Origin of the sequence: Arenibacter aquaticus, assembly GCF_003957295.1 — a bacterium.
Taxonomy (GTDB): domain Bacteria; phylum Bacteroidota; class Bacteroidia; order Flavobacteriales; family Flavobacteriaceae; genus Arenibacter; species Arenibacter aquaticus.
Genome location: NZ_RQPJ01000002.1, coordinates 288,358 through 346,028 on the forward strand (window position 1 = coordinate 288,358; position 57,671 = coordinate 346,028).

The window sequence follows — 57,671 nt, forward strand, 5'->3', positions numbered from 1 at the left end:
GCGGCAGGTGATTTCTTGGCGGGTTTCTTATCCAGATTTGCCACCGAAAAATTGGCGCCAATATTTTGTTTTAAAAAATCCTCAGCCTCTTTCTGACTGGCATAGGTCTTATTAAGTTTCGCCGTAAAAACACTCCCTTCATTGGTTTTAAATTCGGCCGAAATCCTAAATGCAGCCTCCGGGGTGAAAGCTTTTATATCCCGCTCCCGCTCTACAATTAATCGCACTGCTACAGATTGAACCCTACCTGCAGACAATCCTGGTTTAATTTTTTTCCACAATACGGGAGACAATTCATAGCCCACCAATCTATCTAACACCCGTCTAGCCTGCTGGGCATTGACAAGATCATAGTTAATTTCCCTAGGATTTTCTATAGCATTCTGAATGGCCGATTTAGTAATGGAGTTAAATACAATCCGCTTGGTCTTGTTTTTATCAAGTTTTAACTCCTCTGCCAAGTGCCAGGATATAGCCTCCCCCTCGCGGTCCTCATCACTGGCCAGCCATATGGTCTCTGCCTTTTTGGCCAAATCCCTGAGCTTCTTCACCAGCGCCTTCTTGTCTTTATCCACAATATATTTAGGGGCAAAATCATTGTCTACATCCACCCCCAATTCTTTGGAGGGCAAATCGGCAATATGCCCAAAACTGGACTCCACCTTAAATTCCTTCCCTAAAAATTTTTCTATTGTTTTTGCTTTAGCAGGGGACTCTACGATTACTAAATTCTTCGCCATTAACTAGTTTTTGGTGACACAAAAGTATATCAATTTTTTTTATTTAGGGGATTATCCTTGATATCACCATAAAAAAACACCCCTGATCAAGGGGGTGTTTTACGCTATTCCATAACTTTTACTTTAATTTAAAAGTACTTATAAGCTTTATTTTATTCTCTAAGTATTCATATTGGTAGATTACCCCTGCTCCTATCATCAGTAAATTTTCTTCCATAGGAATCACATCAAATGTATCAATGTCCTTAAAATGATTCAATGGCACCAATTCCTCTACATTGGTCTTATCGTACACTTTTAAGCCAGAGGCACCATCACAGACAAAGAGTTTCTCATCCTTGACCCCAAGACCGTATGGCCCTTCCATAGGGTAGGTCTTTACTAGAAAGGGATTGGACATATCGGAAATATTCACTATAAAGAGTCCGCTTTCCGTTGCCCCGCACATATTTCCTCCTCTCAATGTCACAAAGGCATAGTCACCATCTACCACTACAGGATCACAGGCCGTACCGTGTTCAAACTCACCAATCAAACTGGGGACGGCCGGCGAAGAAATATCATAAATATACATGCCGCGCATACTCCCCAAAAACAAATGCTCTCCCCTATTAAATATGGTTTCTATATCAAAACCGGCATAGACATCCTCCAAATCCTTGGGGTTCTCCAGGTCCTCTATATTAAAGACATTAATATTATGACTGTCCACAGCATACAGATAATCATTTACGATCATAAATCGCGCCAAGGACCCACCTTTACCGGTAGGGGCCGAATTATCAATAGCATTGACAACCATCATATCAAACTCCCTGGAAAACTGCACTTCCACCTCTTCTATCTCCCTTCTTTCCATTACAGTTTCCCATCCCAGAACAACTTCGTTTCCATAATCTATGTCCTGCCACTCATAGATTTCGGCCTCAAATGGAAAGACCACATTATCCCTAAGGACATTCTCCAAACGGTTCACCTGTTTTATATTGTTCATATCGGAAATATCCAAAACAACCAAATCGGTAATGCTATCGGCATAGAGATAGTCGCCCTTTACGGATATATCCACATTGCCCGGAATTTTTATAAAGGCTATTTTCTTGGGAGCCTTCGGATCTTTATTGTCCAAAACGTGCACCCCCCTATACTTGTCGTTTACAAAAATGTAATCGGCATAAACGTATATTTTGCCCGACTCCCCCATAGGTACGGGGGCAACAATATCAATACTGTCCTTAAATTCGGCCATGCTCATTGTAATAGGCCTAGCTACCAAATATTCGGCATATTTACCGTTATCTTCATCGTCACAGGAAACCAACACAAAGGCCCCCAACAACATAATAAGAATAAGTGTAGTTCTCATATATAGCAATGGTTATGTTTAATTATGAGATACTTAACAAGCCTTAAAGTTGCGTATATATTTGAGAAATATTTAACTGTCAATATGTCATATTTTCTGAGATAATGCTATCTTTGCAAACTCACTAAAGATGACAATGAATGCAGAATAAAATGGAGAAGACTATAGATGAATCCGTTCAAGGAACCGCCATTACCATTGCCGAAAAAGAAAACAGCAACAGAAAATTATACATTGAGAGTTATGGCTGCGCCATGAATTTTTCCGACAGTGAAATTGTTGCCTCCATTTTATCCAATGAAGGCTTTAATACTACCAAGGAGCTAGAGGATGCCGATTTGGTATTGGTGAACACCTGCTCTATAAGGGAAAAGGCGGAACTGACCATAAGAAAGCGATTGGAAAAATTCAACGCCGTAAAGAAGCAAAGGCCCCACATGAAGGTTGGTGTGCTTGGCTGTATGGCAGAAAGGCTAAAAACAAAATTACTTGAAGAGGAAAAAATAGTGGATATGGTAGTAGGCCCTGACGCCTACAAAGACCTCCCCAACCTTATACAGGAGGTTGATGACGGCCGAAACGCCGTAAATGTCATCCTATCCAAGGAAGAAACCTATGGGGATATAGCACCTGTGCGCCTTAACTCAAACAAAGTTACTGCCTTTGTATCCATTACCCGTGGCTGCGACAACATGTGCACCTTCTGCGTAGTTCCCTTTACCCGGGGACGTGAACGAAGCAGGGACCCACAATCTATAGTAGAGGAAGTGAACCAACTTGCCGAAAAGGGATATAAAGAAATTACCCTTTTAGGACAAAATGTAGACAGCTATCTGTGGTATGGCGGGGGGCTAAAGAAAGACTTTATCAAGGCCACCGATATGCAGAAGGCAACGGCGGTAGATTTCGCCCAACTTTTGGAAATGGTAGCTCTGGCACAACCAAAAATGCGCATTAGGTTTTCCACCTCCAACCCTCAGGACATGACATTGGACGTAGTTAGGGCCGTAGCAAAACACAGGAATATCTGTAATTACATCCACCTGCCCATACAAAGTGGCAGCAATAGGGTCTTAAAGGAAATGAACAGATTGCACACTAGGGAAGAATACCTGGAGCTGGTTAAGAATATAAAGGAGATTATCCCCGACTGTTCCATCTCCCAGGATATGATATGTGGTTTCCCCACCGAAACAGAGGAGGACCACCAAGACACTCTGTCTTTAATGCAGGAGATAAAGTACGATTACGGATACATGTATGCCTATTCCGAAAGGCCCGGTACGGCTGCAGCCAGGAACCTAAAAGACGATGTTCCACAAGAGGTTAAAAACAGAAGGCTTACCGAGGTCATTGCGCTTCAAAGAAAACACAGTCTTCTTAGAAGTCAGGAACAATTAGGAAAGACAGTGGAAGTATTAATAGAAGGCACCTCCAAAAAATCCGAATCGGATTGGATGGGAAGAAACTCCCAAAGCTTTGTGGTAGTATTCCCAAAAGAGGGTTACAAAATAGGTGATTTTGTAAATGTAAAAATAACGGATTGCACATCGGGAACACTTATAGGACAACCGTTGGGGCTCTCCGACAACAACTAATAAAATGGAATCGATTCAATCTATAAAACAACGTTTTGAAATCATTGGCAACGATGTAAAACTCAATCGGGCCATTGAAAAAGCCATACAAGTGGCCCCAACGGACATTTCCGTTTTGGTCACCGGGGAAAGCGGAGTAGGAAAAGAAGCCTTTCCCAAAATAATCCACTCACTTTCGCATAGAAAACACGCCAAATATATAGCCGTTAACTGCGGTGCAATCCCCGAAGGCACTATAGACAGTGAACTTTTTGGACATGAAAAAGGCGCTTTTACGGGGGCTACCACTACAAGAAGCGGGTATTTTGAAGTAGCAGACGGCGGTACTATTTTTCTGGACGAGGTAGGGGAACTGCCCCTTACCACCCAGGTACGTCTATTACGGGTACTGGAAAATGGGGAATTTTTAAAGGTAGGATCTTCCCAGGTTCAAAAAACAGATGTACGTATCGTTGCGGCCACCAATGTTAATATGTTCGAGGCCATAAAAAAAGAAAAATTTAGAGAAGACCTCTATTACCGTTTAAGTACCGTAGAAATTAATATCCCACCGCTTAGGGACCGCAAAGACGACATTCACCTGTTGTTTAGGAAATTCGCCTCCGATTTTGGCCAGAAATACAAAATGCCCACCATCCGACTGGAAGATGACGCCATTCAATTATTGTTAAAATACAGATGGCCCGGCAACGTACGTCAGCTTAGAAACATAGCGGAACAGGTCTCTGTACTGGAAGAAAGCAGGCTAATATCATTAAATACCCTAAACAGCTATCTTCCCAACTCTGGCAATACCAATTTACCGGCTATTGTAGGCAGCGAAAAAAAGGAAAGCGACTTCAGCAATGAAAGGGAAATATTGTACAAGGTGCTTTTTGACATGAAAGGCGATTTGAACGATTTAAAAAAATTAACCCTAGAACTGCTCAAAAACAACGATACCGAAAAAGTACAGGAAGAAAATGAGAATCTAATTCGCAAAATTTACGGGGACGAAGAGGAGGAATACTCCGAGCCCCAAGAAAGTCAGGCCAAAATTTTACAGCTCCCAGAGCCCTATATAGAAAAACCCATAAGCAAACCTGCACAGGGAGACAAGTATCATTTTGCCGAAGAAATACAAGAAGAAGAAACTCTATCTTTACAGGACAAGGAAATAGAACTCATAAAAAAATCACTGGAAAGAAATAAAGGAAAAAGAAAAGCAGCCTCGGCAGAATTGGGGATTTCTGAACGCACCCTTTACCGCAAAATAAAACAATACGACCTGTAATCGGTATTAAAAATTAAAATTAATGATAAAGCGTAAATATCTTTTAATAATGCTTGTGATAACGACAAGCATTTCCGGTTGTGGCATATACAACTTTACTGGTGGTGACGTAGGTACCGCCAAGACCTTTCAGGTCAATTATTTTCAAAACTATGCTGCCCAAAACCCGGGATCTACCTTTGAACCTGGAATGGACCGGGATTTTACCTTGGCCTTGCAAGATTTAATAATGAACCAGACCAGTCTGGATCTTGTAAAATCTAACGGGGATTTATTGTACGAGGGCGAAATTGTAGAATACAGAATATCCCCCATGTCGGCCACCGCCCAACAAACTGCTGCGCAGAACAGGCTGAGCATTGGGGTAAACGTAAGGTTTTACAACAACACCAAGGAAGACGTAGACTTTGAACAGCGCTTCTCCTTCTTTTATGATTACCCGGCCACATCCCTTTTATCCAGCGTAAAGGACGAGGCACATCAGGTAATCTTTGAACGGATCACCCAAGACATATTTAATAAATCATTGGCAGACTGGTAACATATGAACGTAGAGGACTTTACATATCTCTTGCAGAACCCGGACAAGGTGGTATCTCCTGTACAGACCAACCAATTGGAGGATGTACTGGCAGAATACCCATATTTCCAGGCCGCAAGGGCCATGCACCTAAAAGGGCTAAAAAACCTCAATAGCTTTAAATACAACAATGCCCTAAAAGTAGCGGCCGCCTATACTACGGACAGGGACATCCTTTTTGATTTTATTACCTCCAAGGACTTTTTACAAAATACCATAGCCGACTCCATTTTAGGCAAAACAGTCTCCTTGCACGACACCCCCATTATTTCGGAAGAGGTGGTCTCTGAATTTAAAAAGGAAAGCGCACTTATAGAAGATTCTACAGATGAACCCTTGCCCAGGACAGCAAAAGATGCCGACGATATCTTGGACCCCTCACTGTTTTCATCCAAAGATCCGGAAATAGACAAATCGATTACCGAGGATAAAAAAAAAGCAGAAGAAGAACTTGAAATAGGGAAGCCGCTTACCTTTACTAAAAAGGAAAAATATTCCTTCGCCGAATGGCTACAGCTGACTTCACAAAAACCACCTGAGCCACAACCCAAGATAAAACCTGACAAAACCACTAAGAATAAAAAGAACACTCCTACAACCGGGGAAGACAAGGAAAAGAAGAAAAAATTTGAGCTCATTGACAAGTTCATAGAATCCAATCCAAAGATCGTACCCAAGGAGAGCACAACCAAAGTAGCCATAAAGGAGTCTTTAACCTTTGACAAAAAAGAATTAATGACGGTTACCTTGGCCAAAGTTTATTTAGAGCAAAAGAAATACAAAAAGGCCATTCAGGCTTACAAAATTTTAAGTTTGAAATATCCAGAAAAAAGTAGTTTCTTTGCAGACCGAATTAAAGCGGTAGAAAAGATTCAACAGGAAAATAAATAAATAATGAATACAACATTTACAATATTCTTGGTACTGATCATCTTAGTTTGCATCTTATTAATGCTAGTGATCATGGTTCAAAACCCAAAAGGTGGCGGATTATCCTCTTCCTTTGGAGGAGGCGGCAACCAAGTGGTGGGAGGCGTTAAAAAAACGGGGGACTTTTTAGACAAAAGTACCTGGACCTTGGCAACCTTATTGGTTGTTTTAATCCTACTTTCCAACGTGGCATTAAAAGGAAGCTTTAGTGATGCCGATTCAAAATTGCTCAACGGGGAGCCAATAGAGACAACGACACCTGATGCCTTGCCAGAAACACCAATTACCACTCCTGCCACCAACGAAGGCAGCAACACGGACAGTGTTCAATAGCACAAGAAAAACATATTTTACATAGCAAAAATGCCAGCTTAAGTGACAAGCTGGCATTTTTGTTTTACAATGTGTCAGTTTTACGGTAATGGCATAATTTCTGCCTAGGATAATGAAACTTAAAAACATAAAATCTAAATAATATGGCTAAAGTTAGCATTAAACCATTAGCGGATAGAGTTCTTATAGAACCTATGGCTGCCGAAACAAAGACTGCTTCAGGTCTTTACATTCCAGATACCGCAAAAGAAAAACCACAAAAAGGTAAGGTAGTTGCCGTTGGTCCCGGAACCAAGGACGAACAGGTTACTGTTAAAGTAGGTGACACGGTTCTTTATGGCAAATATGCCGGAACCGAGTTAAAACTTGAAGGCACTGAATACCTTATGATGCGCGAAAGCGACATCCTAGCAATTATATAACATTGCACCCATTCCCGACCCTTCGGGAAAAACCAAAAAAACAAACTAAAAAGTATAACTAATTTCATTCCCTAATTTTTTGAATAGGAATGATTAATGAAATTAAATCATGGCAAAAGATATAAAATTTGATATCGATGCAAGAGACGGCCTCAAGAGAGGTGTTGACGCATTGGCAAATGCAGTAAAAGTAACCTTGGGCCCCAAGGGTAGAAATGTTATTATCAGCAAATCCTTTGGCGCACCAAACATCACAAAAGATGGTGTTACCGTAGCCAAGGAAATAGAATTGGCAGACGCTCTTGAAAACATGGGAGCACAAATGGTAAAAGAGGTAGCCTCCAAAACCAACGATTTGGCAGGTGACGGTACCACTACCGCTACCGTTCTTGCCCAAGCCATTGTTAAAGAAGGCCTTAAGAACGTTGCTGCCGGCGCCAATCCTATGGACCTTAAGAGAGGTATAGACAAGGCGGTTGAAGCACTTGTAGAAGACTTGGCCAAGCAGACTAAAAAAGTTGGTGATTCTTCTGAAAAAATAAAACAAGTTGCAGCTATTTCCTCCAACAATGACGAAACTATTGGTGAGTTAATCGCCCAGGCTTTTGGTAAAGTTGGAAAAGAGGGAGTAATAACCGTTGAGGAAGCCAAAGGAACCGATACCTATGTTGACGTTGTTGAAGGTATGCAATTTGACAGAGGATATCTATCCCCTTACTTTGTTACCGATTCAGAAAAAATGACTGCTGACCTAGAGAACCCTTACATATTATTATATGATAAGAAAATCTCTGCCATGAAGGATTTACTACCTGTATTGGAGCCAGTTGCACAATCTGGAAAGCCACTTTTGATCATTGCCGAAGATGTTGATGGAGAGGCATTGGCTACATTGGTAGTGAACAAACTTAGAGGTTCCCTAAAAATTGCAGCTGTAAAGGCACCAGGTTTTGGTGACAGAAGAAAAGCAATGCTAGAGGATATCGCCATCCTAACTGGAGGTACAGTAATTGCCGAGGAGAGAGGATTTACAATGGAAAATGCCACCTTGGACATGCTTGGTACTTGTGAAAAGATTTCCATAGACAAGGACAATACTACCATAGTTAACGGCTCAGGCGATGCCAAAACCATTAAGACTAGGGTAAACCAGATTAAATCCCAAATAGAATCTACTACTTCTGACTACGATAAGGAAAAACTACAGGAGCGCTTGGCCAAATTAGCTGGTGGTGTTGCCGTACTTTATGTAGGAGCTGCCTCTGAGGTAGAAATGAAGGAAAAGAAAGACAGGGTAGAAGATGCTCTTCACGCTACCAGAGCAGCTGTTGAAGAAGGTATTGTTGCCGGTGGAGGTGTAGCCTTGGTTAGAGCCAAATCAGTATTGGCAAAGATAAAGGCCGAAAACACAGACGAAGAAACAGGTGTTCAGATAGTAGCTAGAGCCATAGAAGCTCCATTGAGAACCATTGTTGCAAATGCTGGCGGAGAAGGTTCCGTTGTAGTTGCCAAGGTACTTGAAGGAAAAGGCGATTATGGTTACGACGCCAAGTCTGAAAAATATGTTGAAATGATCAAGGCAGGTATCATCGACCCTAAAAAAGTAACAAGAATTGCATTGGAAAATGCTGCTTCTGTTGCAGGGATGATCTTAACCACAGAATGCGCCCTGACAGACATCAAGGAAGACACTCCTGCCGCAGCACCTCCAATGGGTGGTGGCGGAATGCCAGGAATGATGTAAACATTTCTCTTTACAACACCAAAAAACCGCATTTGGACTTTCAAATGCGGTTTTTTCATTTTTAATCTTCTCCAGAATAACCCTTAAGACCAATCATATGTATTCCGAGAAATTTATCGGCCTACAACATTGGACAAGGACACAACCTTTAAGCTTGCCTCTTAATGATGCTGCCCGTCATCCGAATTATCCTCCCTATACTTACAACAAGGATGAACAGACTCATATGCCTCTTCAGTAGCTTTAAGCTCTTTGGTGTCATGTCCTACCCCAACAATAGCTGTTTTTATCTTCATAGAATTGGTTTTTCGCTCATCTATTATCAAAGACAATTGATGTGTAGGAATATCCCAAAGGGCATATTTTACCCCTTTTACCCCTAGTGCAGCCTCCTCTATTCGCTCTTTACACATTACACATTTACCATTGACCCCAAAACTGATCTTTTTGTTTTTGTTTTTGTTTTGGGCATAGGAGCCTGCGGTTATAAAAACCAACACCAATGTTAACATTAAATTTCTCATATCTGTACGCTTTAAATTGAACAATAATTATTTAATAAAATTATAATTTATACCTGAACCCTGCATAGAACATCCTCCCCATTATAGGTGCATGAATAATAGTAGTATCAAAATTGGTTCCAAATGGATCCTCTGCTCCCAATACAGGATTATCCTGAGTGTAATCGTTAAGGTTTTCACCCCCTATATACACTTCAAACGAGTCTGAAAACACCCTGGTAATCTGGGCAATCATAACGCTATGTGAGGGCGAATATTCCGCCAACCTATATTCCACAGGGTTACTTAGAGTACTGGGCAAACGCTGTTCCCCCAAAGAGTGTACCGTATAGTCCATTCGCCAAAGCGCTCCCCTGTCGTTGGGCTCGGAATTATAACCTAGGTTGGCAAAAAAACGATGTTGCGCCTGCAATGGTTTTTGCAAGTACCCGCTCTTGTAATCGGTGGCAACATCATAATATTTGTAGGCGGTCCTTAATTCCACATTCTTTAGAATTTTGTGACCTATTTCGAACTGAAAACTCTTGGCCAGACTTTTACCCTCCAAATTATAGAATGATACCTCCTGTGGATTCTCCCAATCTACCACCACTTGATTGATAAAATTGGTGACATAATAATCCAAACTTATACTGCCCGGTCTATTGAAAAGTCTAAAACCCTGTAAAAAACTGCCCCCAAAATTCCAAGCATCTTCCGGCTCCAAACCATATATACTACCCTGGTCCCCAAGCACCTTTATTTGTCTTGAAGATGCGAATAATTGCTGATTTTCGGCAAAGATATTAGCTGCCCTTCGGCCCCTACCAACAGACGCCCTTAAACTTGCCCTTTCCCAGGGCATATACCTAACATGCAGCCTAGGGGTTACAAAGGTGCCCAGATTATTATGGGTATCAACCCTTAGTCCGGCGGTTAAACTCCATTCTTTTAAATTGTCATAACTATACTCAAAAAAAGCACCCACAGATTTATCAATCCTGGCATAATCTGTAGCACCCACCATTTCGGCATACCCATCGTAACCAAAGGTGAGGCCTGTTTTAAATTTGCTCTTGGTATCGCCAATAATGGAATTGAACATTAAATTTGAATAAACGCTTTCATGGTCAATATTATATTGGTTTAAACCAAAATAGGAGTCCTGCTTATGAATATTATAAGCCGTCTGAAAACCAAAACTCTGAAAAGGCAATTCTGGAAACACGTAACCCAATTTCCAAGAGGAGTCAAATCGCCTACTATTTATCTCACTTCCCCACGAATTGGTGGTAAACCTGTCGGTTTCTGGATCAAAATTTGTTTGCCCCATTTGTTTTTCATCACTCAAAAAACGCAGGTTTATAAAACTCACCCATCCCGTATTGGGGTTTTGATATTGCCACCTATTCATTACATTAAGCTGATTGGCCAAAGGCGCATCCAAAAAGCCATCCCCATTATCATCTTCTTTGATATTTCTTTGGTTTCCATGAAGGTAGAGTCCAGTACTCCACTTATCCGTCAGTTTGGTGTTCATATGGGTATTTAGTTCCAACCTGCCATTCTCATTGGCGTACCCATTAACAAATAAATCCTTGTCCGTTAAAGGTTTTACCAATTCCGTATTTATTTGGCCCGATATACTCTCATAACCATTCACCACACTTCCTGCCCCTTTGGTTATTTGTATGCTCTCTACCCAGGTTCCGGGAGTAAACGTAAGACCGTATACTTGGGAAGCCCCTCTAACCATAGGAATATTCTCCTGGGTTATTAGCAGATAAGGACTGGTAAGGCCAAGCATTTGAATTTGTTTGGTTCCACTAAGGGCATCCGAGAAATTTACATCAATGGCCGGATTGGTCTCAAAGCTCTCGGACAAATTACAACATGCCGCCTTCAACAACTCTGCACTATTTACGGTCACCACATTCTGAGGGCTAAAATAGGACTTCTGCAAGGCATCCCTTTTTTTCTGAACAACCACCTCATTTAAGGCATTGGAGGGCTGCAACCAATGCTCTACCACCTTCGGGCTTTCTACAAGCAGCGTATCAGTTTCGTAGCCCACATAACTAATTACGAGTTTGTTATATTCCGGTTTAAAGGGTATTGCAAATGAGCCGTCCTCAGCTGTTATGGTTCCAGTTTGGGAGTTTAACCAATATACATTGGCGCCGGGAAGTCCTGATTCTGTATCGGCTTCTTTAACGGTTCCGCTAATTTTTTCTTGGCAAAGACCTAAAACAGGTAGCCAGAATAACATAATTTTAATGATTTTTTTCAATTGATTCTTTTTTTATAAAATATTCGCTTAAGACTAAAACACATAAGCAACGCCCCCAGCCAAAAAACTAGAAAACGCAAGCGCCTAAACAAAAAAAAATCAAATAAGAAATACCTGGTCCAAGATATATATATCCCTGACCAAAATAGGAGGCGGATAACCGCTAGGCGGAACTAGCCGCTCTGCATTAACCTCAAATAAGTGTAGATAATAGGTAGCATCTGCAACCCAAAAGACCTGTTGGCCCAGATCAAAATCGTAATGGGGTATTCTGAGGTTGTCCGTACCTTCTATAGAAATAGTTTCATCTTTACAACAAGTATCGGAATTGTCCTCTTTTACAACAATGTCCCCAACCCAATCCACTTCCATTCCACAGCTATCAGCCTCGTGAAAAAAGGCTATATCTACCAATGAACCAAAACAATAATGCTTCTCTATGGTCCAGGAAACCGTAGAGGCCAGCATTAAAAATGCCAAGGCAAGCGCACATATTTTATGAAGAATAGATTTCATGGACGCAAAAATAATCAAAAGTTTATACTCACTATCCCCGCAAAGTACATTAACTTAATTTTAGGTTAAAAATTGTTTCATAAATGGGAATACATAAAAATTAATCCTTTTCAAACCCCTGGAAAATGGAATTAGCTTTATTTTTGTCAAAAATTACAATATGCTTACTGTATTAAGACCAAAGATCTCCTCCATCACCAATGCTCCTGAAAAAAACCAAAGCGAAAAACTGCAGGCCATCTGTGATTTACTTAAGGCAGAGGTGGATTATTACGACTGGGTTGGATTTTATTTTAAAAATGGGGATAAGGAAGAGTTAAAATTAGGCCCTTATGCCGGAGCTCCTACAGATCATACCATAATCCCTTTCGGAAAAGGGATTTGCGGACAGGTTGCCGTTTCCAATGAAAATTTTGTAGTGCCCGATGTCCAAGCCCAAGACAACTACATCGCATGCAGCATAAGTGTTAAGTCCGAAATTGTAGTCCCCCTTTTTAAGGACGGTAAAAACATTGGGCAAATAGACATTGACTCCAACACCCCTGACCCATTTTCCGAGGAGGATGAACGGTTTTTGGAATACGTGAACCAAGAAGTCTCCAAAATTCTTTAAAACTTTAGGCTGATTGTTGATAATAGTGGTGATTATTAAGTACAAAAAAATTACTTTTGTGTCCTTATAATCCATAACAACAATCACAACAAAATGAGTACCACTAAAAAAGCTTCATCAGCCTTAATATCTGTATTTCACAAAGATGGCCTAGAGCCCTTGGTAAAAAAGTTTAATGAATTGGGAATTACCATCTATTCTACCGGTGGTACCGAAACATTCATAAAGGATTTAGGAATTGATGTAGTTCCCGTGGAGGACGTTACCAGTTACCCATCTATTTTAGGGGGGCGTGTAAAAACCTTACACCCCAAAGTTTTCGGGGGCATATTGAACCGTCAGGAGAACGAAAAGGACCAAGAACAATTGAAGGAATACGACATTCCGCAGCTAGATATTGTTATTGTGGATCTATATCCTTTTGAAAAAACAGTAGCCAGTGGTGCTTCAGAACAAGACATAATAGAAAAAATAGACATAGGAGGTATTTCCCTAATACGTGCCGCTGCCAAGAATTACAAGGACACCCTTTGTGTTTCTTCCATGACCGACTACGACGAAGTATTGGAGCTTATTACCAAGGGGAATGGAAGCACTACCTTGGAAGACCGCAGACGTTTTGCTACCAAATCCTTCAATATTTCCTCCCATTACGATTCTGCCATTTTTAATTACTTTAATCAAAACCAGGAAGAGGCAGCGCTTAAGATCAGTGAAACCAGTGGACAAGTATTGCGTTACGGGGAAAACCCACATCAAAAAGGATTTTTCTATGGAGATTTTGATGCCATGTTCCAAAAACTGCATGGAAAGGAACTTTCCTATAACAACCTATTGGATGTGGACGCTGCGGTAAACCTTATCCTAGAATTTAAAAACGATGAGCCTACCTTCGCCATACTTAAACATAATAATGCCTGTGGCCTAGCTACAAGACCTAGCATTCACCAGGCTTACGTAGATGCCTTGGCCGGGGATCCGGTTTCTGCTTTTGGGGGCATATTGATCAGTAATGTGGAAATAGACAAACCTACTGCCGAAGAAATACACAAGTTATTCTGTGAGGTGGTCATTGCGCCAAGCTATACAGACGAAGCTTTGGAAATTTTAAAGGGCAAGAAAAACAGGATAATTCTGGTACAGAATGATATCGACTTGCCAAAAACCACTGTCCGATCTTGCTTAAATGGTGTTTTGGTACAGGACAAGGACGAGAAGACCGATGCTTTAGCAGACCTCTCCAATGCTACCAACAATAAACCTACCGAAAGGGAATTGGAAGATTTGATCTTTGCCTCCAAATTATGCAAACACACCAAAAGTAATACTATAGTTTTGGCCAAAAACAAACAATTATGTGCTAGCGGAACAGGGCAAACATCCCGTGTTGACGCCCTAAACCAAGCTATCCACAAGGCCAAATCATTTGACTTTGATTTAAACGGGGCCGTTTTGGCCAGTGATGCTTTCTTCCCATTTCCAGATTGTGTGGAAATAGCACATAAAAGTGGTATCACCAGTGTTATTCAACCGGGCGGTTCTATTAAGGATCAATTAAGTGTAGATTATTGTAACGAAAATGATATTGCCATGGTAATGACCGGCACACGTCATTTTAAACATTAATTTTATTACTTTTAACAATCAAACTGACAATTTAACCGAAACCAGATAACACAAATGGGATTTTTTGATTTCTTAACCGAGGAGATTGCAATAGATTTAGGTACTGCCAATACCCTCATCATTCACAACGACAAAGTGGTGGTAGACAGTCCATCTATTGTGGCCAGGGACAGAATAAGTGGAAAAATCATTGCCGTAGGCAAGGAGGCCAACATGATGCAAGGAAAGACCCATGAAAACATAAAAACCATCCGACCTCTAAAGGATGGTGTTATTGCGGATTTTGATGCTTCAGAAAAGATGATCAACATGTTCATCAAGAACATCCCCGCCTTAAAGAAAAAGTGGTTTCCACCGGCTTTAAGAATGGTTATCTGTATACCCTCCGGAATTACGGAAGTTGAAATGAGGGCGGTAAAAGAATCGGCCGAACGTGTAAACGGAAAAGAAGTATATCTAATCCACGAGCCTATGGCTGCGGCCATAGGTATTGGATTGGATATTATGCAGCCAAAAGGTAATATGATTGTTGATATAGGAGGTGGTACTACCGAAATTGCCGTTATAGCCTTGGGTGGTATTGTCTGTGACAAATCGGTGAAGATTGCAGGTGACGTTTTCACCAATGACATCATCTATTACATGCGAACACAGCACAACCTTTATGTTGGGGAGAGCACAGCAGAGAATATTAAAATAACAATTGGTTCAGCTACCGAGGATTTACAAAGTCCACCAGACGAAATGTCCGTACAGGGACGGGACCTGCTAACGGGAAAACCTAAGCAGGTATCCATTTCCTATAGGGAAATAGCCAAGGCCTTGGACAAGTCCATCCTAAGGGTAGAGGATGCTGTAATGGAAACCCTATCACAAACACCCCCAGAACTGGCAGCAGACATCTACAATACAGGGATATACCTAGCTGGTGGAGGTTCTATGCTTAGAGGATTGGACAGGCGATTATCTCAAAAAACAGACTTGCCGGTTTACATAGCAGAGGATCCTTTAAGAGCAGTTGTTAGAGGAACCGGTATTGCCTTGAAAAATTTGGAGCGCTACAAGAGCATCTTAATAAAATAGTCTTTGGGAAGCACAATTACCTTGGTTGTGAAATAGCAACAAACATTAAACAGGCTTTTATTTCATAATGGGTATCCATTTATTGAGCCATTAAAAACAATACAAGTGAATGCAGCAGATCATCAACTTTATATTACGGTATAAAAATTTCTTGCTATATCTTGTCTTGCTGGCTATTTCATTGGCGCTTACCATACAATCCCATTCCTATCACCAATCTAAATTTTTTAACTCCTCCAACTGGTTAACGGGAAACGTCTATAAAACCACTAGCAATATTACCACCTATTTTGGCCTTGGGGAGGAAAACAAAAAATTGGTGGAAGAAAATAAAAGATTGCGAACAATTTTATTCAACCAAAAGACAAAGGACACTATTACGATTGACACCACTAATATCCACTACAAGGTCATTGCCTCCCAAGTGATCAAGAACAGTTATGGCCTACCCCGCAACTACATCACCATTAACAAAGGCAGTAAACACGGCGTTGAACCCGATATGGGTGTTATCACAGACCATGGCATTCTAGGAATAATAGAAAACACTTCCAAAAATTTTGCAACGGTCCAAAGCATACTCAATACACGGTCTAGAATAAACGCCAAGATCAAGAACACCAACCACTATGGTTCACTGGTCTGGAATCAAAAAGATTTCAACACTGTACAGCTAACGGACATAGAGCGTTTGGTTCCCGTTAAAATTGGCGATACCGTAGTCACTGGGGCAAGCTCCAGTATTTTTCCCGAAAATATCCCCATAGGGACCATTAAAAGTTTTGATCTGATAAATACCCAAAATGCCTATAGCATAGACATTAAACTGTTTAACGACATGTCATCTATAAAGAGTATTTATGTTATTGACAACATCCAAAGGGAAGAAATAAAACAATTAGAAGCCAAAACCTATAATGATCCGCAATAGTTACTTTATTAATGTGATAAGATTTGTACTATTGATATTGGTACAGGTACTTATTTTTAATAAGCTCAATTTTTTTGGATATATCAACCCTATGGTGTATATTCTCTTCCTCTACTGGTACCCGATCAAGAAAAAAAGACCGGCATTTTTGCTTAGCAGCTTCCTATTGGGCTTTATGGTAGACCTTTTTTCGGACACCCTTGCCTTACATGCTGCCGCTACGGTGACCATTGCCTATTTACGGCCCACCATTATGCGATTTTGTTTTGGTGTAAACTACGAATTTCAAAGTTTTAAACTAACCAATACCACTAGCGCACAACAATTTACGTTTTTAGCGTTATTAATAACAATACATCATTTGGTATTCTTTACCGTAGAAATTTTCAGTTTTGCAAATACACTGTTAATTTTGAAAAAAACGATGTTTTTTAGCTTGGCCACATTAATTTTGTGCCTATTGTTGAGTTCACTTTTTAGTGTAAAAAAAGAATGAGAAAACTTCTATTGTCGTCCATTATATTATTGGTTGGATTAACTTTTATCGGCAGATTGTCATATCTACAGATATTTAGTTTTTCCCCTAACCAAATATTGGAGGATCCGGCCATAAAAGCGGTTTACGACTATCCGGAGAGAGGTTATATCTACGACAGAAATGGCAAGCTTTTGGTAGCCAATCAACCTGCCTATGACGTTATGGTCATCCCTAGGGAAGTAAAGCCATTGGACACGCTGGAATTTTGTAAACTTCTAGGGATTGACAAAGAGAAATTTATTTCCCAATTAAAAAAAGCAAGGATATACTCCCCTAGATTACCCTCTGTATTGGTACCACAACTTTCAAAAGAGGACTACGGGAGGCTTCAAGAAAAAATGAGGAGATTTGAAGGTTTTTACATCCAAAAAAGGTCCTTGCGCTATTATGACACAAACAGTGGAGCCAATGTATTGGGCTATATCAGTGAGGTAAATGAATGGGATTTGGAAAGAAACCCATCCTATGCCGCAGGAGAGTTAAAAGGAACCACAGGTATAGAAAAGGAATACGAATCTATCTTAAGGGGACGCAAAGGGGTAAAGTACATTCAAAAGGACCGTTTTAACAGGGATATAGGCCCTTATAAGGACGGTGCCCTGGACACCCTCCCTGAACAGGGAAAACAAATTACCGTCACCCTGGATAAAACACTTCAGGAGTACGGGGAAAAACTAATGGTAGGAAAACACGGTGGTGTGGTAGCCATTGAGCCTGCCTCTGGGGAAATCCTCGCCCTAATTTCCGGTCCCACCTACGATCCTGCGCTATTGGTTGGTAGGGAAAGGTCCAAGAATTATAGTAAATTGCACTATGACACCATTGCCAAACCCACCTTTGACCGGTCTATTTTGGCCTCCCAATCGCCCGGATCCCCATTTAAAACCCTAAATGCCCTAGTAGCACTTCAGGAGGGAGCCGTAACTCCAGAAACCACTATTAAGTGCTACAACGGATTTTACGTAGGAAGAAGAAAAAGAGGTTGTCATTGTGGTGGCGGCAACAGAGACCTTAATTCGGGCATATACCTCTCTTGCAACGCCTATTTTGCAGGGGCATTCAGAAAAATATACGACCTATTCCCCACCTCGGCAGAAGGTATGGATGTATGGGAAAAACATATGAAGAGTTTTGGTCTGGGTTCTTATTTGGGCTATGACTTACCTACCGGCAGACCTGGAAGAATTCCCAACAAAGAATACTATAACAGGATATACGGTAGCAAAAGATGGTCCTCTTCCACCATCATATCCAATTCCATTGGCCAAGGAGAGGTAGAGGTTACCCCAATCCAATTGGCCAATATGACTGCGGCTATTGCCAACAGAGGACATTATTTCACACCCCATGTCATAAAAAAAATAGGGGGTGAGGATATCAGTATCCCTAAATTCACAGAAGCCAAGCATACCTCAATAGACAAAAAATATTTTGAACCTGTAATAGAAGGAATGGCCAACGTATATCACAAGGGAACGGCCAGGTGGTTACAGATCAAGGATATTGAGATTGCAGGAAAAACGGGAACCGTAGAAAATTTTACCAGGATCAATGGCGTACGTACCCAACTTACGGATAATTCCGTATTTGTGGCCTTTGCCCCGGTAGACAATCCCCAAATTGCCATTGCGGTATATATAGAAAATGGATACTATGGATCTCGTTATGCCGGTCATATTGCCACATTGATGATCGAAAAATACCTAAAAGGGGAAATTACCCGTGCAGATTTGGAAAAAAGAATGCTGGAAAAAACTTTGGAAGATGAATATGCCAAACCCTATAGCGGAGAACCTTTTAAAATAAACGAGCGTGTCTGGTAAAAGTGTTCTTAAACGATTGGACTGGTTTAGTGTTCTGCTTTACATCTGCCTGGTCTTTATTGGTTGGATCAACATCTATTCCAGCACCTTTACCGATGAGGCTACATCTATATTTGATTTTGCGTCCCTTTATGGTAAGCAGCTTTTTTTTATAGGAACCAGTGCCGTGGCCATTGTGATCATCCTAGCCCTGGAAGCGAATTTCTACGAGCGCTTTTCCAGTCTTTTCTATATTATATCCATAGTCCTATTATTGGGATTATTTGTGTTTGGAAAGACCATCGCCGGGGCCACTTCATGGTACAATTTGGGTTTCTTTAATTTACAGCCCTCAGAATTTGCCAAAGTAGCTACAGCACTAGCTCTGGCCAAATACTTAAGTGATATACAAACCGACATAAAACGTCAAAAAGATCAAATGATCGCACTTTTGATTATTTTGCTCCCCGCATTTTTGATCATTCCCCAGCCCGACCCTGGAAGCGCACTGGTCTTTTTTGCTTTAATATTCGTTATTTTCAGGGAGGGACTACCCTTGTATTATTTGGGAATAGGCAGTATGATTGTATTGATATTTATTCTCACCCTAAAGTTTGGAACCATTTGGGTTGCTATAATCCTTGGATTGTTGCTGGCCCTCTTTCTATTATTTAAAAAACCGTCCTTTAAGGTACCCATCATTCCGGTCTCGCTTATCTATATTGCCATCATATTGTTTTCCCTATCCGTGAATTTTGTCTTTAATTCGGTTTTCGAACAACGCCATAGGGACCGTTTTGGGCTTTGGCTAAGACTTGAAAAAGATCCCAAAAAATTGGAAGAGATTAGAAAAACCATAGGGTATAACACCTATCAATCCGAAAAGGCCATTGAATCTGGTGGTTTTTCTGGCAAAGGGTTTTTGGAAGGCACACGTACCAAAGGGGATTTTGTACCGGAACAACATACCGATTATATTTTTACAACGGTTGGAGAAGAGTGGGGTTTTCTTGGCACAGCTACCGTAGTAATTCTTTTTACCCTGCTGCTTTTAAGACTAATTCATTTATCCGAACGCCAAAAGAACCACTTTAGCCGCATGTACGGCTATGGGGTCATATCTATTTTGTTCGTGCACTACTTTATCAATATTGGAATGGTTATCGGAGTACTGCCCACCATAGGAATACCACTGCCCTTTTTCAGCTATGGCGGATCGGGCTTATTGTTCTTTTCGGCCCTATTGTTTATTTTCCTTAAATTGGATGCCAACAGATTAAATGAGCTTACCTAAAATTTCCAACCCTTAACACTTTTTGACCGCTCAAGGGCATCTTCATAATCATCGGGCAAAGCATGGAAAAAATCGATTCCGGTCAGGGCCTCCACCTCATCCACGGAAACTACAAATTGCTCTAAATTCCCATCAACCTCTTTATGGGGAAAAAGAAAGGCGATTAGTTTTAGATTCTTTCCATCTCCTCTGGCAATAATTTTATAATAAAATTTGGGCACGGCCACTTCTTCCTCCCCAATGGTAGGTAGCCCCTCTTCCAACACCCCCGCCGTAACCACCGTCAGCGGACCCCATTTCTTAGCCCAATACCTTATTTTTTGTTCCAAACGATTCCAAATTCCGGCGTTAAAATCACGCTTTTGCGGACTAATATTACTGGTATAAAAAGTTTCATTGTAGGCAAACTCGGAAAATCTGCGATCCCCGGCCGGGCATAGGTGCCCCCTATTATAACCCGATCCCCTATAATTTTTCCAATCCGCAGATTTAGTAGTAACCCATGGATCTTCAATAAATAATGGCCTCGTCCTGTCATCACGTGTTAAGTGAGATTTCTCCAAAATATAAATTACCCATTCCGCCTGTTCAAAGGCTTCATGATAAGACAAAGCGTAAAAATTATGTTGAACAATCTCCCCGGTAGTGGATGTTGGCCATAAAAATTCATGGATATCGGTCTTATGCCCCACCTGTGCGGGTGAGGAGTAGCTTGCAGGGGTGTAAAAGTTATCGAATACCCAAAATAACACCACACAAACCAGTAACAGCGTAGTATAAATAAGCCTATTTTTCCTATATTTATTCATGTTATAAATATAACGCAAAACTGCCTTCCACAACCCAATCATTTGTAAGCTTGGGTACGGTTTTCCGACCTATGGTTTGTAGGGATTATTAAAAAGGGTAGTTTCAAGTTTACCGATAGCACCCTAGTCCAAACAAAAAATACTATATATACCAAGAAAGAAAATGCAACTATGTTAACATGGAAAGATATCATTCATTTCAGCACCACTAAAAATCCTACCCCTGACAAACGGGTGGAAAAAACTGAAGAGGAATGGAGCGCTTTATTAACTCCGGAGCAATTTAGGATTACGCGAAAAAAAGGAACGGAGGCACCTCACAGCGGGGCACTTTGTAGCAGTCATGAAGCTGGTAAATATAGCTGCATATGTTGCAATACCCCCTTGTTTGATTCCACCATAAAATTTGAATCCGGAAGTGGCTGGCCCAGCTTTACACAACCCATAAAGGAAAATGCGATAAAATACCACAGGGACACTTCTTTTGGCATGATAAGGGTAGAGGTGCTTTGCAACAGTTGTGATGCCCATTTGGGCCATGTCTTTCCCGACGGCCCTGAACCCAGCGGTCTGCGCTATTGCATCAATTCCGAATCTATGCAAATAATTAAAGAAAGTATATCTAATGAAAAATAAAAAATTGGAAACCGCCACAGTCGGCGGTGGTTGTTTTTGGTGCGTGGAAGCCGTCTTTCAGGAGGTGGAAGGGGTAGAACAGGTAGTTTCTGGTTATAGTGGTGGAAATGCACCCGGCAAACCTACTTATAGAGAGGTTTGTTCCGGACTTACAGGCCATGCCGAAGTAGTTCAAATTACCTATGACGCCAACACTATTTCCTATGAAGACCTTTTGATTATCTTTATGACAAGTCATGACCCTACTACCCTAAACCAACAGGGAGCCGATATTGGCACTCAGTACCGTTCAGTGATTTATTACCACAATGATGAACAAAAAGAGATTGCAGGGATGGTACTGGCCAAAATTGCCTCTTATTATGAATCACCCATTGTGACAGAGATAAGTCCATTAGGGCAATTCTATGAGGCTGAGGAGCATCATCAAAACTACTATAGAAGTAATAAATCACAGGGCTATTGCAGTGCTGTCATCACACCAAAACTATCCAAGCTTCGCCAGATGCACGCCGATAAGCTTAAAAAAACGAAGGTATAGTTACAACCTTGGAGCCTTTTTAAAGGTTCCAGAGCATTTTAAGCTGGACCTAGGGTCCTGATTTATACCAACCATATGGTATTCCCAACAGGATGTTTTGGAGCAACTTGCACCTCTATTCCAAAATAAGCCAACAGCCTGCAGGGATTATAAAAGAGCAACAATACCATTCGCAAGACTGTACCAAAGCCAAAAGAAACGCTAACAGTACTTATAATACAGCTACCCAATACAGCAAGGCAACACAGGCAAAGTAGATCATTACATTAAAATACCATATTTTGAAAGTACAACACGATAAAGAGAAGCAAAGATTTACAATGGATATAAACGGCGAAACAGCCAAAGTAAACTACAGAATGGACAATGGCAAGATGTACCTTACCTACTCTGAGGTCCCTTCCCATTTAAGGGGTAAAGGCCATGGAAAGAAACTTGTAGAAAAAACCTTCTCCAAATTAACAGAGGAAGGCTATACGGCCGTTGCAGTATGCGCCTATATAAAGACAGTAGCTAGAAGAAGCGATAAGTGGAACTCAATAATTGAATAAATATTAGGATGAATCTGAACATCAAAGATACTTTTAACAAAGAACTCCCTGCTGACCCGATCACGGAAAATAGTAGGCGTCAGGTTATGGGGGCTTGCTATTCCTTTGTTAAGCCCAAACAGCCCTTAAAACCATCTCTAATACACAGCTCAGATGAAATGGGTGCCAATTTGGGCCTTTCCCAAGCAGACTTGGAATCTAAGAAGTTTCTTGATATTTTTAGTGGCAATTCCGTACTACCAAATACCAACCCCTACGCCATGTGTTATGGCGGACATCAGTTTGGAAATTGGGCAGGCCAGTTGGGGGATGGCAGGGCCATTAACTTGTTTGAGGTTAACCACATGGACAAACAGTGGGCCCTACAACTTAAAGGTGCTGGCGAAACGCCCTATTCCAGAACAGCAGACGGATTGGCCGTTCTACGTTCTTCCATACGGGAATATCTGTGCAGTGAGGCCATGTACCATTTGGGCGTACCCACTACCAGAGCCCTATCCTTGGCATTAACTGGTGATAAGGTATTGAGGGATGTATTGTACAACGGTAATCCCGCTTATGAAAAAGGGGCGGTGGTTTGCAGGGTAGCACCGACGTTTATACGCTTTGGCAATTTTGAAATTTTAAGCGCGAGGCAGGATGTAGCCACCCTGAAGACCTTGACCAACTATACCATCAGGCATTTTTTTCCACATATAAAAGAGGGTGCCAAAGAAGGCTATCTACAGCTTTTTAAAGAAGTTTCTGAACGCAGCTTGGAAATGATCATCCACTGGCAACGTGTAGGCTTTGTTCACGGTGTTATGAATACCGACAATATGTCTATCCTAGGCCTTACTATAGATTATGGCCCTTACGGCTGGCTAGAGGGCTATGACCATGGATGGACCCCAAACACCACTGACCGACAGTATAAGCGTTATAGATATGGAAATCAAATAAATATTGGTTTATGGAACCTTTATCAATTGGCCAATGCCTTATATCCCTTAATTGAAGATGCCAAGCCATTGGAAGCTGTCCTAAACTCATACCGGGAAAACTACCAAACAAAATATCTTTCCATGATGAAATCGAAAATAGGTCTATTTACAGACCATGGGGAAGATGCCGAACTATTGAACAGATTGGAAGACAACCTAGAGATGACGGAAACGGATATGACCATTTTCTTCAGGAATTTGGGGCGCTTTAAAAAGAGTAGCAAAATTAGCACCAGCCTGCCCCCATATATTACGGATGCCTTTTATGCCCCGGAAGAAGTGCAGGGCGAGCTTTTCAACACTTGGAAACAATGGTTTACAGATTACTCCCTGCGTCTAAATAAAGAAAGTCTATCCAACATCCAAAGACAAGAAAAAATGGACAGCATAAACCCTAAATACGTCCTAAGGAACTATATGGCCCAGCTAGCCATAGACGAAGCGGATACGGGAAATTATGGGCTAATCAATGAACTGTACCAACTTTTAAAACAGCCATACCAAGAACAAGAAGAGGCAGAAAAATGGTATGCAAAGCGTCCGGAATGGGCTAGGCACAAAGTAGGGTGTTCCATGCTATCCTGTAGTTCATAAATTGCCCTTGACCATATTAAAACCATATTACCATGGAAGCGTTCTTAAAGAAATTGCAACTACTCCCAGTAGGATACACCAGGGTAATTTTTAACCATAAGGTTTATGGCCTAACCCGCTCCAATTTTAATAAGGGAAAAAGCTTTAAAGTGTATGCCCAGGAATTGGGAGGAAACAACTTTATTAGCTTTAATTACTACACTATTCACGGAAAGGGAGCGCTTAAACCCTGTGAGATGCCTCTACAAAAGGTTACTTACTTTATTGAAAACATAATAATCCAAGGGACCGTGCTATAAACAATGGGCACTGCAAAACAAAAAAAGCCTGCCGAATCGGCAGGCTTTTTTTGTTTTTATTGTTCCAACTAGCCTTTTACACTGGCCAGTTTGGTATTCTTAATGCTATGCATTTTTAAATCTTGCAATACATTTACTGCTTCTTCTATATACACATCTTTGGCAAGATCCTTATGCCAGCGATCGCGCTTTTCCCTTAAAATAGAATCTTTGGCAAATAATTCCTTCTCATATTTGAGGGATTCAAAGGTTAGATGGGAATCATAATCAGAAATGGTCTTAAAGTATTTAGCCCTCTTCTTATCCTCTTCCAATCCCTTCTTATAATCATCATATTTCAAGGAAACTACCGTTTCGTCCTGGGCCTCCTTAATATACTTGGCGTTCTCTTCTATTAATTTAATCTGCTTATTTTCGGCCATTCTTTGAGTACTGTTGGCTATTGTAGCCTCATAATCTATATAGCCATCCCAAGGTGTATATTCCGCTGGGGATATTTTGTCCCAACCCAATGGGTTTTCCTGATCCCTTTCCCCAAGGTCTATATAGCTATAGCGATCTGGTACCACTACATCACTCTTAACCCCTTCCAACTGAGTGGAACCCCCGTTAATTCTATAGAATTTTTGAGTAGTAAGTTTTATAGCTCCTAAATCTCCATGTTCATTGCTTCGAACAATATTTGCCAAGGGAATAACGTTCTGTACGGTTCCTTTACCAAAGGTTTGCTTACTCCCTATAACTACAGCTCTTTTGTAATCCTGCATCGCTGCGGCCAATATTTCTGAGGCGGAGGCAGACAATTCATTGACCAATATCACCAATGGGCCTTCCCATTGAATACGCTCGTCCTTATCATTGTAAACTTCAGGTGTTTTGTCTGTAGACCTTACCTGTACTATAGGACCATCCTTGATAAACAATCCAGCCATTTCCACAACGGTTTTTAGAGATCCACCACCATTATCACGAAGATCCAAGATTAGACCTTCTGCTCCAGCCTGCTTTAATCTTTCTACTTCTTTGGCCACATCCGAAGCTGCATTTCTTTCATTATAATCTTCAAAATCCACGTAGAATTTAGGCAGGTTTATTATACCAAATTTTTGATTTTCCTTCAAAATTGCAGCCGATTTGGCATAAGACTCCTCCAGTTCCACAACATCCCGAGTCAAGGAAATTACTTTCAAGGAACCATCTACCTTTCTAACGGTAAGATTTACTACGGTACCTTTTGGCCCCTTTATAAATTTTATGGCATCGTCCAAACGCATACCTACTACGTCTACAGGTGGCTCCCCTTCCTGACCAACTTTCAGGATTTCATCGCCAACTTCCAATTGTTGATCTCTCCAAACAGGACCTCCTGAAATAATTTCTACTATTTTAATCTGATCCTTTTTCTTCTGCAATCTTGCACCAATTCCTTCAAACTTACCAGACATACTAGTATCAAACTTCTCCTTGTCATCAGGGGCAAAGTAAAACGTATGGGGATCAAAAACCTCTACAATTGTATTTAAGTACTGCACAAACCAATCCTTGCGCTCCAAGTCATCTACAAAATCAAAATAATCATCTAAAGTACTCCTTGTAGTTTCTCTTGCCTTCTTTTCGGCTTCTTCTGGGGTCAAAGGCTTGGTAGAGGAGGCACTGTCATCCTTAAAAGGGTCGGCATCCTCTGTGGTAGCCGAATCCTCCATGTTACCCTGATCCAACTTGGAATCATAGGTTCCCAAGGTGGCATACTTTAATTGTTTTCTCCAACGTTCCTTTAACTCCTTACGGGAATCCACATAATCCTGTTCGTTATAATCAATGTCCAGAGTTTCTTCCACGTAATAATTAAATGGTTCGCTCAACACCTCATCATAAATAACTTTGGCGTCTTCCATTCTCTTCATCAGACGGTCATGGACCATCTCAAAAAAGGTGATGTCCGTATTCTTAATCTGATCGTCTATCTGAAATTTGTACTTCTCAAATTCTTGGATATCGCTCTCCAAGAAATATCGCTTTGTAGGGTCTATGATATCCAAAAACCCTTCAAAAACATTAACCGAAAAATCGTCATTGATGTCCTTTGGCTGATAATGACCACGCTCAAGTACATAAGTTATTAAGTCCAACAATAACTTATCCTTGTCATCAGTTTCAAAAGACTTGTTGGTAAAACTGCACGAAGCTACCGCAATAAGCATTACTAATAATGCGTAGGCTAAATTTTTTCTCATCTATTTCGTTTTATTGTTTTTCCATACTTGGGGTAAATTTTATGTAAAAAACAAATCCTCCTCGTATGCATTCTTCCCATCATTTAAAATTAATCAAACAGGCAGTGTAATCCAAGTTTTGCCATTTAAAAGTGTTTAATAATGGCGAACACCATAAGATAACGAAAAAATCATGCCATATTATACATATATCACATTAATATTTTGTTAACCCCATAGAGAAGCAGCTATCCAAAACCGTTGAAATTCAAATAAAGACATATAAATTTACAGCAAACACTAACCCTGCACCCCCTATTTTTGTATGTTACGATTAAGATTTTAAAAACGTATTTTTGCAGCATAAAAATTACAACATGTCAAAACCTTTGATCCTTGTCACCAATGACGATGGCATTACCGCTCCTGGCCTACGGGCGTTGATACAGTTTATGAAAGAGATTGGGGATGTGGTAGTGGTAGCTCCTGACAGTCCACAGTCTGGTATGGGACACGCCATTACCATAGACAACACCCTTTATATTAAAAAACTAAATGTGGATTTGGAAAATGGGGCAAAGGAAGAATACAGCTGTAGTGGAACACCGGCCGACTGTGTAAAGTTGGGGCTACAGGAACTATTGGACAGAAAGCCCGATCTATGTGTAAGCGGCATCAACCACGGTTCCAACTCTTCTATCAATGTAATTTACTCAGGTACCATGAGTGCGGCCATAGAAGCTGGCATTGAAGGTATTCCCGCCATTGGTTTTTCACTGTGCGACTATTCTTGGAACGCCAATTTTGAAGTAAGCAAGGCCGCAGTTCAAAAAATAGTTAGGGAGGCACTAAAAAATGGGATCCCAAAAGGGGTAGTACTAAATGTAAACATCCCCAAAACCGGAAACGAGTCTCCAAAGGGAATAAAGATCTGTAGACAGGCTCGTGCCAACTGGAAAGAGAAATTTGACAAAAGAACCAACCCCAACGGCAAGGAATACTATTGGCTTACAGGAGAATTTGAACTATTGGACAAAGGGGAGGATACAGATGAATATGCCCTTACACAGGATTATGTATCGGTGGTCCCCACACAATTTGATTTAACGGCACACCATGCCATACAACATTTAAACAATTGGGAGTTATATGATTAAAAAAGAAATACTCATAGGTTTTTTAGTTGGCCTTATTGCCAATACCATAGGTACCCTATTGTATATTGTAATTTTTTCCGATTTTGGTATCGTGGAAACTTACCAAATGGCCGTAGCGCAAGGTCATATTGGCAGTTTATTGGCACTTGGTGCCATTCTAAATTTAATCGCTTTTTTTGGATTCATCAGGGTGCGAAGGGACTATAGGGCCAGAGGTGTAATGATTGCCACCCTCCTGACCGCAATGGTTATTTTGTATTACAAGGTGTTCTAGGTGAAAAACCAGTTCTAGCAAACCTTTATAAGGTAATCAAGGAGCACCTTTAAAAATAAACAACAAAGAATAGATGAAATATTATATCATCGCAGGTGAAGCATCGGGCGACCTTCATGGATCAAACCTAATTAAAGCCCTTAGAGAGAAAGACGACAAGGCCAACATACGGTGTTGGGGAGGTGACCTGATGAAGGCCGCTGGTGGCAATTTGGTTAAGCACTATAAGGAAATGGCCTTTATGGGCTTCCTTGAGGTGATTGGAAATATTAACCAGATCTTTAAAAATATAGATTTCTGCAAGCAGGATATTAGTAAATTTAAGCCTGATGTGATCGTATTCATTGACTATTCCGGCTTCAACCTTAGAATTGCGTCTTGGGCCAAAAAGAATCACTTTAGAACCAACTATTATATTTCTCCCCAAATATGGGCCTCAAGAGAAGGCCGGATCAATAAAATAAAAAGGGACATAGACGCCATGCACGTAATTCTTCCCTTTGAAAAGGAGTTTTACGAAAAGAAACATAATTTCCCCGTAAATTTTGTAGGCCACCCGTTGATCGATGCCATTGGGGATATCCCAAGAACGGCCGACCATACCTTTCGGAAAGAAAACGGTTTAGATCCCGACCAGCCCATTATAGCCCTACTCCCGGGAAGTAGAAAACAAGAGGTAGAAAAAATGCTAAAGCTTATGCTTTCTGCCACCACGACTTTTCCGGACTATCAATTCGTCATTGCCGGTGCCCCCAGTCTGGATCTGGATTTTTACAAGCCCTTTATAAAATCTTCACAAGTAAGCCTGGTCTCCAATAAAACCTATGATCTCCTGAGCCTATCACGAGCTGCTTTGGTCACCAGCGGTACCGCTACCCTGGAAACCGCATTGTTTAAAATACCACAGGTAGTCTGTTACCGGGCCAACTGGATATCCTATCAGATTGCCAAAAGAATAATTACCCTTAAGTTTATATCCCTTGTAAACCTAATCATGGACAAAGAGGTGGTTAAAGAACTTATTCAGGGCGACCTAAACCACAAGAACATAGTGGACGAACTGGGCAAAATTCTAGAGGGACCAGATAGGGAGAAACAGCTACAAGCTTATAACGAACTCCAGAAAAAACTGGGTGGCAAGGGTGCCAGTGAAAAAGCCGCTTCCCTAATAGTCAAGAATGCAGAACAGGCTCATTAACAAATAAAGGCCATCACCAGCCATCTTGCTATCAAAATAAACAAGGTTCCTCCAATGTTTATATATAAAGATCAAGAAATCACAAGTAAGGAAAAGAGTACAGTGTAGCCTGTGTTTTCCTAAAAATAAGTTCAATTTTAAATTAATTATTTAAATTTGATATATAAGAGCACTAACAATACTTTTAATGACCAGCAAATTTCTTTCCTTATTATTGCTTTTTTTGGTCGTTGGATGCGGCGCTTCCAAGAAAAAATCCAGCGCCCACAACCAGAGAAAAATATCGGTAGGCCCGTCCGAAGTTACGGTTGGTACGCCAAGAGAATTGCCTAATGAAAATAGTGTCACAACTGTAGCATCACCAAGTATATCACGAAAGGTAATAAATACGGCCATGACCTTTTCCGGCGTTAAATATAAATTTGGCGGCACCACAATAAAAGGGATGGATTGTTCCGGTTTACTTTATGTATCCTTTGGAGAACATGACATTCAACTTCCCAGGGCCTCATACCTTATGGCCACAGAGGGCGAAAATATTGACCTAAACAAGGTAAGTGCAGGCGATCTTTTATTTTTTGGCACTTCTGGTCGCAAAAAGAAAATAAATCATGTTGGCCTAGTAGTATCGGTCAACGGAGATGATATACAGTTTATTCATGCAACTACCTCTAGGGGAGTAATAGTTTCCTCTTTGAGGGAAGGATATTGGAACTATGCCTTTATCAAGGCTACCAGGGTCCTCTGATATGCATCCGCTACAATTCAACACGGTTAAACTTAGCCTTTGCCTTATACTTGGAATATTATTAGGAAATCTATTACAGCTCTCCATATTCATATCCCTTATCAGTACTCTTTTTACACTATTGCTATTAGGGATTGTCTTTAGGCATCAGCAAAAACTACCTTCTTGGCTTTTTGGTGTATTGGCAGCTTGTGTTACCGTATGTGTTGGTCAACTTAGCTTCTCCCTAACCCAATCCAAGAATTTTGAGCACCATTACTCCCACCTGCTCCAAAGCAAAAACCAAAGTTTCATTATTAAAATCCGTGAAATATTAAAACCCAACGCATATTCACAACGATTTGTAGCTAGGGTAAAATTTCTAGATACTGCCCGGGTATCGGGAAAGATATTACTTTCTATGGCCCCTGACACTGCCAACACGCAACTTAAGGTAGATGACGAATTGATGGTATTCTCAACCGCAACCCCTATTAAAGCTCCACTAAACCCACATCAATTTAATTATAAAAAATACCTCTCCCACTTGGGTATTGAGCACCAACTTTATCTTTCCCCTGACAATAGCTTCATAACACCCAATACCTCAAGGAGCATTTTTGGCGTAGCGGCCCAACTACGCCAGCACATTATAAAAAAACTAAAAAAAGCTGCATTCGGGAAGGAAGAACTGGGCGTTATACAGGCTTTATTATTAGGACAGCGGCACGATATAAGCCCAGCAACCAATACCGATTATAAGGATGCAGGAGCGTATCATATCTTGGCCTTATCCGGATTACATATTGGGATCCTCCTGGGATTGTTACATTTTTTATTAAGTCCCCTAGAGTTTCTCCCCAAGGGACGAACTATAAAACTAGCCGTGATTGTCTTATTGCTATGGGGTTTTGCCATTCTGGCCGGACTTTCGCCATCTATTTTAAGGGCTGTGACAATGTTTAGCTTTGTAGCCTATGCCCTTTACCTAAACAGACCCACAAGCCATTTTAATATACTTGCCCTGTCCCTGTTTTTTATATTGTTGTTACTAGACCCCTTGTTGCTTTTCCAGGTAGGCTTTCAATTGAGTTACGCTGCAGTTTTTGCCATAGTTCTTATCTTTCCCTTGTTGCAAAAATTATGGGCTCCAAAAAATTATATCATAAAAAAAAGCTGGGAACTACTATCGGTCAGCTTAGCAGCTCAATTGGGTGTATTCCCCATCAGCCTATTTTATTTTCACCAATTTCCAGGTTTATTTTTTGTCTCCAGCCTTATCGTACTACCTTTTTTAACTTTTATCTTGGGGTTTGGGATATTGGTCATTGTCTTGGCCTTAAGCAACAGTTTGCCACCTGTAGTGGTTGCCTTTTATGATTCCGTAATCTGGGCAATGAACAGTACTATTGGCTACTTGGCCCAGCAAGAAGGCTTTCTTTTTAGGAATATTCCCTTTGATACGGTTCAGCTGTTCCTTAGTTATGCAATAATCCTAACCCTGGTACTGCTCCTTATAAAAACCAGCTATAAAAAAACCTTGTTATTCCTTGGTTTCATCCTTTGTTTCCAATTCTATATTTTAGCGAAGCAGCATCACAGTAAAAGCAGGGAATCATTGACCATTGGCCATCTCAGCAGGAATACGGCACTGCTACATAGAAGAGGGTCCAAGCTTACCATATTTACCAATCACCCTCCAGCCACACAAAGAATTGCCAGCGATTATGCCATTGCACAGCACACCCGTGAATTGGAGTATCTCCCTTTAAGAAATAGCTATACCATAGAAGGGGAGCGAATTGTAGTGATGGATAGTGTTTATAATACCTTGCCCAAAAACTATAAAGTCACCACCCTGGTACTGACCCACTCACCAAAAATTAATCTGGACAGGCTGTTGGACTGGGTACAACCAAAAACAATTATTGCCGATGGCAGCAATTACAAGAGTTACATTAAGAGATGGAAAGCCAGTTGCAGGGCAAAAAAAATCCCTTTTCACTATACCGGTGAAAAGGGAGCCTTTGATTTTTTTGTGCGCTGACTATCTAACCCCGTGCATAAGCTTCTTTAATATGGGATTCAGCACAATAGATATTATCCCTACCCCCACAGGAACCAAGGTGAAAATCAGAAAAAATGTTCCCATGGAATACTGTTCCGAAATCTTATCGATCATTCCGCCCATGGTCCCCGCTGCTTTTTGGCCAATGGCAATGGCCAGGTACCATACCCCGAACATAAAGCCGATCATACGCGCTGGAACCAATTTACTTAAATAGGAAAGACCTACCGGGGATATACATAATTCCCCCATGGTGTGTAACAAATAGGCCAATATTAGGAAAACCATACTTATTGATGCGGTCTTGGCTCCTGATGGGATTCCAGATGCACCATAGGACAACACGGCAAAGCCAAGTCCCAACAAGATAAGGCCCAATCCGTATTTCATTGCCGCACTAGGGTTGTATTTACTTTCCCACCACTTAGAAAAAAGCGGAGCCAAAGTAATAATGAAAAACGAATTCAAAATAGCAAACCAACTGGCATCGACCTGATTTCCCTCTTGTGAAAATTTATCCATCAACCTAAAAATGACCAGCACCCACAGCCCAATAAAGGCGATGGCCAAAACGATATTGGAAACCGCTATACGGTTAAAGGTCTTTTTGGCCAGTAAAAAAAGCACCCAACTAATGATGATAAGGGGCACGGTGGTTAATAGGGCATCTATAACCTTAAAGACCATAGCAGATTGCCCCACGAGGTTTCTGTTGGTATAATCCCTGGCAAATATGGTCATTGACCCTAAGGATTGCTCGAAAAACGCAAAAAAGAAAACCGTAAACAACCCAAAAATGGATACGGCTATAATTCTATCCCTTACTACCGGAATATAACGTGAAATCCTAGTGACCAATAGAATTAAAAACAGTGCCAAGGCTCCTAATATAATAGCATTGGTGCCCGATACACTGCCCACCGAAAAGGGTGCCAAGCTAGTGCCTTGAATTTTCTCAAAGGGATCGTTAAAAAGATACAACAGTCCCCCAACCGATGATAGGGCGATTAAAATTTTATCAAAAAGTGAAAAGGGGTTTAATTTGGCAGCTACATCATCTTTCTCTTCCTGTGGAATCTCTTTCTCCAAAGAGTTGAATGATTCCGCTCCCAGCTTTGGCAAGGGCTTTCCTCCTATATCCCCAAACAGATCCTTTGCTAACCAAAACTGAAGCATTCCCAACAGCATAAATATTCCGGCCAGTCCAAAGCCCCAGGACCATCCGTAATTTTCCGCCAAGTACCCACAGAGCATCATCCCAAAAAATGCCCCAGCATTGACTCCCATGTAGAATATGGTATAGGCCCCATCTTTTTTGGATTCCTTACCCTCATACATTTCAGAGATTATGGAAGTGATATTGGGCTTAAAAAAGCCTGTCCCTATAACCAATAAGGCAAGCCCCAAATAAAAGGAAGCCGTGGTTTCCAAGGCCATGGCTCCGTGACCCAAGGTCATGATTACACACCCTATTACCACTGCCAGCCTATAACCCGTAATTTTATCCGCTATCCACCCACCAATAATTGGTGTTAGGTACAATAGGGAGGCATAGGTCCCAATAAGTGCCAAGGCGTGCTCCCTAGGCCATTCCCAACCTGGATTATCGTCCAATATTGGGGCTGTTAGAAACAATACCAATAGAATACGCATCCCATAGAACGAGAATCGTTCCCACATTTCCGTAAAGAAAAGTACAAAAAGTCCGGCAGGATGACCAAGGACCTTATCCTTAAATAGGTTCTCAATATCAGTATTCATATCTCTATTTTTATTAAAAACTTACACAAACCGGTTATCTGGTCTTGTTGATGTCCGGATCGGCAAGTTCATAAGGTTCATTATCCTTTCTGTCCAATATATTGTCTTTCATGTCTTGCTCGTTGTCTTCCGCACCATGAGTAAGCGTTTTTAATTTTTTAAAGAATACCCCAATCAACAGTCCAAAAAGGATACAGAAGATGGCAATACCCGTAAACACGGTAAACTCTCCAAAATCGGAAGCAGATTCGCCCAGCAATCCTGCTAATTTATTACCCAATCCGGTAGTGGCAAAATAAAGCCCCATCATTAGGGAAGCATATTTGGCAGGTGCCAATTTTGTTACAAAGGACAAAGATACTGGTGAAAGACTCAACTCCCCCAAAGTATGGAAGAGGTAGGCCAGTACCAACCAATACATTGCAGACGAGCCGGAACTTTGAAATTGGGACGATGCCGCTGTCATAAACAAAAATCCTGTTCCCATTACAATTAACCCAACTATCATCTTAAATAAGGACGACGCCTCTTTATTCTTGAGTTTTCGATTGGCCCAGTAATTGGCCACTACAGTTCCCAAGGTAATAATAAAAAAGGCATTCAAGGATTGAAACCAAGAGGCCGGAACCTCCCACCCCATAAGCATCCTATTCGTTTTTTCGGCAGCATAAATATTCATAAGACCCCCTGCCTGTTCAAAGGCTCCAAAAAATACTATAACCATAAGGAAAGACAAAACTAAAACAATTACCCTATCCTTTTCAATTTTGGTAAGGGGACGTTTTAGAGCTTCCTTATCTTCTTGATTTTCTGATTTTCCCAAAAAATCTCCTACCCCAACCAAATACTTTTGTCCAAGGACAAATTGCAACAATCCAAAAAGCATACAAATACCCGCTAGTCCAAATCCATAGTGCCATCCGTAAACCTCCCCAATGTAACCTACAATTAAACTGGACAAAAATGCCCCTACATTAATTCCTATATAGAATATGGTAAATCCTTTATCCCTTCTTATATCTCCTTTTGGGTATAGCCCCCCTACCATGGTAGAGATATTTGGTTTTAGCATTCCAACCCCTGCAATTATAAACCCTAATCCGGTATAAAAAGCCCACATCTCTTCTATGGCCAGCACACTGTGGCCTATAACCAACAGTACGGCCCCTAGGATAACTGCCTTTTTTTGACCAAGTACCCTATCGGCAATAATCCCTCCAGGGATAGAGGCAACGTATACCAACATTGTATACCAACCGTAGAGCGCCAAGGCCTCGCCGTTGGTCCAACCCAATCCTGGATTCTTATCTGTGGTTTGGGTAACTAGGTACAATACCAAAATTGCCCGCATTCCATAATAGGAAAAGCGCTCCCACATTTCTGTAAAAAACAAAATATACAGTCCTACTGGGTGGCCAAATAATTCTTTTTGATGGGGTTGTTTAATTGTCTGTTGCATTATGTTAATATGTTAATTAAAGATTTTCTATTATAAAATTGGTCATTTTGGTATAGAGGTGTAAACGGGTATTACCTCCAAAGATACTATGGTTCTTATCTGGATAAATAGCCCAATCAAACTGTTTATTGGCCTGTACCAAGGCCTCTATCATCCTCATTGTGTTCTGCACATGCACATTATCATCGCTGGTTCCGTGTATTAACAGATATTTTCCCTTTAACAACTCTGGGTAATTAAAAGGGGAGTTGTCGTCATAACCGCTGGCATTTTCCTGTGGGGTTCGCATAAACCGCTCCGTATAAATGGTATCATAAAACCTCCAGGAGGTTACCGGAGCCACGGCAATACCCATTTCAAACGTATCATTCCCTTTTAGGAGGCAATTGGTAGACATAAATCCACCATAGCTCCATCCCCAAATTCCGGTACGCTCTTCATCTATATATGACAATTCACTTAATTTCTTTGCAGCCGCTATTTGGTCCTCTACCTCATATTTCCCCAATTCCTTATAAGTGACCTTCTTAAAATCGCGACCCTTAAATCCAGTCCCCCTACCATCAACACAGGCCACAATATAACCCTTATTGGCCAAAATTTGATACCAGTAGTCATTGCTTCCCAACCATTTATTGGAAACCGACTGTGAGCCGGGACCACTGTACTGCGTCATAAATAGTGGGTACTCCTTGGCAGGATCAAAATCCTTTGGTTTCACCATCCACATATTTAATTCATTACCATGAATAGAAATAGTGGAAAATTCCTTCTCGCCCAGCACATAATTATCCAAGACTTCCAATAAACCACTGTTATCCAGAATATCCTTTAGTTTCTTTCCATTGATTGCTTTGTGCAGGGTATACCTTGGCGGAGTAGTGGCACTGGAATAGGTATTGATAAAATAGGTGAAATCGGCACTGAAATCGGCCGAATTGGTTCCCATCTCCCCGGTTAAGCGTTTTTTATTCCTTCCATTGCTCCTTATGCTATATACATCCCGATTAATAGTCCCGTTTTCTGTAGATTGGTAATATATTCGGTCCTCATTTTGATCGTAGCCATAATAGTTGGTTACCTCCCACTCCCCCTTGGTCACCTGATTCATAAGTACACCCTCGGAATTATACAAATAGATATGGTTATAACCGTCCTTCTCACTGGTCCAAATAAAGCTATCGTCCTCCAAAAAAGTTAGGTTATCGGTAACATCAACATAGGCTTTATCTGTTTCCTCCAGCAAAATACTTGTACTGGCATTTGTTGCATTTACGGCTAATAACCTTAGGCTGTTTTGGTGTCGGTTCAAGGTTTGGACACTGAGATAATCTGGATGGTTCATCCATTTTATTCTTGGAATATAATAGGCTTCTTGCAGATCTACCGGGATAGTTTTCAAGCTGTTCATATCCACTATATGTAATGAGACTTCAGAATTGTTCTCCCCTGCCTTTGGGTATTTAAACACAGTTTGGGTCTGATACAAATATGTTCCATAAACATCCATGGAGAATTCTGGAACTTCGGTCTCGTTAAAACGTAAAAAGGCCAATTTAGATCCGTCCGCATTCCAGTCAAAAGCCCTTACAAAGGCAAACTCCTCTTCGTAGACCCAATCTGTAACCCCATTGATCACCTTATTCTTTTCCCCATCAAAAGTTAGTTGTGTAGTAAGCTTAGTGGATATATCAAGTACAAACATATTATTGTTTTGCACATATGCCACCTTATTGCCATTTGGGGAGAGACGAGGCTCCTGAATTTTGGAATTGGAAATCTTGATTATTTGTTTGGAACTAAGGTCGTATACGAAAAAAATTCCTAGAGTAGATCTTCTAAAAACAGACTGGACCTCCGTTGCCAGTAGAATTTTTGATTCGTCCGCACTAAATTCATAAGACGTGAAAAAAGGTATATCATTAAAATTGGAAGAGGACAGTATTGTTTCTACTTTCTCCAGTGTTTTATATTCATACTTTTCAATGGAAGATGTTCTTGCGGCCCTGTCCAGATTTAAAATGGTATAGTATTGTCCATTCTTCATAGAGCGCAATTTCTCCAAACCTTGAGTCCTAAAAGTACCATTATAAATTTCTTCAATAGAAATCTGTTTTTTTTGGGCAAGTAGGGTTGAAAATGAAAGGAACGTAATTATCAATAACTGTAAAGGGCGAACTTTTTTCACAAACATAAATGCTGGATAGACCAATTTTTTAATCTTAAATCCCGTGGGGAATTTCACTTATTGTTAAAATTTGATTCAAATCTCCAAGATTACTAAAAAATAGACAAAAAAAAACGTTTTCGCTTAAAAAAAACACATCACACGAACCTTTTAAGTCTATTTTAAGAATTCCATAATTTAAGCACCTTATTACTATATTTGCCACGAAAACCGCAAATCCCATGACTGCACCTATTGAAGGATTTTCCAAACTTGGCAAGGAGGATAAGATACGCTGGATTGCCCAGCATTACACCAACAACAGTGAGGATACAATAGCCATTCTTAAACAATATTGGCACAGCGATCCTAAATTACAAAATTTACACGATGAGTTTATAGAAAACACTATCACCAACTTCTATTTACCCTTAGGTATTGCTCCCAATTTTCTAATAAACAATAAGCTATATGCCATCCCTATGGCCATTGAGGAAAGTTCCGTAGTAGCTGCTGCCAGTAAAGCGGCTAAATATTGGCATACCAGAGGAGGATTCAAGGCTACCGTCTTGGGAACCGAAAAAGTAGGCCAGGTTCACTTTATGTATGAGGGAGACACTGAGAAACTCGGTCATTTCTTTAAGCGCGTACAACCCAAACTACTAGAAAGTGTTGCTGCCATAACCAAAAATATGGAAAAGCGGGGAGGAGGCATCCGAAACATAGCGCTCAGGAACAAAAGTGCAGATTTGGAAAACTACTTCCAACTACATTGCACTTTTGAAACCCAGGATGCCATGGGGGCCAACTTTATAAATTCTTGCCTGGAGGGTATTGCCGAAACATTTAAGGAAGAGGCGCAACTTTATGATGCCTTTACGCAGCAGGAAAAAGATTTGGAAATTGTAATGAGTATCCTTTCCAACAATATCCCCAATTGTTTGGTGAGGGCCGAAGTAAGTTGTCCTGTCACGGATTTAAAGGCACAAGACGGCATGGAGCCGATGGATTTTGCACAAAAAATGGTCCGGGCCGTAAACATGGCCAAAGTGGAACCTTATAGGGCAGTGACCCATAACAAGGGTATCATGAACGGCATAGACGCAGTTATCCTAGCCACTGGAAACGATTTTAGGGCCATAGAGGCAGGGGCACATGCCTATGCTGCCAAAGACGGCCAATACACAAGCCTAACCCACGCCAGCATAGATGATGGTATCTTTAAATTTTGGATAGAGATCCCCTTGGCTGTTGGTACGGTTGGAGGGCTCACCAATTTACATCCTCTGGTTAAACTGGCCTTGGAAATACTACAACACCCCACAGCCAAAGAATTGATGCAGATAGTAGCCGTGGCCGGATTGGCCCAGAATTTTGGTGCCGTACGCTCCCTGGTCACTACTGGCATACAGCAGGGGCACATGAAAATGCACCTACTAAATATCCTAAACCAATTGGGGGCAACGGAATCGGAAAAACATAAGCTAATAGCCCATTTTAAAAATCACACTGCAACACATAGTGCCGTTGTCCAAGCTTTTAATGAATTGAGATCCAAGAAATGACAAAACAATTCTACAGTAACGGAAAACTCCTAATAACTGGTGAGTACCTGGTCTTGGATGGCGCACTAAGCCTAGCCTTACCTACCCTATACGGACAGTCATTGACCGTAAAAGAAACCGAAAAGCCCCATCTAACTTGGAAAAGTTTGGACGAAAAGGGAAAGATATGGTTTGAGGCCACCTTTCAATTACAGCAACTTACCCCTACCTACCCTATCCAAGGCACTGAAAAAACAGCAGAGGAGAAGTCCTCCTTGGAAAGTGATAAAACTACACAAACCCTAAGGACTATCCTTCTAGAGGCCCAAAAACTGAATCCAGATTTCCTAAATACCAATACCGGCTGGGAAATCACCACCGCTTTAAATTTCCCAAGGAATTGGGGCCTGGGCACATCGTCTACCCTAATCAATAACATAGCCCAATGGGCCAATGTAGATGCCTATACCCTGCTGTGGAACGCTTTTTCCGGTAGTGGTTACGATATTGCCTGCGCCCAGCACAACGGACCCATAACCTACCAATTAAAGGATTCCAAGCCCATTGTACACTCGGTGTACTTTAATCCGAGTTTTAAAAACAACCTATTTTTTATCCATTTAAACCAAAAACAAGACAGTCGGGATGGCATCGCCCATTATAGGAGCAAAGAGGTCAACCTATTTTCAACCCTATCCCAAATAAACAGTATCACCCAACGCATACTTACCAGTAGCCGTTTAGGCCAGTTTGAAAAACTGATTAAAAAACACGAAAGTATCATCTGTGAAATACTGGGCGTACCCACAGTAAAGGAACAGTTGTTCCCGGATTACAAAGGAGCCATAAAAAGCTTGGGGGCCTGGGGAGGCGATTTTATTCTGGCAACCGGAAACAAATCTACGCCGGACTACTTCAAAGAAAAGGGCTATACCACCATAATCCCCTATTCCAAGATGATAAAATAAAACAAAGAACAGGTCATTCCCAAAAGTTGTGTGTCTGTATGCGTGTGTGCGTGGATTGCAAAAATAGGATCAACCACCCCCTAATTCATGTTCTATTCATTTTTTGCATCGCCCAAATGCGTAGCATTGGCTGCGCCTAATCTCGATTTGGCAGCAAACCTTCGATTTCATGAATACCTATAAAAATCAATAAGCTAGCCCCTGAATAAAAACGACCAGGGCCCAATAACCAAGGTACGGTGAACCTTGATTAGGAGGAGCCAGCTATAGCCGTGGCCTGGTTTATTTTTAATTTCTATAAAACCACGTACTTATAACGGCCGCACTGCCCAAACCATTTTCACTTGGATGAAATGCTCTTTAACCACCTGCAAGCCGGCGAGGCAGGGCTTCCTTTGCCCCCTTGTGGCAACCACATGATTTAGAACAAAATTGAAAATAGACCGGTTTTTGTTCCTTCAACCTAATTTTTCAACACAGCTGAACTTAGATTTTGCAGTTCATTTTCAAGCCTTTCTTTTCCGTGGTGGAGTTGTAATGGCCGCTAAGAATTATTGAATCCCTGAAAATAACGTTGACCATGGCATGAGTCAGTAAAACCCCTAGATTTTGAGGACCACTTGAATAAAGCAATAGAATAATTTCTACATAAGTCAACCCTGTCGGTTACCAATAATAAGGACAACAATAGGTAAACACAAGAATTAGCCATTATCCGTAGTAACAACAGGACCATAACCGCTATAAACAAAAAAATCTCCCGATTGGGAGATTTTTTCGATGCATTTTCTAGACTATCATTAATAAAAAGTCGCTCTTTTATCCTCTATAGTGGAAGCTTCCTTTAAAGCGTTGTACACAGCGTAATTAACCCTGCCAGCAGCAGAAGATTGTAGATTATTGGCATATGTACTATAATTATCCAATTCGGGAGCCGCTTCTTTTTTGGTTACAGTAAGCATATACACTCCGCTATCTCCTTTTATTAGACCAGAAGTCTCTCCTTCTTCCATGCCAAAAGCCGTACCCACCACAAAGGCCTCAGATCCAGCACCTGGAATAGTTGGCGACTTCATTGTTAAAGCAGAGGCAGTAGAAGCTATAACGCTATTATCCTTTGCAAAGGCATCCATAGATTTTCCTTTGTTGGCCTCTATAATCTGGGCTGCCTTCTTTTCCTTTCTTATCTTGGGAAGAGCTATAGCAGATGCATCTTCCACACTCATTAGACCTTCTACATACTTGGCTGTTAATTGAACCACCGCATATCCGTTATTGATATTAAATCTTTTCACCTCTCCTAGTTCAGTATCCTCGTTAAAGGCCCACTGCACGATAGCGCGCTGAGCGGAAAGTCCAGGAAGATTCTCATCCATTTCCTTGATCTTGTTTACTGGTCTTACCAAATAATTGTTCTCTTTGGCAGCTGCTGTAAATTCCTTATCCGAAATAGTCTCCATTTCAAATTTAGTAGCTTCGGTAAACAAGGTATTTATAGTCTCCTCGGAAGGTTCTACTTCCCTCGCTAATGTGGCAATTCTTACCACATCCTGCTTGTCATCTATTTTAACCACATGGAATCCAAAATCGGTTTCTACCAATCCTATAGCCCCTACAGGGTTACTAAAGGTAAAATCGTTGAACGGAGCAACCATTACCCCTTCTTGGTTATATCCCAAATCCCCTCCTTGTGGAGCGGAAGGTCCGTCAGAGTTATCACGTGCCAACTCTGTAAAAATAGCTGGTTTTGCTTTTGCTTCCCTCAATAATTCCTTGGCTCTTTTCTCTGCTTCCTCCTTAGTTCTTGTAACTTCAGGATTGGCACGCTGTGCGCCTTCGTAAGAAATAAGAATATGGCTAGATTTTACCGTACCGTTAGCTTTTCTGTCCATCATTTTTGAAACCTTAAAGAAATCGCCATCCCTGTATGGACCGTATATATCACCTTTAGCCAAAGCCATTAAGGTATCGGCAAATTTCGCAGGCAAATCCTTCTTGGCCTTGTATACGGTGTCGTATTTTATATCGGAATTCCTATCCAAAAAGGCCATCATATCATCTGTATTCCTAAACCCTTTGATAGTATCATTTGCATCTTTTTGTGCATTGTACTCCACGCGATCTTCCAAAAGCTCACTAATTTCCTCTTTTACGGCATTCTCATCCTCCAAAGAGGCTTTTTCCTCAAAATAGACAAACTGGATATCCCTTGCCCTATCTTGTTTAAAATCCTTTTCATGTTCTTTTATATAAGCAGCTATCTCCTTTTTGGTAACCGCTATAGAAGAATCAGGAATGGACGAAAATGGTACTCTTACATATTTTATATCTACCTTGTCATTGGCCAATTTATAATCTAACTCTCCCTCTTTTAAGGTAGACCCTATTCCTGCCCTAATAAGGTTAAAATATCTTTGCTCCTTTGCATTCTGAATAATGGCCTGCTCATCTTGAAGCCAAAGGTTGTAACGGGAGGGGTTATTGGCTTTCCAATCCGCAACCGCTTCCCTAAATTTATTTTCATCAAATACGCCGTTGGCATTGTGAAATTCAGGATTTTGCACATAAGACGGGATAGTCTTGATATAATTGATAATCTGATCCTGTTCTATTTCAATACCTAAATCCTCAAATTGCTGACTTAGTATAGTGTTTCTAACTTCCCTATCCCAAACCTGGTTAACTAGCTGAATGGAAGAAGCACTAGGACCGGCCATTCTAGAATAGGCTTCCACATCTCTTCTAAATTGATCTATGGAAATTTCATCCCCATTAACCTCACCAACGGAAGAACCTACCTTTCCACCACCCAATTCGTTGCTACTGAACACACCGGAAATCACAAATGCGAACAATGCCAAACCAATGATTAAAATTAAAACGGTAGTTCGTTTCCTTATATTCTCTAAAATTGCCATTACGTAAACTGTTTAATATTATGCCGATAACTATCGGGTGGCGAAATTACCACTTTCTTTTTAAATAATAAAAACTAAAAAACACCAAAATAAACACTTAAACCCCTAATCCTTCTCCACTAACTCCAGGGAAACCAAATCTATTTTGTTGCTGGAAACCTCCAACACTTTAAAAAGATACCCATCTATCTTAATTTCCGAGTCCTGTTCAGGAATCTCTCCCGTTTCATTAATGATCAGCCCACCCAAGGTTTCGTACTCATCGCTCTCCGGTAATTCCAAATTGTACTGTTCATTTACATAATCTACTTCCAGTCTCCCGGAAAACTTAAAGTTATCTTCATCTATCTGCTCCTCATAAAGATCCGTACTATCATGTTCATCTTCTATTTCCCCAAAAAGCACTTCTACTATATCCTCTACCGTCATTACACCAGATGTGCCCCCATATTCATCCAGGACCACGGCGATACTCTTTCGTTTTTTAGTTAAAACATTAAGTATATCGTTAATAAGCATTGTCTCCGGCACAAATTCCACTGGCAGAAGTATACTTTTCACCGTCTTAGGCTTTTTAAACAACTCATAGGAGTGCACATAACCTATAATGTTATCTATAGTATCTTTAAATATCAATATTTTGGAATATCCAGTCTCTGTAAACAGTTTCGCCAAATTCTTGGGCGTCTCGTGTAATTCCACTGCCGCAATCTCTGTTCTGGGGACCATTACCTCACGTGCTTTGACGGCCGAAAACTCCAGTGCATTCTGAAAGATCTGTATTTCGGAATCCACCTCATCCTCCTTTTCCACGGCTTCCATCTGCTCTGAAATATAATCCCCGAGTTCTATCTTACTAAAAGCCAATTGCACATGGTCGCCATCGGTCTTGAAAATCACTTTGAGGATAAAATCGGAAATCCAGATGACAAAATCGGATATCACGGAAAACATCAAGTAGAAAAAATAAGCCGGCAGCGCCAACACCCTTAAGAGTGTATTGCTATAAATTTGAAATAGGACCTTTGGCAAAAATTCGGCAGTCAGTAATATTACCAAAGTAGATATTACTGTTTGGACCACCAGATTGAAATCGGTCAGCAAAATCGCTAAAAAACTATTGGGGGAAAACTGCATCCCTGCAAACCAGTGCATTAAAAGATCCCCCATAAACAAGCCATACACCACCAAGGCAATATTGTTTCCAATAAGCATGGTAGCGATAAACTTTGAAGGCCTTTTAGTGAGACGGGTAAGCACTTTGGGCATAAAACCATCCTGCTTTTTCTCTATTTCTATATGTATTTTATTGGCAGAAATAAAAGCTATTTCCATACCGGAAAAAAAGGCCGAAAACAGCAACGAAACAACGATGATTATGACAACGGTTGCCTCCAAGACTAAGGTTTATCGTTTTTTTGACGTTCCTCAAACCGTTTTCTATAGGTTTTCTTAAAAACGAACATCCCAATAGAAATAACTCCGAAGAACACAAACAAATAAGCGCGCTGCCTATCAATATTCCATTGTTCGTATACTTCAAAAATAGATACCACGGCCACGGCCAGGTAAAGGTATTCTGTATATCTTAAGATCTTAATCATTCTCTATCTTCTTTTCTTTTATACTCATATAGCCATAGGTCTTATTAGCGTTGAAAAAACTAAAATCCCTATTAAAATCCATTCCTTCCCCATCCATTATAGTCCCTTCCTCCGGATTGGTATACTTAAATTTTTGTTGGGTAAAAATCCACTCATTACTCCTATCCCAATACAGCTGTGGGGCCTCCAGTTTTTTTCCATCACTGGATTCTATAACCACATTGCCCTGCAAATCTACTAAATTAGTGCTGGAATATACAATCCCATAATCGGCTGTAATGGTACTCTTTTCACCCTTCTCATTAAAAAACTCGATAATGAGTCCGTTTGGAAAGGTACGGTGCGGAAATAGCAGATTGTCAAAATCATTGCTCAGCGGACTCTTCAATACAGCCACTACATGCGAGGAGACCACCCCTTCATTTTTGGGCAGTTCATCCGTTTCCGTATAGGTAAGCACAAAGTCTTCGGCCACCGCACTTGGGAACATTTTTTTTATGGCCTCGTCCCCTACTCTCTTGTAATTATCCTCACAAGAAAAAAAAAGCATTGCCATAGTAAAAACTATGGCAATGCTCCTAAAATTATTTATACCTTTTGTATTCATCTTATAGGTTGGGCACTTTTACGCTACCGCCCACCCAACAAGAAAAGCTTATTGTTTTACCGGCCATACCGGAATTAAAGATATCTGTCTTGGATGGTGCCTTGGCCCTATAACTGGCTGCAGCCTGATTGGCCCTACCTCTCAAGGAAGGATCTACCCGTCCTGCTTTGCTAGCCATATCCTCGGCCTTCCAATAAATAGCCCTTTTCTCAAATGGTGTACTACCACATTGGTTGGCACTACCGGCATAAAGACTGGCAATCAATAAATATGCCTTCCCATTGGATGGGTTTGCATTTATGGCCTTCTGGGCATAGTTCCTGGCCGTAGACTTACTAGACCTTCTATAGCTTGTCGCGATTTTATAAGCAATGTTGGATTTCTTTTTTGAATCGGTCTCCAACTCCAAGGCCTTGTTGAAATCTTCAATGGCCCCTGCCTTGTCCCCAGAATTGATCTTAAGAGTACCTCCATACATGTATGCACTGGCCGATGGTTCTAAGGCCAACTGAGCCTCAAATAATTTTTTAAACAAGGGATCTTCAGTACATTCCTTACTAAACATTCTTCCTACAGCCCTTTTAACCCAAGTAATATCGTTCTTTTTGGCCTCAAAATTCTTTTCGTACAATGGAATTAGGTTTTCACAATTGGCCAAAGCCCCTAGTTTACCATCAATACTTTCTGCAATTTTACCATATACCTCGGAATAGCTACTGTAAGACTTCAATTGTTTTTTCTCCTTAGAGGTCAAAGTCCCGGCGTCTTCTTTCGGCAAAAGCTTATTAATAACATCTGTAAGCTTTTCGTTCTCCTCTTCTATCTTTTCGGTAACATTATCATAGTTTAGAAAAACCTCCTCAAGTTCTTTTTTACCCTCGCTGTTAAGATCTACCAAGCTGGAGAAGTAAAGGTATAGTGCTTTAGGGTTTTTAAAGTTTTTCTTATCCTCGGTAAATGCCTTATCCAATTGACTGTATATTTCCTCATCGGAAATCATCTTCTCGTCATACTTAAGCAATACCTTGTCTATAATAGTCTCGGCAACATCGGTTTTTGCCGGAAAGTATTTTGCACGGTTATCGTACAATTCCAACAAAGCATTGATATTTGCCGTTCTATCAGCTCCTGTAGATTTTTTTAATTTATCTTTTAGTATACGTTCCCCGTACAATATATTGGCCCAGTTTAAGGTAGGACAATTATCGTATACCATTTTCCATGGGGTATAGGCGGCGTCATAATTCTTTACTTTAACGTGTTCCGTGTAAATGGAAAGATTGGTCATGCACTCCGGGTTCTGCGCTTGAGAATTCCCTAAAACTACAAATCCCATAACGGCAATCGCGGTGATGTAGAGTTTCTTTTTCATCTGTTTGTTTATTTTAAGGTGGTGAATGTAATAATTTTTACTTAATTAATTTTTCTTTTTGCAAACCATCTATCATTAAAAGACAGTCCCACATTGACTTTGAAATAACTTTCCTCTACCAAATCCCCATATTTTGTTCCTCTTTTACCAAGCTCAAAACCAAGGTTTATATTTGACAAAGTACGTCCTAACGGTAAACCCATTCCAAAAGTTATGCCAAAATCATTTATTTCCTTACCATCTACCACTATTCCCGAATTGGAAACCTTGGCACCGGCCCTGTACACCACCCTTTGCATATAACTAGTAAAAGATGCGTAATCAGGAATATAATATCCACCAAGTCTAAAGGTGGTGGCGTTTTCGTAAACCAAATTTTCGGCAGGACTAAGCTCATTTACAAAAGTACTGAGTTCCTGAAAACTATATTCGGCTCCAAGGAACCATTTTCTATCCTGTCCGTACCCCAATCCAAAAGTCGCCGTAGTAGGGATCTGCACTCCGGTCCTAGCCAAACCTTGGGCTTCCAAATCCACTTCTATAACCTCTACGTCCAAACCGTTTGAGGTAGAATACGACCCTATGGTTCTTTTGTTTTCCGAAACCAAGTTTGCTTGGGTATTGACCACTACACTGGTAAACAGTCTATGACTCCCATTAATAGCTGGCGAATAGCTAGCTCCAAAATTAAAATCGAAACCCCTGATCCTGGATTCGATCTTATTGAAAGATCCCAACTGAACATTTTCAATTGCCTGAAAGCTATTGGTGTTCTGATTTCCAAAATTGAAATTGGTAGTAACCCCTAAACTAAAATTCTTAAAAAGCTCGTAACCCATAGACACATAGGCCCGGTTTAACCCCCCTTCGCCTTCAAATGATTCTAAAACCACCCCTTGATCGGCGGTAGTTCGCTCCGATTGAAAATTGTACCCAACAGAAGAATATGGGGTTATTCCAAATCCCATTCCCCAGCCTTTGCCCAAATTAAATCCCAACGACAAATAGTCCAAATTTGAAATGGAACTGCTTTCCTTTGAAACATTGCTTTCAAACCTGTACTCTTTACGCGAAATCCCGGCCGTGTAGGTGGTATAGCCAAGCTTACTATAGGCCGCCGGGTTAACTAAGTTAACGTGAATACTATCTGCATACACACTTAACCCACCCATCATCTGATTCTCCACTGTACTGGTAGCCTGTACATCCCCAATACCAAAATAAGAATAAGGGGAAGCAGCACTATTCTGAGCATACACGCCTACCGAAGTTACGCATAATATTGCAATAATAAAATTTTTGATCATCTAGCGTTTGTTGTATTCTAACAAGTGATATAACCCCAATAGGAGAAATTTAGAATGCGCAAATATGGTATTTTTTAATCGTTTTGACAAAAATTGAGCATCACCACCTGTTAAAATAACTGTTAAATCGATGAATCTACTTTTATATTGTTCAATAATTCCGTCTATTTCGTTACACACCCCATTTACGACTCCGCTGTGCATACTGCTCTCTGTTGAATTCCCGATGAAGTCGATTATCGATTTTTTTTCCAGTAATGGCAAGCCAGCGGTATGTTCGTGCATTGCCCTATAGCGCATGGCAATTCCGGGTGATATGGCACCACCCAAATACTCCCCGTAATCGTTTATGGCATCATAGGTAATACAGGTACCGGCATCGATGACCAAGGTATTTCCCTTTGGATTATGATAAAATGCCGCGGTTGCCAGGGCTATACGGTCTACCCCAAGGGTATGGGGGGTAGCATAGGAATTTTTAAAAGGTGTCTTGGAGGCATGACTCAGCACATGGACCTTACAAAAGACAGACAACATGCATATTTCTTCCTGACTTATGGCTCCCACATTGGAAATAATGGCACATTTAACGGCTAAAAACTCTGAAAAAATTTCTTTTACGGTTTTTGTAAAATCGGCATTGGGAATTTTACGATAAAAAACTACGTTAGTATTATCGAAAACCGCCATTTTTATTAGGGTATTCCCCACATCGATGATTAGATTCATAGTACAAAGATCAAAAAATGTAAAAAACTGTGTCCTTTTTTTTACATTTTTGTTTGGATATCATAAAATTGAATTTATATTTGCACCCGCTTACAGCAATTGGTGCCTTAGCTCAGTTGGTAGAGCAATGGACTGAAAATCCATGTGTCCCTGGTTCGATTCCTGGAGGCACCACCTCTAAAGCCCTTGATCTTCAAGGGCTTTTTTATTTTATAGTATCTCTTACAAACCCAAAAGTTCTCCCAAGCTCACGGATTCCCAAATAATTCCTTGATAAGCACTTTGCGTTCCGCCCTCATATAAAACACCAATATTCTGTTTATCCACAAGAGTAAGGTCCGAATAAGCCGATGGACCGGAAAAAATTTGATTTTCAACCGACCAACTTTTGCCATCGTCCATACTTATCCTCAGGGTCATATTCCTTCTTTTTTGTGTATCGGCAGGATTTAAAAAGAAAATTGTCGGCTGCCCTTGATAATCTACCCGCAGGGTACTCGCTTGACAGATAGGCTCAATTAAGGTTTGGTGATGAAACATGTTTTCCCATGATTCTCCCCCATCATAGCTAAATGCCAATTGGCGACTTCTCTTGCTTCGGTCATAATTTCGCATGTTCAACATAAGGCTGTGATCCGAAAGCTCCACCACCTCACACTCATTAACTTGATCTTTTGGGGTACTACCGCCCAATCTCCAAGTTTCCCCATGATCATCAGAGTATATGATATGGGAGTAATACTTTTTGGTGACCTCTTCAATATGATCGCAAGCAATAACCAATCTGCCCTTATAGGGACCACCTAAAAGCTGAATTCCCGAACCTGGCCCCGTGGCATACCATGTCCAACTGGGCATTTTAACATCTGTTGTTATTTCTTTAGGCTCGCTCCAATTTAGGCCTTCATCGGTAGATTTCAATAAAAACACTCTTCGGGTATCTTTACTGGTCTGTGCAATTATTTCTGACTCATGGTCCTCTCCCAAATTCCAGGTAGACAGCAAAAAAATAGTTCCGGTTGTACGATCAATAACAGGTGCTGGATTCCCACAGGTATTTTCCCCGTCTTGCCAAACCACTTGTAACCCACTCCATGACTTGCCTCCATCCGTTGACCGTTTCATTACCAAGTCTATGCTGCCCGTATCACTACAACCATTCTTCCTACCTTCGGCGAAAGCCAACAAAGTACCCTCATTGGTGGTTACAATAGCTGGTATTCTAAAACAAGCATACTCCTCTGTGCCGGCCTCAAATAGGTAATTAAGCTCTAAGGCTCCCGGTTTATCCCCAGATACTTGGGAAACCAAAGGGAATGTCAACAAGACAAAGGCAATAAAAAGGAAAAATCTCCCTCTAAACAGTGGGGTGGAGTTCATCGTAAAAATCATTATAGTATTCATAGTTATTTTAGGCAATGCCCCCCCCCTTAACAACCAATATCTTTAAATTTAATAAATAGGGCCGGGGCTATTTGTTCTTTTTATTTCCAAATAGATTTAAGGTTACTTATAGAAAACTTGTTCAGTTCCAATTCCATATCACTGGAATTCGATACAGTCAAAGACTTATAATGCTCGTTGGGAAAGACTTGGGCGGTCATAACATACTGCCCTTCATTGATAAAGATCTCCACAGAAGACCAATCTATCAGAATTCGCACTTCATATTCTCCTTTTGGTAAATTGGTCGTAGGCATAGTCTGAACCTTTTCTGCAAAGTCCTTGTCAAAAGTGGTTTCCCCTGACCGGGACCTATCCAAAACAAATTCCTCCTCTTCCCCGTCCATGTTCAATAATAAGTTTTCCCCTAGACTGTTTTTAAATTCCATTTTAAAATTACGGGAACGGGTCCTGAATTTTATTTCGGACGCATTAAAATGATCAAAAGTCAACCCTTTATCCGATTTAGGCGCAATAGAAATGTTTTCTTGGGCACCTGAAATCCTGATTTTATCCAAACTCTCCAAAGGGTAATTAAACAGTTCTAAACTATCGTTCACCTGGCGTAAAGCAAATTTCCTGGGCAAGGTCATGGCACTTCGCCAATTTTTGGTGGGCGTTTCTTGGGCATAGGCCCAATTGCTCATCCATCCAATAAAAACTCGGTCTTCCAAGTTATTATACGTTACCCCTGCATAATTATCGGTTCCCCAATCTATCCATTTTGACTCACTTTGATCACTTGTAAAGGTAGTGCCATCAAAATCACCGATAAAATACTGAGTCCCGCTACCCCCATTTGGGGCCCCTGGATTAATACTGATCAATAACACCCATTTTTCAATATCCGTTCCTTCCAACTTTAAGGGAAACATATCCGGACACTCCCAAACACCTCCATGTGCCCCTTGATCTTTTCCAAACTCACTTACCTTTTTCCAATTTTTTAAATCTGGGGCCTGCCATATTTGAAGGTGATCACCGGCAACCAAAAGCATGGTCCAATTATTTTCTTTTGCATTCCAAAAAACCTTGGGATCCCTAAAATCCTTTATACCCTCATTTTTTATAACGGGGTTACCCTCATATTTCACCCAGTTATCCCCGTTGTCAAGACTATAGGCAATTCCCTGGGTTTGATAGTTGGTCTGTCCTGCCTTCTCGCCATCGGGGTCATGATAAGTAAAAATAGCAACCATTGCAGGGGTTTCCTCTGTACCAAAGCCAGAAGTATTTTCCGTATCCACAACAGCACTGCCCGAAAAAATATAGCCATGTTCATCAGGGAATAATGCAATGGGCTTATGTTCCCAATGCACCATATCCTTACTTACCGCATGCCCCCAATGCATAGGCCCCCAGACAATATCATCTGGGTAATATTGATAAAAAAGATGGTATACCCCTTGATTAAATACCAGACCATTAGGGTCGTTCATCCACTTTTCAGCAGGTGAAAAATGAAACTGTGGCCTAAACTTTTCCTTATAGGCAAGCGGCTTGGCCGTGCTGACTGGCATGGGCTTTACCTTTTCTTTACAGGACAAAAGCATTATCCCCCCTAAAAAAACGTACAATAAGATTTTACAGTATTTGCTCATAATGTTCAGTTTATATAAAAATAACCAAAAAAATGTGCTTGGTAAAACTTTAAATATGAGGTAAATACCTATCAAACACGCAAACCCAAGATATTACCTGAATAACCTTCTGACAAGGCCCCCATTTCATTAATGGAATATATGCTTGAAATTAAAATAAAAATCATACTCAAACTGATCTAAATCATATGAATTGCCCCATAAACAGCATACCTTAATGTATTAAAACAGGGTGTCATGAAACCGAAAAAGTATCCAAAAGCAGATTTAAACAGAAAGAGCGGACTTTTCTTTGTAATAGGTCTGGTCATAGTCCTGTTTTTTGTTTGGAGAGCCTTGGAACTAAAGACCTACCCAAAAGATAAAGTTGCCATTGAACAAATTTTGGTAAGTGATTACCTAGAAGAAAAAGTCCCTGTTACCGAAGCACTTAACCTACCCCCTCCACCTCCTCCACCAGCAGCACCTGAGGTCATAGAAATTGTGGAGGACGTTGCAGAAATTGAAGAAACCGTAATTCAAAGCACTGAGATTAATCAGGAAACAGTGGTGGAAGCCCCTCCTTTACAAGTAGAGGATATTGCGGTTGTGGAAGAAGAGGAAGAAGATGTTGAGGTACCTTTTGCCGTTATAGAAAATGTCCCTGTTTTCCCCGGCTGTACGGAGGCCAGTAACGAAGCCCGAAAAGCTTGTTTTCAAAAGAAAATACAGGAACATATCATGAAACAGTTTACCTATCCGGATGTGGCGGTAGAATTGGGCATAGAAGGTAAGGTATATGTGCAGTTCATTATAGACAAAACCGGTTTTATCACTAACATTAGGACTAGAGGTCCTGACAAATTATTGGAAAAGGAAGCCAATAGGATTATAGCGGCATTGCCACAAATGACCCCCGGAAAACAAAGAGGAAGACCGGTAAAGGTTCCCTACACCATTCCTATAACGTTTAGGCTGCAGTAAATAACATAATTAGCGTCCATTTTAGGAGGTAATAAGTCCTATATGCGCTTAAAAACCAAATCCGAACCCTACTTGTACCATATCCCCCTCCACCGAGTTAAAGTAACCTGCCTTAAAGGATAAGAAATTAAATCCACTAATCCATACCCCGCCCCCTTGTGAGGTATGCCATTTGTTACTTTCTGCCCCGTTCCAGACCCTCCCGTAGTCGAAGCCGCCATACACCCCAATTGTGATGGGTGCAATAGCCGTAGGATAGGTCTTTATCCTGAGCCTAAGGTCCGAGGTCTGATACAAATAAGAACTGCCCGTAAAGCGCTCGTCCCTAAACCCCCTTAATCCGTTATCACCTCCAATATTAGGGGCATGATAAAAGAAATACGTTCCATTGCCGATATTTGTCCTATACTCCGCCGTAGTACCCAAAACCAAATCTCCCGATGCTATTAATTTATGGCTTATTCCCGCCTTGAAGGCGAAATAGCCAAATTGGTTATCGGAATTACTTGTGTTGATCTTGTAACCCGTAGTCATACCCAAATACAAGGCCTTGGTGGGAAAATCATCGGCGTCATCATTTTTGTAATAGGCCGAAGCCTCTGCCCCTGCATAGTGCTGGGATTCAAAAATTTCTGGATCTAAATTGGAGGGAACAAAAAAACGATCTTGCTGTTCCTTTAATTGAAAGGATTCATAGAGCGCCTTAATATGTAAGGTATGGTATGTTATACCCGCATTTAGGCGAATTTTCTGCATCCTCGCCCGATAATAGTCCCTACCAAAGTCGTCCTCCCTATTAATGGTTTCATTTCCTGTCCCAAAATAGTTATTGGCAAACCTATCAGTAGTATAATACCCTTCCAATTTAAAGTTCCATTTTGGAATAATATTAGCAAACACTCCCTGATAGGAAAGTTCCAAAGCCTTAAAAAGAAAATAATAATTGGCGCCCACAGTATGCTTTTGCCGAAAATCCTCTCCGTTAAATCCTCTGTTGAAATAGGTGTTTTTGGCGCCAACGTAAAAACCATCATCAGTCCTATATCCCACTGCAGGGAGAAAAATATTACTATTTTCCTGCAAATAGCGCCAATGAAAAGTATTGGTAGTATATACATCGGTCAACTGATGCCGAGGCTCCTCTTCTATAAACTTTATCTCCTCGTGCTTCCAATCATATACTTTTAGTTTGGCAGTATTGGAAATGTTATACTCATCCTCTCCGTACCCACCTATCAATCTAATAAATATGTCATTATCATTTTCCCCAGACAGTGTAAACACATCATCATCACCCTGTCCATAAATCCATATCTCCCTGGTTTTATCGGCACTAAAGGTCCGTTCCAACATTTTTTCGTTCTTCCTATCGCTCAACAGTCTTCTCAACACTACCTTGGTCTTGCCTGCAGGAAGTCTGCTAATCTCTATCAGGTCATCTTTTTCCGTCCCGTGGAGTGTTACTACACGCTCCAAATAATCTGCATATTTCCTTGCATAGGCTGGTAGTTTGGTCAAACGTTGCTTTAGGTGGCTCTTAATACGTTGGGCGGTACTATCCCTCACCTCAAGGGGTAAATTTAAAAAAGCCTTGTCTATTTCCTTTTCCGTTAATTTTGATTGAATAAATAAAGCCTCTTTCTCCCATACCTCAGCATCATATTTTGTAAGCAAGGCACGATCCAATCGCCCTCCCCCCATATTAAGCCATTTAACATCTTCTATTTCTGGACTATAGGATTCCCAGCGTCTGGTGTCGGGTATAAAAAGTTTTATTGCCTTAAGAGCTACCCCATCAAACCTGGGAAATGCATTGTCCCGGTCTCTGGGAATGGGCAAAAATTCCTTATCTCCGTTCTTTTTTTCGTATTCTGCCCACCTCCATTGATCTTGGTGCCTATCCCAATCCCCAATGAGCATGTCAAAAATTCGCGCCCTAATAAAATCTCTCTGATCTATAGTATAGGATTCATCACTGCTTATTTTCTCCAGCATATCGGTGGTACTTTCCATCTCCTTCATTTTTCCCGACTCATCCACCGTTCTTCTATATCCTTTAAAATTGACTTGTTCATCCGATGGCCGCTCTTCTATAAAATAGAGCTCGTCCCCAAACTTTTCATTTAAGTCTCCCAACCGTTGTTGTTTGGGCACATAGTACAGGGAGGGACTGGAATGGTTTACATTTACTGCCTTGGCCAATGGATTAATAACCAACTGCATATAGGGGTGGGCCGTAGTAAAGAAGTCGGATATCACTTCCTCTGCCCAGGTATCCCTATACTTTTCTTCCTCGTAGGCGATTCCTTTAATTTTAAATTTTAAGAATTTAAGGGCATTTTTCCGTAGTGATCTCATGGCATACTCCTTGCCATTGCTGTCTTCTAGGCGAATGGAATAGGATTGATGTCCACCTCCCTCCTTGGTTACCTTTAGGCCTCCGTATAGCGTATCCAAATACGCAACCGGAGCGGTAACGGGGGTACCAAAGTACCCACGATACCGTTTTCCCCATAAATATTTATAGAAACCAGATTTATTCAATTTTTCAGGGTCGTCCAATACCGCCTTTTTCATGGTCTTATCCGTTACGGTATTAAAGCTTTTTGTCACGCTGTCCTTAAACAGTTTTGGAAGCACTTTCATACTGTTGATAGGGCTACTACCACTAACAAAGCTTACCTTAGAAGAACCATCCACAAAATACTCCAATTTTGCGAAGCCAATATCGCCATGGGTAAATTTCCCCTCATAACCCAACGATCCCCCGATAGTAGTAATGTTATCCGAACCAATTTTCGTAGGTGTTTTTTTGGTTAGCGACCCCCCTATTATTTGATGGATCCCTCCCCCTGTAAGGTATTGCAGGCTTTCTTCATGCCCTGATACAATGGTAATCCTATTAGACGCTTGGGCTAGGGCGCTGACTAATATCCGTAAATAATTATAACGCCTTGAATCCAATAGGTCTGGTGAAAATGCCCCTAATTTGGATATTCCGTTCATCATTGTCCCTAACACTGGTAAGGGTGTAATATGACTCTTTAAACTTTCCTTACCAGCATATTTCCCATTGCTAAAAATGGGGTGATGCATGGCAATTATTATATTTTTATCCTGTCCGTCATTAATGTACCCTTCCAATTCTTCCAAAAACCTACGTCTGGTTTTAATATCGGTACACTTCTTATTTATATCCTCTACCCTAGACCAATTGGTAATAAACCATTTGGAATCCAAAACAATAAGATCTAACTGATCATTGATAACTAAGTGTTCTATAGGGCAGGCATTTTCCGGAAAGAAGTTAATATTCTCCCTTTCAAGGTCTTTAACAACATCTTCAATTTTTTCAACATTACCAGATTTAAAACTCTTCCATTCATTGTTCCCCGGCAAAAAAATGGTATTTCCCTTAAAGTTTTTGGCCAAGTGAATTTGTTGCTCCAACAGTTGCTTATCCAAGTCCCAAGCCTCTTCTTGCGCTGAAATATTATCCCCAGTAAAAATAAGGGTACTTTCTTTGGGAGCCTTATTTAAGCTAGAATCCAGTAGTTTTATAGCCAACTCTGAACTTCGCCCACCTATATCGCCATAGCCGCCAGCTATATAAAATGTATGCAACAAACTGTCTTGTTGTTCCAGAGGAACCAAGGATGTACTCTTCTCAACATATTGGGGGGAATAGGTTGCACAGGCCTCTATTAGCAAAACAAGAAGCACTATTACAGCTGTTTTCAGAAATGGGTACATTTTCATTCACAATGATTTTTTACTAAATAGGTACATTTTCTTTTGATCCCCATTCCTTTCAAGGTTGGGAATCCCATAATAGTGAGGCAGCCCCCAACTTAAAAAATTGAATCAAGATTCCAGAAAAACTCCTGACAATACTATCCCCATGATAATTACCACCAACATAACCATTATGATAATGGCCCCTATTATCGTCTTTTTATTATCCTGAAAGATATAATTGCGACTTTTGTCCTCTTCTTTTTTAACAAATTTTGCGTCTTCTTCACCTTGTTTAATGGCCATATATTCTGTTCTTTTTTTTATTAGCCCAAAATACATCGGTCCAGCCGCATCACTTAATTCAATCAGTCAAAATATTGACTCTTTTATTTCAATGCGCCAATAGTAATGGTCTAGGAAGGTTGACTTAGGGGAATGTAGTTAAAGCTAATCTTTCCCAAATGCTCCTCATGTACAAATCCCTCTTCATAATGGCCCCAATCTATTTTAACATTTATTTCTGCCTGGCTATATTGCGAAAGCAAGTTCTCTGAAGCCAGAATATACTCTTCATCGGGAATCTTATTTTTTAGAAGTCTGTGGGCAGTAATAACGTCTTCACCTATAAGCTTTATTCTTTTACCTACCGGCACCAGTCCTACCTCTGTGCCATAGTGAAGGATGATTTTCAACCCCAATACTTCGGGTATTAATTCTGCCGCCGCCTCCCCGGCATATCTAGCTTTAAGCGCATGTAGTTGTTTATAAAACTCAGTGTGAAAAAATCGGCATTGATCCAAAACATCTACAAAGGAAGGTAATTCACCTGTTCTATAGAACAGAACGGCATCTCCTTCAATTTCAGAAATTTTAAGCCCTATTTCATTGCTGTAAACAATTTTATTCAAGAGGGAAGGAATAACTTTTGAGCTTAGCTCAAAGTCGGTTTTACTCATAAATTGGGTAAAACCACTTATATCCGGTATGCATAATAAAGTTGGCAAGGCTTTCATAATTTAAACGATTTGAAGTCTTATTAAATATTGATAACTTCCTTGGAATAGGGTGTTTTTTCGGAAACAATACTGCTCCAAGGCATGTATTAAGGTTTTATCCTTCCTTCACTATGGTGTATATTTATGAACTACACGGCCGGCAATCACAGGCTGCACCTCCTTACCTTTTTGGCCCTATTGTAGAGCTCAACACCATTTTTTATACTAAAAAACAAATTTTTTTTCTCCCAAATTAGGATCTG

The 57,671-nt window shown here is 40.7% G+C and carries 49 protein-coding genes and 1 tRNA gene (1 of these 50 running past the window's edge); 28 read left to right on the forward strand and 22 right to left on the reverse strand.

Going from position 1 to position 57,671, the window contains the following annotated elements; all coding sequences use genetic code 11:
- On the reverse strand, window positions 1-740 hold the 5' end (the start) of the coding sequence (gene topA / locus EHW67_RS04135) for a type I DNA topoisomerase (RefSeq protein ID WP_126161096.1). It extends 1,750 nt beyond the left edge of the window; only the first 740 of its 2,490 coding nucleotides appear in the window; it begins with the start codon at window positions 738-740; the stop codon falls past the left edge of the window.
- Between the two features lie 118 nt (window positions 741-858).
- Window positions 859-2,106 carry an LVIVD repeat-containing protein gene (locus EHW67_RS04140; protein WP_126161097.1) on the reverse strand — a complete coding sequence of 416 codons (1,248 nt, stop codon included), beginning with the start codon at window positions 2,104-2,106 and terminating at the stop codon, window positions 859-861.
- Window positions 2,107-2,258: 152 nt separating this feature from the next.
- On the opposite strand from EHW67_RS04140, the gene miaB reads away from it, so the two are divergent.
- The 7 genes from miaB to groL all read left to right on the forward strand — a co-directional run bounded on the left by miaB (window position 2,259) and on the right by groL (window position 8,986).
- Window positions 2,259-3,704 carry a tRNA (N6-isopentenyl adenosine(37)-C2)-methylthiotransferase MiaB gene (gene miaB, locus EHW67_RS04145; protein ID WP_126161691.1) on the forward strand — a complete coding sequence of 482 codons (1,446 nt, stop codon included), beginning with the start codon at window positions 2,259-2,261 and terminating at the stop codon, window positions 3,702-3,704.
- A 4-nt stretch (window positions 3,705-3,708) separates the two neighbouring features.
- Window positions 3,709-4,977: a sigma-54 interaction domain-containing protein gene (locus tag EHW67_RS04150; RefSeq protein ID WP_126161098.1), complete on the forward strand. Its 1,269-nt coding sequence runs from the start codon at window positions 3,709-3,711 to the stop codon at window positions 4,975-4,977.
- 22 nt (window positions 4,978-4,999) lie between these two features.
- The gene (locus tag EHW67_RS04155) at window positions 5,000-5,518 is read left to right on the forward strand and encodes an LptE family protein (protein ID WP_126161099.1); all 519 of its coding nucleotides are present in this window, start codon (window positions 5,000-5,002) and stop codon (window positions 5,516-5,518) included.
- A 3-nt stretch (window positions 5,519-5,521) separates the two neighbouring features.
- On the forward strand, window positions 5,522-6,448 hold the full coding sequence (locus EHW67_RS04160; protein ID WP_126161100.1) for a hypothetical protein: 927 nt from the start codon (window positions 5,522-5,524) through the stop codon (window positions 6,446-6,448).
- Between the two features lie 3 nt (window positions 6,449-6,451).
- Entirely contained in the window at window positions 6,452-6,820 is a 369-nt protein-coding gene (gene secG / locus EHW67_RS04165) for a preprotein translocase subunit SecG (RefSeq protein WP_126161101.1), read from the forward strand.
- 143 nt (window positions 6,821-6,963) lie between these two features.
- Window positions 6,964-7,242 carry a co-chaperone GroES gene (locus EHW67_RS04170; protein ID WP_126161102.1) on the forward strand — a complete coding sequence of 93 codons (279 nt, stop codon included), beginning with the start codon at window positions 6,964-6,966 and terminating at the stop codon, window positions 7,240-7,242.
- Window positions 7,243-7,351: 109 nt separating this feature from the next.
- Window positions 7,352-8,986 (forward strand): chaperonin GroEL, encoded by a 1,635-nt coding sequence (groL, locus tag EHW67_RS04175; RefSeq protein WP_126161103.1) that lies wholly within the window; start codon window positions 7,352-7,354, stop codon window positions 8,984-8,986.
- Window positions 8,987-9,147: 161 nt separating this feature from the next.
- On the opposite strand, the gene EHW67_RS04180 is transcribed toward groL, so the two are convergent.
- From EHW67_RS04180 to EHW67_RS04190, 3 genes are all read right to left on the reverse strand, one after another.
- Complete coding sequence (locus EHW67_RS04180; RefSeq protein ID WP_126161104.1) at window positions 9,148-9,510, reverse strand: heavy-metal-associated domain-containing protein; 363 nt, start codon at window positions 9,508-9,510, stop codon at window positions 9,148-9,150.
- A 40-nt stretch (window positions 9,511-9,550) separates the two neighbouring features.
- Entirely contained in the window at window positions 9,551-11,758 is a 2,208-nt protein-coding gene (locus EHW67_RS04185) for a TonB-dependent receptor (RefSeq protein WP_126161692.1), read from the reverse strand.
- Between the two features lie 120 nt (window positions 11,759-11,878).
- Window positions 11,879-12,295 carry an HYC_CC_PP family protein gene (locus tag EHW67_RS04190; RefSeq protein WP_126161105.1) on the reverse strand — a complete coding sequence of 139 codons (417 nt, stop codon included), beginning with the start codon at window positions 12,293-12,295 and terminating at the stop codon, window positions 11,879-11,881.
- Window positions 12,296-12,455: 160 nt separating this feature from the next.
- On the opposite strand from EHW67_RS04190, the gene EHW67_RS04195 reads away from it, so the two are divergent.
- The 7 genes from EHW67_RS04195 (at window position 12,456) to rodA (ending at window position 20,182) form a co-directional block, all read left to right on the forward strand.
- Complete coding sequence (locus tag EHW67_RS04195) at window positions 12,456-12,908, forward strand: GAF domain-containing protein (protein WP_126161106.1); 453 nt, start codon at window positions 12,456-12,458, stop codon at window positions 12,906-12,908.
- Between the two features lie 93 nt (window positions 12,909-13,001).
- Window positions 13,002-14,534 (forward strand): bifunctional phosphoribosylaminoimidazolecarboxamide formyltransferase/IMP cyclohydrolase, encoded by a 1,533-nt coding sequence (gene purH / locus EHW67_RS04200; protein WP_126161107.1) that lies wholly within the window; start codon window positions 13,002-13,004, stop codon window positions 14,532-14,534.
- 54 nt (window positions 14,535-14,588) lie between these two features.
- The gene (locus EHW67_RS04205; RefSeq protein ID WP_126161108.1) at window positions 14,589-15,617 is read left to right on the forward strand and encodes a rod shape-determining protein; all 1,029 of its coding nucleotides are present in this window, start codon (window positions 14,589-14,591) and stop codon (window positions 15,615-15,617) included.
- A 109-nt stretch (window positions 15,618-15,726) separates the two neighbouring features.
- Window positions 15,727-16,548 carry a rod shape-determining protein MreC gene (gene mreC / locus EHW67_RS04210; protein WP_126161109.1) on the forward strand — a complete coding sequence of 274 codons (822 nt, stop codon included), beginning with the start codon at window positions 15,727-15,729 and terminating at the stop codon, window positions 16,546-16,548.
- Window positions 16,535-17,044, forward strand: a complete 510-nt coding sequence (locus EHW67_RS04215) for a rod shape-determining protein MreD (protein ID WP_126161110.1) — start codon at window positions 16,535-16,537, stop codon at window positions 17,042-17,044. Before mreC ends, EHW67_RS04215 begins: the two co-directional genes overlap by 14 nt.
- A complete protein-coding gene (mrdA, locus tag EHW67_RS04220; protein WP_126161111.1) occupies window positions 17,041-18,909 on the forward strand; it encodes a penicillin-binding protein 2 in 1,869 nt (622 codons plus the stop codon). Before EHW67_RS04215 ends, mrdA begins: the two co-directional genes overlap by 4 nt.
- Entirely contained in the window at window positions 18,899-20,182 is a 1,284-nt protein-coding gene (rodA, locus tag EHW67_RS04225) for a rod shape-determining protein RodA (RefSeq protein ID WP_126161112.1), read from the forward strand. Before mrdA ends, rodA begins: the two co-directional genes overlap by 11 nt.
- Here rodA and EHW67_RS04230 read toward each other — a convergent pair.
- The gene (locus tag EHW67_RS04230; RefSeq protein WP_126161113.1) at window positions 20,179-20,991 is read right to left on the reverse strand and encodes a DNA/RNA non-specific endonuclease; all 813 of its coding nucleotides are present in this window, start codon (window positions 20,989-20,991) and stop codon (window positions 20,179-20,181) included. The two genes, rodA and EHW67_RS04230, sit on opposite strands and share 4 nt — an antisense overlap.
- A 171-nt stretch (window positions 20,992-21,162) precedes the next feature.
- On the opposite strand from EHW67_RS04230, the gene msrB reads away from it, so the two are divergent.
- From msrB to EHW67_RS04255, 5 genes are all read left to right on the forward strand, one after another.
- Window positions 21,163-21,627 (forward strand): peptide-methionine (R)-S-oxide reductase MsrB, encoded by a 465-nt coding sequence (gene msrB, locus EHW67_RS04235; RefSeq protein ID WP_126161114.1) that lies wholly within the window; start codon window positions 21,163-21,165, stop codon window positions 21,625-21,627.
- Window positions 21,617-22,168 carry a peptide-methionine (S)-S-oxide reductase MsrA gene (gene msrA, locus EHW67_RS04240; RefSeq protein WP_126161115.1) on the forward strand — a complete coding sequence of 184 codons (552 nt, stop codon included), beginning with the start codon at window positions 21,617-21,619 and terminating at the stop codon, window positions 22,166-22,168. Before msrB ends, msrA begins: the two co-directional genes overlap by 11 nt.
- Window positions 22,169-22,449: 281 nt before the next feature.
- The gene (locus tag EHW67_RS04245) at window positions 22,450-22,719 is read left to right on the forward strand and encodes a GNAT family N-acetyltransferase (RefSeq protein ID WP_126161116.1); all 270 of its coding nucleotides are present in this window, start codon (window positions 22,450-22,452) and stop codon (window positions 22,717-22,719) included.
- Between the two features lie 8 nt (window positions 22,720-22,727).
- Entirely contained in the window at window positions 22,728-24,296 is a 1,569-nt protein-coding gene (locus EHW67_RS04250) for a protein adenylyltransferase SelO (RefSeq protein WP_126161117.1), read from the forward strand.
- A 32-nt stretch (window positions 24,297-24,328) separates the two neighbouring features.
- Window positions 24,329-24,595, forward strand: a complete 267-nt coding sequence (locus tag EHW67_RS04255; protein WP_126161118.1) for a peptide methionine sulfoxide reductase — start codon at window positions 24,329-24,331, stop codon at window positions 24,593-24,595.
- 68 nt (window positions 24,596-24,663) lie between these two features.
- On the opposite strand, the gene EHW67_RS04260 is transcribed toward EHW67_RS04255, so the two are convergent.
- Window positions 24,664-26,829 carry a carboxy terminal-processing peptidase gene (locus tag EHW67_RS04260; protein WP_126161119.1) on the reverse strand — a complete coding sequence of 722 codons (2,166 nt, stop codon included), beginning with the start codon at window positions 26,827-26,829 and terminating at the stop codon, window positions 24,664-24,666.
- A 356-nt stretch (window positions 26,830-27,185) separates the two neighbouring features.
- Between EHW67_RS04260 and surE the strand changes: the two genes are divergently transcribed.
- The 5 genes from surE to EHW67_RS04285 all read left to right on the forward strand — a co-directional run bounded on the left by surE (window position 27,186) and on the right by EHW67_RS04285 (window position 32,211).
- Window positions 27,186-27,965 (forward strand): 5'/3'-nucleotidase SurE, encoded by a 780-nt coding sequence (gene surE / locus EHW67_RS04265; RefSeq protein WP_126161120.1) that lies wholly within the window; start codon window positions 27,186-27,188, stop codon window positions 27,963-27,965.
- Complete coding sequence (locus tag EHW67_RS04270; protein WP_126161121.1) at window positions 27,958-28,239, forward strand: hypothetical protein; 282 nt, start codon at window positions 27,958-27,960, stop codon at window positions 28,237-28,239. The genes surE and EHW67_RS04270 overlap by 8 nt, the downstream gene beginning before the upstream one ends.
- 73 nt (window positions 28,240-28,312) lie before the next feature.
- Window positions 28,313-29,437, forward strand: coding sequence for a lipid-A-disaccharide synthase (gene lpxB / locus EHW67_RS04275; protein WP_126161122.1), 1,125 nt, complete (start codon window positions 28,313-28,315; stop codon window positions 29,435-29,437).
- 187 nt (window positions 29,438-29,624) lie between these two features.
- Complete coding sequence (locus EHW67_RS04280) at window positions 29,625-30,185, forward strand: C40 family peptidase (RefSeq protein WP_126161123.1); 561 nt, start codon at window positions 29,625-29,627, stop codon at window positions 30,183-30,185.
- On the forward strand, window positions 30,154-32,211 hold the full coding sequence (locus EHW67_RS04285; RefSeq protein ID WP_238389843.1) for a ComEC/Rec2 family competence protein: 2,058 nt from the start codon (window positions 30,154-30,156) through the stop codon (window positions 32,209-32,211). The genes EHW67_RS04280 and EHW67_RS04285 overlap by 32 nt, the downstream gene beginning before the upstream one ends.
- On the opposite strand, the gene EHW67_RS04290 is transcribed toward EHW67_RS04285, so the two are convergent.
- From EHW67_RS04290 to EHW67_RS04300, 3 genes are read right to left on the reverse strand one after another with little or no spacing between them, the layout of a single operon-like run.
- Window positions 32,212-33,993: a peptide MFS transporter gene (locus EHW67_RS04290; RefSeq protein ID WP_126161124.1), complete on the reverse strand. Its 1,782-nt coding sequence runs from the start codon at window positions 33,991-33,993 to the stop codon at window positions 32,212-32,214.
- A 34-nt stretch (window positions 33,994-34,027) separates the two neighbouring features.
- Window positions 34,028-35,452 (reverse strand): peptide MFS transporter, encoded by a 1,425-nt coding sequence (locus EHW67_RS04295; RefSeq protein ID WP_126161125.1) that lies wholly within the window; start codon window positions 35,450-35,452, stop codon window positions 34,028-34,030.
- 16 nt (window positions 35,453-35,468) lie between these two features.
- Window positions 35,469-37,646: a S9 family peptidase gene (locus EHW67_RS04300; protein WP_126161694.1), complete on the reverse strand. Its 2,178-nt coding sequence runs from the start codon at window positions 37,644-37,646 to the stop codon at window positions 35,469-35,471.
- Window positions 37,647-37,861: 215 nt separating this feature from the next.
- Here EHW67_RS04300 and EHW67_RS04305 point away from each other — a divergent pair, with 215 nt between their 5' ends.
- On the forward strand, window positions 37,862-39,184 hold the full coding sequence (locus EHW67_RS04305; protein WP_126161126.1) for a hydroxymethylglutaryl-CoA reductase, degradative: 1,323 nt from the start codon (window positions 37,862-37,864) through the stop codon (window positions 39,182-39,184).
- The gene (locus EHW67_RS04310; RefSeq protein WP_126161127.1) at window positions 39,181-40,131 is read left to right on the forward strand and encodes a GYDIA family GHMP kinase; all 951 of its coding nucleotides are present in this window, start codon (window positions 39,181-39,183) and stop codon (window positions 40,129-40,131) included. Before EHW67_RS04305 ends, EHW67_RS04310 begins: the two co-directional genes overlap by 4 nt.
- Before the next feature lie 800 nt (window positions 40,132-40,931).
- On the opposite strand, the gene EHW67_RS04315 is transcribed toward EHW67_RS04310, so the two are convergent.
- From EHW67_RS04315 to EHW67_RS04345, 7 genes are all read right to left on the reverse strand, one after another.
- The gene (locus tag EHW67_RS04315) at window positions 40,932-43,049 is read right to left on the reverse strand and encodes a peptidylprolyl isomerase (RefSeq protein WP_126161128.1); all 2,118 of its coding nucleotides are present in this window, start codon (window positions 43,047-43,049) and stop codon (window positions 40,932-40,934) included.
- 105 nt (window positions 43,050-43,154) lie between these two features.
- The gene (locus tag EHW67_RS04320; RefSeq protein WP_126161129.1) at window positions 43,155-44,447 is read right to left on the reverse strand and encodes a hemolysin family protein; all 1,293 of its coding nucleotides are present in this window, start codon (window positions 44,445-44,447) and stop codon (window positions 43,155-43,157) included.
- Between the two features lie 2 nt (window positions 44,448-44,449).
- Window positions 44,450-44,653 (reverse strand): hypothetical protein, encoded by a 204-nt coding sequence (locus tag EHW67_RS04325; RefSeq protein WP_126161130.1) that lies wholly within the window; start codon window positions 44,651-44,653, stop codon window positions 44,450-44,452.
- On the reverse strand, window positions 44,646-45,260 hold the full coding sequence (gene lptC / locus EHW67_RS04330; RefSeq protein WP_126161131.1) for an LPS export ABC transporter periplasmic protein LptC: 615 nt from the start codon (window positions 45,258-45,260) through the stop codon (window positions 44,646-44,648). Before lptC ends, EHW67_RS04325 begins: the two co-directional genes overlap by 8 nt.
- A 1-nt stretch (window position 45,261) precedes the next feature.
- Entirely contained in the window at window positions 45,262-46,632 is a 1,371-nt protein-coding gene (locus EHW67_RS04335) for a tetratricopeptide repeat protein (protein ID WP_126161132.1), read from the reverse strand.
- A 41-nt stretch (window positions 46,633-46,673) separates the two neighbouring features.
- On the reverse strand, window positions 46,674-47,939 hold the full coding sequence (locus EHW67_RS04340) for a hypothetical protein (RefSeq protein ID WP_126161133.1): 1,266 nt from the start codon (window positions 47,937-47,939) through the stop codon (window positions 46,674-46,676).
- Entirely contained in the window at window positions 47,940-48,668 is a 729-nt protein-coding gene (locus EHW67_RS04345; RefSeq protein ID WP_126161134.1) for a type III pantothenate kinase, read from the reverse strand.
- Window positions 48,669-48,769: 101 nt separating this feature from the next.
- Here EHW67_RS04345 and EHW67_RS04350 point away from each other — a divergent pair.
- Window positions 48,770-48,842: transfer RNA gene (locus tag EHW67_RS04350), tRNA-Phe, on the forward strand.
- A gap of 48 nt (window positions 48,843-48,890) precedes the next feature.
- On the opposite strand, the gene EHW67_RS04355 is transcribed toward EHW67_RS04350, so the two are convergent.
- Together EHW67_RS04355 and EHW67_RS04360 are read right to left on the reverse strand one after the other, a co-directional pair.
- Window positions 48,891-50,072, reverse strand: coding sequence for a sialidase family protein (locus tag EHW67_RS04355; RefSeq protein WP_126161135.1), 1,182 nt, complete (start codon window positions 50,070-50,072; stop codon window positions 48,891-48,893).
- Window positions 50,073-50,152: 80 nt separating this feature from the next.
- On the reverse strand, window positions 50,153-51,712 hold the full coding sequence (locus EHW67_RS04360; protein ID WP_126161136.1) for a glycoside hydrolase family 32 protein: 1,560 nt from the start codon (window positions 51,710-51,712) through the stop codon (window positions 50,153-50,155).
- Window positions 51,713-51,949: 237 nt separating this feature from the next.
- On the opposite strand from EHW67_RS04360, the gene EHW67_RS04365 reads away from it, so the two are divergent.
- Entirely contained in the window at window positions 51,950-52,675 is a 726-nt protein-coding gene (locus EHW67_RS04365) for an energy transducer TonB (RefSeq protein WP_126161137.1), read from the forward strand.
- 48 nt (window positions 52,676-52,723) lie between these two features.
- Here the strand turns inward: EHW67_RS04365 and EHW67_RS04370 are convergent, their stop codons facing one another.
- From EHW67_RS04370 to EHW67_RS04375, 3 genes are all read right to left on the reverse strand, one after another.
- Window positions 52,724-56,434: a metallophosphoesterase gene (locus tag EHW67_RS04370; RefSeq protein WP_126161138.1), complete on the reverse strand. Its 3,711-nt coding sequence runs from the start codon at window positions 56,432-56,434 to the stop codon at window positions 52,724-52,726.
- A gap of 105 nt (window positions 56,435-56,539) precedes the next feature.
- A complete protein-coding gene (locus EHW67_RS20330; RefSeq protein WP_158285076.1) occupies window positions 56,540-56,716 on the reverse strand; it encodes a hypothetical protein in 177 nt (58 codons plus the stop codon).
- A gap of 110 nt (window positions 56,717-56,826) precedes the next feature.
- Window positions 56,827-57,426, reverse strand: coding sequence for a DUF2652 domain-containing protein (locus EHW67_RS04375; protein ID WP_126161139.1), 600 nt, complete (start codon window positions 57,424-57,426; stop codon window positions 56,827-56,829).
- Window positions 57,427-57,671: the final 245 nt, after the last annotated feature.

Bases quoted from the DNA above. Each gene is read 5' to 3' on its own strand.
- EHW67_RS04140 (WP_126161097.1), bottom strand. From the start codon at position 2,106: ATGAGAACTACACTTATTCTTATTATGTTGTTGGGGGCCTTTGTGTTG.
- miaB (WP_126161691.1), top strand. From the start codon at position 2,259: ATGGAGAAGACTATAGATGAATCCGTTCAAGGAACCGCCATTACCATT.
- EHW67_RS04150 (WP_126161098.1), top strand. From the start codon at position 3,709: ATGGAATCGATTCAATCTATAAAACAACGTTTTGAAATCATTGGCAAC.
- EHW67_RS04155 (WP_126161099.1), top strand. From the start codon at position 5,000: ATGATAAAGCGTAAATATCTTTTAATAATGCTTGTGATAACGACAAGC.
- EHW67_RS04160 (WP_126161100.1), top strand. From the start codon at position 5,522: ATGAACGTAGAGGACTTTACATATCTCTTGCAGAACCCGGACAAGGTG.
- secG (WP_126161101.1), top strand. From the start codon at position 6,452: ATGAATACAACATTTACAATATTCTTGGTACTGATCATCTTAGTTTGC.
- EHW67_RS04170 (WP_126161102.1), top strand. From the start codon at position 6,964: ATGGCTAAAGTTAGCATTAAACCATTAGCGGATAGAGTTCTTATAGAA.
- groL (WP_126161103.1), top strand. From the start codon at position 7,352: ATGGCAAAAGATATAAAATTTGATATCGATGCAAGAGACGGCCTCAAG.
- EHW67_RS04180 (WP_126161104.1), bottom strand. From the start codon at position 9,510: ATGAGAAATTTAATGTTAACATTGGTGTTGGTTTTTATAACCGCAGGC.
- EHW67_RS04185 (WP_126161692.1), bottom strand. From the start codon at position 11,758: ATGTTATTCTGGCTACCTGTTTTAGGTCTTTGCCAAGAAAAAATTAGC.
- EHW67_RS04190 (WP_126161105.1), bottom strand. From the start codon at position 12,295: ATGAAATCTATTCTTCATAAAATATGTGCGCTTGCCTTGGCATTTTTA.
- EHW67_RS04195 (WP_126161106.1), top strand. From the start codon at position 12,456: ATGCTTACTGTATTAAGACCAAAGATCTCCTCCATCACCAATGCTCCT.
- purH (WP_126161107.1), top strand. From the start codon at position 13,002: ATGAGTACCACTAAAAAAGCTTCATCAGCCTTAATATCTGTATTTCAC.
- EHW67_RS04205 (WP_126161108.1), top strand. From the start codon at position 14,589: ATGGGATTTTTTGATTTCTTAACCGAGGAGATTGCAATAGATTTAGGT.
- mreC (WP_126161109.1), top strand. From the start codon at position 15,727: ATGCAGCAGATCATCAACTTTATATTACGGTATAAAAATTTCTTGCTA.
- EHW67_RS04215 (WP_126161110.1), top strand. From the start codon at position 16,535: ATGATCCGCAATAGTTACTTTATTAATGTGATAAGATTTGTACTATTG.
- mrdA (WP_126161111.1), top strand. From the start codon at position 17,041: ATGAGAAAACTTCTATTGTCGTCCATTATATTATTGGTTGGATTAACT.
- EHW67_RS04230 (WP_126161113.1), bottom strand. From the start codon at position 20,991: ATGAATAAATATAGGAAAAATAGGCTTATTTATACTACGCTGTTACTG.
- msrB (WP_126161114.1), top strand. From the start codon at position 21,163: ATGTTAACATGGAAAGATATCATTCATTTCAGCACCACTAAAAATCCT.
- msrA (WP_126161115.1), top strand. From the start codon at position 21,617: ATGAAAAATAAAAAATTGGAAACCGCCACAGTCGGCGGTGGTTGTTTT.
- EHW67_RS04250 (WP_126161117.1), top strand. From the start codon at position 22,728: ATGAATCTGAACATCAAAGATACTTTTAACAAAGAACTCCCTGCTGAC.
- EHW67_RS04255 (WP_126161118.1), top strand. From the start codon at position 24,329: ATGGAAGCGTTCTTAAAGAAATTGCAACTACTCCCAGTAGGATACACC.
- EHW67_RS04260 (WP_126161119.1), bottom strand. From the start codon at position 26,829: ATGAGAAAAAATTTAGCCTACGCATTATTAGTAATGCTTATTGCGGTA.
- surE (WP_126161120.1), top strand. From the start codon at position 27,186: ATGTCAAAACCTTTGATCCTTGTCACCAATGACGATGGCATTACCGCT.
- EHW67_RS04270 (WP_126161121.1), top strand. From the start codon at position 27,958: ATGATTAAAAAAGAAATACTCATAGGTTTTTTAGTTGGCCTTATTGCC.
- lpxB (WP_126161122.1), top strand. From the start codon at position 28,313: ATGAAATATTATATCATCGCAGGTGAAGCATCGGGCGACCTTCATGGA.
- EHW67_RS04280 (WP_126161123.1), top strand. From the start codon at position 29,625: ATGACCAGCAAATTTCTTTCCTTATTATTGCTTTTTTTGGTCGTTGGA.
- EHW67_RS04285 (WP_238389843.1), top strand. From the start codon at position 30,154: ATGCCTTTATCAAGGCTACCAGGGTCCTCTGATATGCATCCGCTACAA.
- EHW67_RS04290 (WP_126161124.1), bottom strand. From the start codon at position 33,993: ATGAATACTGATATTGAGAACCTATTTAAGGATAAGGTCCTTGGTCAT.
- EHW67_RS04295 (WP_126161125.1), bottom strand. From the start codon at position 35,452: ATGCAACAGACAATTAAACAACCCCATCAAAAAGAATTATTTGGCCAC.
- EHW67_RS04300 (WP_126161694.1), bottom strand. From the start codon at position 37,646: ATGTTTGTGAAAAAAGTTCGCCCTTTACAGTTATTGATAATTACGTTC.
- EHW67_RS04305 (WP_126161126.1), top strand. From the start codon at position 37,862: ATGACTGCACCTATTGAAGGATTTTCCAAACTTGGCAAGGAGGATAAG.
- EHW67_RS04310 (WP_126161127.1), top strand. From the start codon at position 39,181: ATGACAAAACAATTCTACAGTAACGGAAAACTCCTAATAACTGGTGAG.
- EHW67_RS04315 (WP_126161128.1), bottom strand. From the start codon at position 43,049: ATGGCAATTTTAGAGAATATAAGGAAACGAACTACCGTTTTAATTTTA.
- EHW67_RS04325 (WP_126161130.1), bottom strand. From the start codon at position 44,653: ATGATTAAGATCTTAAGATATACAGAATACCTTTACCTGGCCGTGGCC.
- lptC (WP_126161131.1), bottom strand. From the start codon at position 45,260: ATGAATACAAAAGGTATAAATAATTTTAGGAGCATTGCCATAGTTTTT.
- EHW67_RS04335 (WP_126161132.1), bottom strand. From the start codon at position 46,632: ATGAAAAAGAAACTCTACATCACCGCGATTGCCGTTATGGGATTTGTA.
- EHW67_RS04340 (WP_126161133.1), bottom strand. From the start codon at position 47,939: ATGATCAAAAATTTTATTATTGCAATATTATGCGTAACTTCGGTAGGC.
- EHW67_RS04345 (WP_126161134.1), bottom strand. From the start codon at position 48,668: ATGAATCTAATCATCGATGTGGGGAATACCCTAATAAAAATGGCGGTT.
- EHW67_RS04355 (WP_126161135.1), bottom strand. From the start codon at position 50,072: ATGAATACTATAATGATTTTTACGATGAACTCCACCCCACTGTTTAGA.
- EHW67_RS04360 (WP_126161136.1), bottom strand. From the start codon at position 51,712: ATGAGCAAATACTGTAAAATCTTATTGTACGTTTTTTTAGGGGGGATA.
- EHW67_RS04365 (WP_126161137.1), top strand. From the start codon at position 51,950: ATGAAACCGAAAAAGTATCCAAAAGCAGATTTAAACAGAAAGAGCGGA.
- EHW67_RS04370 (WP_126161138.1), bottom strand. From the start codon at position 56,434: ATGAAAATGTACCCATTTCTGAAAACAGCTGTAATAGTGCTTCTTGTT.
- EHW67_RS20330 (WP_158285076.1), bottom strand. From the start codon at position 56,716: ATGGCCATTAAACAAGGTGAAGAAGACGCAAAATTTGTTAAAAAAGAA.
- EHW67_RS04375 (WP_126161139.1), bottom strand. From the start codon at position 57,426: ATGAAAGCCTTGCCAACTTTATTATGCATACCGGATATAAGTGGTTTT.